The 57,671-nt window shown below is 49.6% G+C and carries 56 protein-coding genes (1 of these 56 running past the window's edge); 17 read left to right on the top strand and 39 right to left on the bottom strand.

Annotated features, from left to right (window positions below):
- Nucleotides 1–83: 83 nt before the first annotated feature.
- From Q9291_RS11685 to Q9291_RS11730, 10 genes are all read right to left on the bottom strand, one after another.
- Complete coding sequence (locus Q9291_RS11685) at nt 84–662, bottom strand: hypothetical protein (protein WP_306390238.1); 579 nt, start codon at nt 660–662, stop codon at nt 84–86.
- A 162-nt stretch (nt 663–824) separates the two neighbouring features.
- A complete protein-coding gene (locus Q9291_RS11690; RefSeq protein WP_306390239.1) occupies nt 825–1,199 on the bottom strand; it encodes a hypothetical protein in 375 nt (124 codons plus the stop codon).
- Complete coding sequence (locus Q9291_RS11695) at nt 1,186–2,907, bottom strand: secretin GspD/PilQ domain-containing protein (protein WP_306390240.1); 1,722 nt, start codon at nt 2,905–2,907, stop codon at nt 1,186–1,188. Before Q9291_RS11695 ends, Q9291_RS11690 begins: the two co-directional genes overlap by 14 nt.
- Before the next feature lie 82 nt (nt 2,908–2,989).
- Entirely contained in the window at nt 2,990–3,526 is a 537-nt protein-coding gene (locus tag Q9291_RS11700; RefSeq protein WP_306390241.1) for a hypothetical protein, read from the bottom strand.
- Between the two features lie 24 nt (nt 3,527–3,550).
- Nucleotides 3,551–3,985, bottom strand: a complete 435-nt coding sequence (locus Q9291_RS11705) for a hypothetical protein (protein WP_306390242.1) — start codon at nt 3,983–3,985, stop codon at nt 3,551–3,553.
- A 43-nt stretch (nt 3,986–4,028) separates the two neighbouring features.
- Nucleotides 4,029–6,437: a hypothetical protein gene (locus Q9291_RS11710; RefSeq protein WP_306390243.1), complete on the bottom strand. Its 2,409-nt coding sequence runs from the start codon at nt 6,435–6,437 to the stop codon at nt 4,029–4,031.
- A gap of 134 nt (nt 6,438–6,571) precedes the next feature.
- On the bottom strand, nt 6,572–8,065 hold the full coding sequence (locus tag Q9291_RS11715; protein ID WP_306390244.1) for a hypothetical protein: 1,494 nt from the start codon (nt 8,063–8,065) through the stop codon (nt 6,572–6,574).
- A 47-nt stretch (nt 8,066–8,112) separates the two neighbouring features.
- Nucleotides 8,113–9,093, bottom strand: coding sequence for a hypothetical protein (locus Q9291_RS11720; RefSeq protein ID WP_306390245.1), 981 nt, complete (start codon nt 9,091–9,093; stop codon nt 8,113–8,115).
- A 182-nt stretch (nt 9,094–9,275) separates the two neighbouring features.
- On the bottom strand, nt 9,276–11,153 hold the full coding sequence (locus tag Q9291_RS11725; protein ID WP_306390247.1) for a sensor histidine kinase: 1,878 nt from the start codon (nt 11,151–11,153) through the stop codon (nt 9,276–9,278).
- 14 nt (nt 11,154–11,167) lie between these two features.
- Nucleotides 11,168–12,358, bottom strand: coding sequence for a transporter (locus Q9291_RS11730; protein ID WP_306390248.1), 1,191 nt, complete (start codon nt 12,356–12,358; stop codon nt 11,168–11,170).
- Between the two features lie 192 nt (nt 12,359–12,550).
- On the opposite strand from Q9291_RS11730, the gene Q9291_RS11735 reads away from it, so the two are divergent.
- Entirely contained in the window at nt 12,551–13,183 is a 633-nt protein-coding gene (locus Q9291_RS11735) for a response regulator (protein ID WP_306390249.1), read from the top strand.
- A 130-nt stretch (nt 13,184–13,313) separates the two neighbouring features.
- The gene (locus tag Q9291_RS11740; RefSeq protein ID WP_306390250.1) at nt 13,314–14,330 is read left to right on the top strand and encodes a Gfo/Idh/MocA family protein; all 1,017 of its coding nucleotides are present in this window, start codon (nt 13,314–13,316) and stop codon (nt 14,328–14,330) included.
- Nucleotides 14,331–14,606: 276 nt separating this feature from the next.
- Here the strand turns inward: Q9291_RS11740 and Q9291_RS11745 are convergent, their stop codons facing one another.
- From Q9291_RS11745 to pdxR, 5 genes are all read right to left on the bottom strand, one after another.
- The gene (locus tag Q9291_RS11745; protein WP_306390251.1) at nt 14,607–15,824 is read right to left on the bottom strand and encodes an aspartate aminotransferase family protein; all 1,218 of its coding nucleotides are present in this window, start codon (nt 15,822–15,824) and stop codon (nt 14,607–14,609) included.
- A gap of 11 nt (nt 15,825–15,835) precedes the next feature.
- Complete coding sequence (locus tag Q9291_RS11750) at nt 15,836–16,090, bottom strand: hypothetical protein (protein WP_306390252.1); 255 nt, start codon at nt 16,088–16,090, stop codon at nt 15,836–15,838.
- A complete protein-coding gene (locus Q9291_RS11755; protein WP_306390253.1) occupies nt 16,074–16,787 on the bottom strand; it encodes an MOSC domain-containing protein in 714 nt (237 codons plus the stop codon). Before Q9291_RS11755 ends, Q9291_RS11750 begins: the two co-directional genes overlap by 17 nt.
- Nucleotides 16,775–17,518 carry a glutamine amidotransferase gene (locus tag Q9291_RS11760; protein ID WP_306390254.1) on the bottom strand — a complete coding sequence of 248 codons (744 nt, stop codon included), beginning with the start codon at nt 17,516–17,518 and terminating at the stop codon, nt 16,775–16,777. The genes Q9291_RS11755 and Q9291_RS11760 overlap by 13 nt, the downstream gene beginning before the upstream one ends.
- Before the next feature lie 138 nt (nt 17,519–17,656).
- Entirely contained in the window at nt 17,657–19,084 is a 1,428-nt protein-coding gene (gene pdxR, locus Q9291_RS11765; RefSeq protein WP_306390255.1) for a MocR-like pyridoxine biosynthesis transcription factor PdxR, read from the bottom strand.
- Between the two features lie 231 nt (nt 19,085–19,315).
- On the opposite strand from pdxR, the gene Q9291_RS11770 reads away from it, so the two are divergent.
- Nucleotides 19,316–21,190, top strand: a complete 1,875-nt coding sequence (locus Q9291_RS11770) for an outer membrane protein assembly factor BamB family protein (protein ID WP_306390256.1) — start codon at nt 19,316–19,318, stop codon at nt 21,188–21,190.
- A 104-nt stretch (nt 21,191–21,294) separates the two neighbouring features.
- Here the strand turns inward: Q9291_RS11770 and fae are convergent, their stop codons facing one another.
- Nucleotides 21,295–21,846 carry a formaldehyde-activating enzyme gene (gene fae / locus Q9291_RS11775; RefSeq protein ID WP_019883452.1) on the bottom strand — a complete coding sequence of 184 codons (552 nt, stop codon included), beginning with the start codon at nt 21,844–21,846 and terminating at the stop codon, nt 21,295–21,297.
- A gap of 276 nt (nt 21,847–22,122) precedes the next feature.
- On the opposite strand from fae, the gene tkt reads away from it, so the two are divergent.
- Nucleotides 22,123–24,105, top strand: coding sequence for a transketolase (tkt, locus tag Q9291_RS11780; protein ID WP_306390258.1), 1,983 nt, complete (start codon nt 22,123–22,125; stop codon nt 24,103–24,105).
- 251 nt (nt 24,106–24,356) lie between these two features.
- A complete protein-coding gene (locus Q9291_RS11785) occupies nt 24,357–25,232 on the top strand; it encodes a PA4780 family RIO1-like protein kinase (protein WP_306390259.1) in 876 nt (291 codons plus the stop codon).
- A gap of 30 nt (nt 25,233–25,262) precedes the next feature.
- On the opposite strand, the gene Q9291_RS11790 is transcribed toward Q9291_RS11785, so the two are convergent.
- On the bottom strand, nt 25,263–25,670 hold the full coding sequence (locus tag Q9291_RS11790) for a winged helix-turn-helix transcriptional regulator (protein WP_306390260.1): 408 nt from the start codon (nt 25,668–25,670) through the stop codon (nt 25,263–25,265).
- Between the two features lie 88 nt (nt 25,671–25,758).
- Between Q9291_RS11790 and Q9291_RS11795 the strand changes: the two genes are divergently transcribed.
- On the top strand, nt 25,759–26,607 hold the full coding sequence (locus Q9291_RS11795; RefSeq protein WP_306390261.1) for an SDR family oxidoreductase: 849 nt from the start codon (nt 25,759–25,761) through the stop codon (nt 26,605–26,607).
- A 218-nt stretch (nt 26,608–26,825) separates the two neighbouring features.
- Here Q9291_RS11795 and Q9291_RS11800 read toward each other — a convergent pair whose 3' ends face one another.
- From Q9291_RS11800 to Q9291_RS11825, 6 genes are all read right to left on the bottom strand, one after another.
- Nucleotides 26,826–29,093: a hypothetical protein gene (locus Q9291_RS11800; RefSeq protein WP_306390262.1), complete on the bottom strand. Its 2,268-nt coding sequence runs from the start codon at nt 29,091–29,093 to the stop codon at nt 26,826–26,828.
- Between the two features lie 2 nt (nt 29,094–29,095).
- The gene (locus Q9291_RS11805) at nt 29,096–29,830 is read right to left on the bottom strand and encodes a PIN domain-containing protein (protein ID WP_306390263.1); all 735 of its coding nucleotides are present in this window, start codon (nt 29,828–29,830) and stop codon (nt 29,096–29,098) included.
- A gap of 572 nt (nt 29,831–30,402) precedes the next feature.
- Nucleotides 30,403–30,654: a type II TA system antitoxin, ParD family gene (locus Q9291_RS11810; protein WP_306390264.1), complete on the bottom strand. Its 252-nt coding sequence runs from the start codon at nt 30,652–30,654 to the stop codon at nt 30,403–30,405.
- A 140-nt stretch (nt 30,655–30,794) separates the two neighbouring features.
- Entirely contained in the window at nt 30,795–30,968 is a 174-nt protein-coding gene (locus Q9291_RS11815; RefSeq protein WP_306390265.1) for a hypothetical protein, read from the bottom strand.
- A gap of 96 nt (nt 30,969–31,064) precedes the next feature.
- Nucleotides 31,065–31,343 (bottom strand): BrnA antitoxin family protein, encoded by a 279-nt coding sequence (locus Q9291_RS11820; RefSeq protein WP_306390267.1) that lies wholly within the window; start codon nt 31,341–31,343, stop codon nt 31,065–31,067.
- On the bottom strand, nt 31,309–31,596 hold the full coding sequence (locus tag Q9291_RS11825) for a BrnT family toxin (protein WP_306390268.1): 288 nt from the start codon (nt 31,594–31,596) through the stop codon (nt 31,309–31,311). The genes Q9291_RS11820 and Q9291_RS11825 overlap by 35 nt, the downstream gene beginning before the upstream one ends.
- Before the next feature lie 169 nt (nt 31,597–31,765).
- Here Q9291_RS11825 and pepN point away from each other — a divergent pair, with 169 nt between their 5' ends.
- On the top strand, nt 31,766–34,372 hold the full coding sequence (pepN, locus tag Q9291_RS11830; RefSeq protein WP_306390269.1) for an aminopeptidase N: 2,607 nt from the start codon (nt 31,766–31,768) through the stop codon (nt 34,370–34,372).
- 82 nt (nt 34,373–34,454) lie between these two features.
- On the opposite strand, the gene msrA is transcribed toward pepN, so the two are convergent.
- A complete protein-coding gene (gene msrA / locus Q9291_RS11835; RefSeq protein WP_306390270.1) occupies nt 34,455–34,964 on the bottom strand; it encodes a peptide-methionine (S)-S-oxide reductase MsrA in 510 nt (169 codons plus the stop codon).
- A 161-nt stretch (nt 34,965–35,125) separates the two neighbouring features.
- Between msrA and gap (Q9291_RS11840) the strand changes: the two genes are divergently transcribed.
- Nucleotides 35,126–36,127, top strand: a complete 1,002-nt coding sequence (gene gap / locus Q9291_RS11840; RefSeq protein ID WP_306390271.1) for a type I glyceraldehyde-3-phosphate dehydrogenase — start codon at nt 35,126–35,128, stop codon at nt 36,125–36,127.
- A gap of 83 nt (nt 36,128–36,210) precedes the next feature.
- The gene (locus Q9291_RS11845; RefSeq protein ID WP_306390272.1) at nt 36,211–37,404 is read left to right on the top strand and encodes a phosphoglycerate kinase; all 1,194 of its coding nucleotides are present in this window, start codon (nt 36,211–36,213) and stop codon (nt 37,402–37,404) included.
- Between the two features lie 39 nt (nt 37,405–37,443).
- Here Q9291_RS11845 and Q9291_RS11850 read toward each other — a convergent pair whose 3' ends face one another.
- On the bottom strand, nt 37,444–38,448 hold the full coding sequence (locus Q9291_RS11850) for a sensor domain-containing diguanylate cyclase (protein ID WP_306390273.1): 1,005 nt from the start codon (nt 38,446–38,448) through the stop codon (nt 37,444–37,446).
- A gap of 183 nt (nt 38,449–38,631) precedes the next feature.
- On the opposite strand from Q9291_RS11850, the gene gap (Q9291_RS11855) reads away from it, so the two are divergent.
- The 4 genes from gap (Q9291_RS11855) (at nt 38,632) to ppa (ending at nt 41,815) form a co-directional block, all read left to right on the top strand.
- Nucleotides 38,632–39,693, top strand: a complete 1,062-nt coding sequence (gap, locus tag Q9291_RS11855; protein ID WP_306390274.1) for a type I glyceraldehyde-3-phosphate dehydrogenase — start codon at nt 38,632–38,634, stop codon at nt 39,691–39,693.
- Nucleotides 39,694–39,786: 93 nt separating this feature from the next.
- Nucleotides 39,787–40,686, top strand: coding sequence for a phosphoribosylaminoimidazolesuccinocarboxamide synthase (locus tag Q9291_RS11860; protein WP_306390275.1), 900 nt, complete (start codon nt 39,787–39,789; stop codon nt 40,684–40,686).
- A gap of 23 nt (nt 40,687–40,709) precedes the next feature.
- Entirely contained in the window at nt 40,710–40,985 is a 276-nt protein-coding gene (locus Q9291_RS11865; RefSeq protein ID WP_306390276.1) for a YkvA family protein, read from the top strand.
- Nucleotides 40,986–41,266: 281 nt separating this feature from the next.
- On the top strand, nt 41,267–41,815 hold the full coding sequence (ppa, locus tag Q9291_RS11870) for an inorganic diphosphatase (RefSeq protein WP_306390277.1): 549 nt from the start codon (nt 41,267–41,269) through the stop codon (nt 41,813–41,815).
- A 67-nt stretch (nt 41,816–41,882) separates the two neighbouring features.
- On the opposite strand, the gene Q9291_RS11875 is transcribed toward ppa, so the two are convergent.
- Complete coding sequence (locus Q9291_RS11875; protein ID WP_306390278.1) at nt 41,883–43,913, bottom strand: sodium-translocating pyrophosphatase; 2,031 nt, start codon at nt 43,911–43,913, stop codon at nt 41,883–41,885.
- A 179-nt stretch (nt 43,914–44,092) separates the two neighbouring features.
- The gene (locus Q9291_RS11880; protein WP_306390279.1) at nt 44,093–44,533 is read right to left on the bottom strand and encodes a DciA family protein; all 441 of its coding nucleotides are present in this window, start codon (nt 44,531–44,533) and stop codon (nt 44,093–44,095) included.
- 82 nt (nt 44,534–44,615) lie between these two features.
- On the opposite strand from Q9291_RS11880, the gene Q9291_RS11885 reads away from it, so the two are divergent.
- The 3 genes from Q9291_RS11885 (at nt 44,616) to Q9291_RS11895 (ending at nt 48,584) form a co-directional block, all read left to right on the top strand.
- Nucleotides 44,616–45,518: a M23 family metallopeptidase gene (locus Q9291_RS11885; protein WP_306390281.1), complete on the top strand. Its 903-nt coding sequence runs from the start codon at nt 44,616–44,618 to the stop codon at nt 45,516–45,518.
- 125 nt (nt 45,519–45,643) lie between these two features.
- The gene (gene secA / locus Q9291_RS11890; RefSeq protein ID WP_306390283.1) at nt 45,644–48,370 is read left to right on the top strand and encodes a preprotein translocase subunit SecA; all 2,727 of its coding nucleotides are present in this window, start codon (nt 45,644–45,646) and stop codon (nt 48,368–48,370) included.
- 31 nt (nt 48,371–48,401) lie between these two features.
- Complete coding sequence (locus tag Q9291_RS11895) at nt 48,402–48,584, top strand: DUF1289 domain-containing protein (protein ID WP_306390285.1); 183 nt, start codon at nt 48,402–48,404, stop codon at nt 48,582–48,584.
- A 60-nt stretch (nt 48,585–48,644) separates the two neighbouring features.
- On the opposite strand, the gene Q9291_RS11900 is transcribed toward Q9291_RS11895, so the two are convergent.
- From Q9291_RS11900 to Q9291_RS11925, 6 genes are all read right to left on the bottom strand, one after another.
- Nucleotides 48,645–49,112 carry a MarR family winged helix-turn-helix transcriptional regulator gene (locus Q9291_RS11900; protein WP_306390286.1) on the bottom strand — a complete coding sequence of 156 codons (468 nt, stop codon included), beginning with the start codon at nt 49,110–49,112 and terminating at the stop codon, nt 48,645–48,647.
- A 259-nt stretch (nt 49,113–49,371) separates the two neighbouring features.
- Complete coding sequence (locus Q9291_RS11905; protein ID WP_306390287.1) at nt 49,372–50,124, bottom strand: HvfC family RiPP maturation protein; 753 nt, start codon at nt 50,122–50,124, stop codon at nt 49,372–49,374.
- Nucleotides 50,124–50,990 carry an HvfB family MNIO-type RiPP peptide maturase gene (locus Q9291_RS11910; protein WP_306390288.1) on the bottom strand — a complete coding sequence of 289 codons (867 nt, stop codon included), beginning with the start codon at nt 50,988–50,990 and terminating at the stop codon, nt 50,124–50,126. Before Q9291_RS11910 ends, Q9291_RS11905 begins: the two co-directional genes overlap by 1 nt.
- Nucleotides 50,991–51,011: 21 nt before the next feature.
- On the bottom strand, nt 51,012–51,353 hold the full coding sequence (locus tag Q9291_RS11915) for a hypothetical protein (RefSeq protein WP_306390289.1): 342 nt from the start codon (nt 51,351–51,353) through the stop codon (nt 51,012–51,014).
- A 37-nt stretch (nt 51,354–51,390) separates the two neighbouring features.
- Nucleotides 51,391–51,639 carry a zf-HC2 domain-containing protein gene (locus Q9291_RS11920; RefSeq protein WP_306390290.1) on the bottom strand — a complete coding sequence of 83 codons (249 nt, stop codon included), beginning with the start codon at nt 51,637–51,639 and terminating at the stop codon, nt 51,391–51,393.
- Between the two features lie 16 nt (nt 51,640–51,655).
- Entirely contained in the window at nt 51,656–52,198 is a 543-nt protein-coding gene (locus tag Q9291_RS11925; RefSeq protein WP_306390324.1) for a sigma-70 family RNA polymerase sigma factor, read from the bottom strand.
- 390 nt (nt 52,199–52,588) lie between these two features.
- Between Q9291_RS11925 and Q9291_RS11930 the strand changes: the two genes are divergently transcribed.
- Nucleotides 52,589–53,656 (top strand): AI-2E family transporter, encoded by a 1,068-nt coding sequence (locus Q9291_RS11930; RefSeq protein ID WP_306390291.1) that lies wholly within the window; start codon nt 52,589–52,591, stop codon nt 53,654–53,656.
- Nucleotides 53,657–53,701: 45 nt separating this feature from the next.
- Here the strand turns inward: Q9291_RS11930 and Q9291_RS11935 are convergent, their stop codons facing one another.
- The 6 genes in view from Q9291_RS11935 to rsxC are tightly spaced (at most 33 nt apart) and all read right to left on the bottom strand, a layout consistent with a single transcriptional unit that may run on beyond the window.
- Nucleotides 53,702–54,151: a DUF1841 family protein gene (locus Q9291_RS11935; protein ID WP_306390292.1), complete on the bottom strand. Its 450-nt coding sequence runs from the start codon at nt 54,149–54,151 to the stop codon at nt 53,702–53,704.
- 2 nt (nt 54,152–54,153) lie between these two features.
- Nucleotides 54,154–54,813, bottom strand: a complete 660-nt coding sequence (gene nth, locus Q9291_RS11940) for an endonuclease III (RefSeq protein WP_306390293.1) — start codon at nt 54,811–54,813, stop codon at nt 54,154–54,156.
- A 23-nt stretch (nt 54,814–54,836) separates the two neighbouring features.
- Nucleotides 54,837–55,520 (bottom strand): electron transport complex subunit E, encoded by a 684-nt coding sequence (locus Q9291_RS11945; protein ID WP_306390294.1) that lies wholly within the window; start codon nt 55,518–55,520, stop codon nt 54,837–54,839.
- On the bottom strand, nt 55,517–56,167 hold the full coding sequence (gene rsxG / locus Q9291_RS11950) for an electron transport complex subunit RsxG (RefSeq protein ID WP_306390295.1): 651 nt from the start codon (nt 56,165–56,167) through the stop codon (nt 55,517–55,519). The genes Q9291_RS11945 and rsxG overlap by 4 nt, the downstream gene beginning before the upstream one ends.
- Before the next feature lie 33 nt (nt 56,168–56,200).
- A complete protein-coding gene (gene rsxD / locus Q9291_RS11955; RefSeq protein ID WP_306390296.1) occupies nt 56,201–57,238 on the bottom strand; it encodes an electron transport complex subunit RsxD in 1,038 nt (345 codons plus the stop codon).
- Nucleotides 57,222–57,671: the final stretch of an electron transport complex subunit RsxC gene (gene rsxC / locus Q9291_RS11960; RefSeq protein WP_306390297.1), read on the bottom strand. Its footprint extends 1,617 nt past the window's final position; 450 of the gene's 2,067 nt are visible here — the last part of the coding sequence; its start codon lies off the right edge, out of view; the stop codon is at nt 57,222–57,224. Before rsxC ends, rsxD begins: the two co-directional genes overlap by 17 nt.

The raw sequence follows: 57,671 nt of genomic DNA on the forward strand, positions 1-57,671 counted from the left end.
GATTGGTGCAGTGATGCGCAAGCTGGTGCATTTGATTTACGGGGTGATTAAATCAGGCAAACCTTTTGATGCGGAAATTCCTCTCAAGGGACTTGCAATTCAAGACGGTATCTGACCCCCTCAGTCAGCGGCGTGAGCGAGGCGCTGGCTTGTAAGCGCACCGGCTGTAACAATGCTGCTGCGCTGGCAGGCGTGCTCATGCCAGGCGTGATCGATTTAACCTGGCTGTAGACTTCATTGGTGTTGCAGATGAGCACGGTATCTGTGCAAAACCAGGTGGTACTCAGGTCCAGCGTTTGAGGCGCGTTCAACAAGCCTCCGCTGGCAGTGGCGCTCGCTTCAACGCGCAGCAGGTTGCGCTGCGCATCTGGCAACACAGAGACCCCTGGGTCGTTGATTGAAATAAGTTGCTGGCCATTCAGCGTGAGCGTCATGCTGCCACTGCTGAATGTCCCCAGCCGGTCGTTCTGCAGACGAAAGTTTGCCGTTGCCGCATCAAAAGACAGTAATTGATCTAAGCCCTGGCTAAAGTCGGCCACTTCGCTGAATGACAGGCGCATATTGGTAGCAATCTCGCTGGCGCCAGCCTGTGCTGATGTCAGCAGGGCGAGTCCCAGCGTGATGGCTTTCATGACAGGGCTAAAGCATTCGGATGTATTCATTTACATTTCCTTGGCTAGAAAGTGACTTGCAGGTTGTGGATAATGAGTAGCGTAGAGGATTCTGAACCAGACGTGCACCCCCTAAACAGGGGGTGCTGGGCGCCTATAATGCTGCGCGATTGAATTTGCTTGCCAATCCCGGCAACAATGCGAGGTGGGAACTCAATTATTTCTGATCTTGCTGCCACGTATCTCGGTGTCTTGCGTGGTCTTGACATCAAATACGGTACCATTCAAGGTGACTCTGCCATTTTTTGACAATTCCAGACTGGATTTACCCACTTTCAGCGTTAATTTATCCAGTGCCGAGAGGGTGATTTCTTTGTCCGTACGCGTATCCGTATCCTCGCTGGAGGCATTCTGGTTGAGCAACGATTTAATGATCAACAATTCTTTTTCGAGCGCATTGACTTTATTCTGCAAGGCGATGATTTGTGCCGAGTTTTCTGCCAATGCAGGCATGGATGCAGAAAAAATACTGCCAGCCACTAAATAAAGTGCGACAGAAACTACGTTATACGATTTAAATATTTGCATGGTGTTCGATGCTCTCAAGCAATACTTTCTTCAAGGTTTCATCTTCCAGCCCGCGCACATGGGCATCACCATAGGCAGCCCGAGTGAACTGTGGCATGCGTGCAATCCTTTTCATTAACGTTTCATTGCCGATTGCAGGTTCAATCACGGAGTCCCACAATTCCATGAGTTTTCTGGTCGCAGGTGAGTGATCTACTGTTTTTGCAAAACTGCTCGGCATTGAAGGGGTCACCAGAATAATAGCCGAGCGTGCTCTTCTGGCAGTTGTTTTGTTGGAGAACAGATATTTGACTACAGGAACATCTCCCAGTAGCGGTGTTCTGGATTGTGCATTGTCACCGACTGATTCGGTCAGTCCACTCAAAATCAATGTTTCGCCAAATTTGACATCTGCGGTGGCGGATAGTGTCTGCTTGAAGGTGCCGACCGCCTGGGTAAATGTACCGGCATTGGTATCGCTCAAAAAGCTACGGTCCACTTCAAGTTGGAAGCGTGCGCCATCTTTGCGTATTTCTGCAGGCAGAATTTTGAGTGAAACGCCGACATCGATTTTTTCTATCTGTGCAGATTGAATCCCGGCGACATTCACATTGAGCTGGTCGCCTATAAAGAATCTGGATGGCTGCCCGACAAACGCGGTGAGGCTGGGACGGGCAATGGCATCATAATAACGGTCACCACGGTTAAAAATATTCAGGTTATAGGTGACGTCGGGGATGGTGATGTTGCGGGTAATGGTCCTGGTGGAAGTGCTGAGGTCATCAAGGCCCGTTTCTTTATTCAGTGCGGACACCTGATTGCGGTTATAGCCAAAAGTTGCCTGCAACCCATCCAGTAAATTCACACCTGTGCGGCTGGTGTCACGTTTGTCTGAAAGGATGACAGTCACATCCACAGTCAGTTGTTTGGGCAGCCCTGCTGCGATCACCACCGGCGCATTGGCGGATTCTCCCTCAGTGAAAGGCTGCTCTTCTTCATTCATGGCCAGTTGTGGTTGACTGTCTACATAGGCTGTCCGCATGAGGTTGTGGGTGCGCTGGCTGAGCCATCGTTTTTCTGCTTCGCTCGCCATGGCTGGTTTGAGCGCCAGCGCCTGTTGCAGTTGTGGCTGATTGCCCTGCGCTGCGAGCGATAAGGCCAGCATGCGCCAGCCTATGACCGACTCTGGCTGCAAACTGAGCGCGCGCCTGGCAGCATGCTCGGCCAGCAACACATTGCCAGAAGCATAAGCCGAACCCGCCAAGCCTTCAAACACAAATACATTGTCCGGATCAGCCAGCGCGGCCGCTGAAAAATGTTCGAGTGCCTGGTGCGCGTTTTGCCGCTGCATGGCGACCACGCCCGCCAGGTAATTCGGCCACATATCCTGCCCGGAAAACTGGCGCGACGCATTATAGCCAGAACTGGCCAACTCCAGCGATGCCGCATCGCCTTGGGAGTGGTAGCACAGACCCAGCAACATATGGGCTGTGGCTGATTTTGGATTTTCCAACACCCACTCCTCGGCGAGTTTTTTAGCTGTTTCCGGTTGACCCTGTCTGAGGGCGTCAACCACAGCATCTTGCTTGGGCTGTAGAGCGTTAGCGGAGAATTGCGTCTGTTTTGGTACGGCGACTGCAGCGTGTCTCGGCATATCGGCGCATCCGCTCATACAGCAGAGTGTGAGCGTCACTGTCAGTGGTAAGCGTTTGAGCGAAGGTGGGTTCATTCGAGTTCCTGTCGTGCGTTTTTACGAATAGAGTGTCATGTCTGATGGCAGCATAGGTGGGTAATCATCTGCATGCTCAATATTACTCACGGCAAATATACAAGTCTGGCCTGCCGGCTTTGAGCCAAAACGGGGCGGGGTCCGCTCTTCTTGAACAGCATTGATTGGTGTCGTTTTTATGCACCCCTGCTGTGGCGGGTGCGCAGTAGTCATTGAACACCACATTGCCTGTGGTATTAGCTTTTTTGCTATCCACATTACGTCGCCAGTTATACCCCCATACAAAGCGGCTGACCGCGCGATTCCACTCTGCCCGGCATTCACTGGTGGCGGGTGAGCCGCCACACCATTCGCCATTGGGATGATCGGCACAGCAAGGGTCATGCGTCATGCTGCCGCCACTGACCTGGCATACGGTATCTTTTCTTGCACCCGGCAGGTTGGGCAGGCAGGTGGCCACGCTGCCTAGGGGGCCGCCAGCAAAGGTGCCACAGCCCTGGCCCACGGCGCCAAAGCAATATTCAGTGGCCAATGCAGGTGCCGCTGCCAACAAGGCAGTGCTGAACACATATAAACCAAACAAGGTTTTTAGGGGGTGTACGATCGAAGCTTTCATCATGTTTTCCTTTAGCCTTTGGATAGGTTATTTAACGCGACGGACGATTTTTCCGTCTTCGGATTGCAAGGTATTGGCATCTATCTGGCGGATTTTTGCCATCATGACTGTATTGCTTTTATCCATTTCCGGATCTGCCTTGAGCACTTCAAGCTTGAGCGTAAAAGTATCTTTGTCCGCATCACTGACACCATAGCGGCCATTAGCCGTATTTTTGGTCTGGCCAAACAGCTTGCTGCTTAAACGCGTGCTGTAAGTGCCATTGGGGTTAAACTCAATAGTCGTGGTTTCGATATCTCCTGATTCTTTGTCTGGGGTGCTGATGCTCCATGCCCCTGTCAGCTGTTTCAACACCGTTGCTTCATTGCCCGCCCATGCGGGGGTGGATAAGCCTGTCAGAAATAGGCAGAAAACTGCGAACTTGCGCTCGGTATACAAGGCCGATAACCATTGACTACGCATTGAAATTCTCCTGAGTTGGGATGGGTTGATATGGAGCATGTGTTTATTTCACCGTTGATTTGACGGCATCAGTATTGACCTGACCATTGCGTTTGATCTGGCGGTTGATGGCCGCCCCTTTGGCTGCGGCGCCATTGATCCGGGTGCCGCCAGCAGGCACGGGTGCCGGGCCCACGCCACCCAGTGGACTATGCGGATCTTGCGGCGTGGCAGGCGCACTGCTCTCGGTCGGGCCTTTGGCACCACCGTTGCCGCGCAAATGTAACTCTTTGAGGTCGCGGTCGGTGGCGACCACATTGCCTTTGCCCAAGGGATTCGGATTGGTGACCCCGCCGCCCAAACGCATATTCAGTGCCCGTTCTGCATTGGCTTTTTCTTCAGGCGTCAGCAGTGTAGGTGCGCCGCCTTTGCCGTCACGGTTAGGGCCAGCTGCCCCACCAAAACGGGCTAGATCCAGCCCGCGCTGTTGTCGACGTGCCTCCTGATTGCCGATGCGGCCCCCTGTTCTGGCTGCTAGTTGCGTTGAATCTCCACCACCGATATCCATAGGGTTGGGTGTCGAGCTGGACTGTTTGCTCTCCTCTGACTTGGCTGCTTCAGAGTCGTCTGCGGCGGCTTCTTCGGCAGGGGGGGGGTCCTCAGATTTTTTGTCATCATCACCGTTGTCGTCGTCATTGTCGGTGTCATCATCATCGTCCTTGCCGTCGCCATCTTTATCATTGCTGGATTGATTATTGTTGTTGCCATTGTTGTTATTGCTGGATGCATTGGAACTGCTGCGAGTGGTAGACGTAGATGTGGTGGCACTGGTTTTTTGTTTGTTACCATGGGTGTCACTGGCCCAAGTGCCGGTGGTTTGGGTTTCGGTGGTACTGTTCACTTTGCCGCTACTGTCTCGGGTGACAGAGACAGTGTTAGATTCATAGGTGCCATCGGCAAAATAGGTGGTGGTGGTTCTCGAGTTGCCGTCTGCACTTTGTACGCCGCCGCCATCATCCCCGACTTTGACATGGCCGCCATTCGGGCTAATCAGAATCTCGTCTGCAGGTGAGGTGACGCTGGAAGATGGATTGTTGGAAGGTTGTGCACCATGCCCTGGCGTATCTGTTTTTTCCGAAGCGGGTTGCTGGCTGGTTGGTGCTTGTGCACTCGCTGGTGAGTTGAACTCTGAATCTTCTAAAATCGGCGCTTGAGGCCCATGCTGTTGGTCATTGAGTGGTGCGCTGGATGCTGGTGCTGCTGCATCGTTACCTGGATTCGTGGTTGGTTGTTTGCCTGTGGTGGGTTGGCCTGCATTCGTGCTGCCCCCATCGCCCGCTGCCAGGCGTGCTGAGGCGACATCTTCTCTGACTTGGCTACCGCCCACGCCAGCATGTTGAGACCTCACTATTCCAGTGCCCACTTTTGCTGTCCCGGCCCCACTGCTTGTCCCTGAGCCACCGCCACCACCAGCTTCCACCTTGGCAGAGACGCTGCGACCTATTGCCGTTGACCCGGCAGCCCCTTGCGTAAATGCCGCGCCGCCCAGCTTGTCCTTGCTGATTTTGGCGGCGGCTGCCAGTCTGGCCTTGGCCGCGGCTCTGGCCGCTGCGGCTGCTTTCTGAGCATTGAGTTCAGCCTGTAGTTTCTCCTGCTCTTTCGCCATGCGTGCCAGTCTGTCGCCCAACTTTTCCCCTGGCTTGGCTGGAGGAAAGCTTTTATCCAGTACTTTGTGTGCGCCGTCTTCCATCACTTTTCGGGCATCCTCATCATTGACCACACCAAGTTTGGCGCCTTCTTCAACAGCATCTTGCACTTCTTTCCCATTCGGGTCGCCACCCACGGTCACAAGCGCCGCTTGAATTTTTGCAAGGTTTACAAATACATCTCTTGCCTTCGGCACTTTATCGGCAGGCAACAGTTTGGTCACATTTTTGCCAAACACTTCATCTATGGCTGCTTTACCCACCTCTTCATTCGCTGTGTCTTTGGGTTTTTCGCTACGACTGATTTTGTCGATCACGTCTTTCCTCACCTTGGGATCAACCGATACCAGATCAAGATGAGCAGCGGCATCGGTGATTTGTTCCAGTTTTGTTTTGGCGTCTGTTGTTTTGGCAGGGTCTGTAGACTCGGTAGCAATTTTGCTGGCAATGTCAGGCCTGATCTCCAAGCTCTCCAGACCGTCTTTGATAAAGTCCTGTTGCAATGTTGCGGCATCACTGGCAGCGGAGAGCGGCGTCTGCTTGTCGGCTTGTGCGTCGTTGTCTTGCTGGTCTCTGGTTTTTTCCCCCTTGCCTTGGTCTCTGCTACTTTTTTGCGCGCGGCGTTCATTTGTTTTTTTTGCAGCAGCCTCTTCTGCCATTTGGGCTCTGTTGATGCGTTGCTGTCGTGGCGTATTTTCATCTGCCTGACTGGCGGGTATCGTCAGCGCACCAATAAGAAAAGCCAATATTAAATTGTTCTGTTGCATGCAATATCCTTTTAAATACCCGCAAGACCCCATCCATATGGGGCGCAACCCGCGCTAAGTTAGCTCATGATTAGTGAAACCCATGATAGGTGGATTGCGCGTGATTGTGACCCCCCTGAACTGGGGGTGCAGTGCTATGGGTTCACCGGCAAATCATTGTCATTCTCGCGGCTGCCTTCATGCACCTGATGCTGGCTATCTACCCGAATCGTCAATGGCCTGGGGTCTAAAAGCGACTCAGCAGGGCGGGGGTCTGTCAGCAGGCACTGGTTGGCATCATTGTTGTTGGGCTGCCTTGGGTCAGGCATGAGTTTGACTTTGATTTTGCTTGGTCGGCCAGGCCAGTTGTTAAAACTCACCAGACCACGTGCCGGTATGCTGTTTACTGCGACCGTATGAAACGGCAGGTTGGGGTTGTTGCCATTGATCAGGCTGACGCTAAACCTCTGATTGATGTCAGCATCGCTAGCATTGGTCACCATCCAGATGATGGCAGGCACATCCACTTCTTTTTCTTGCTGCTTGATGAGTCCGACACACAAGGCCTGATCGAGTACCACGGGGCTGGCTTCGGCATTGATTTTGCGGATAAACAGTGTTGGCGTGTTGATATTAGGCAGCAAGTTGACTTCTACGGGTGTAGAGACACGTGTGCCGCCGCCAGGATTGCCCGTGCCGGTCGTCGTGCCGCTGCTCACACCGCTACGGTTGCCACCAGAGGTCGCGCTTGACGTACAGCCGCTACTTCCAGACGCACAACTGGCCCAGACATGGATGGTTGGCCAACCAAAACGCGCGTTGATGGGGGGTGTGCCTTTGCTAAAAGTGAATATATCGGCGGTATCCAGCTCAAATTGCTGGCTGCTGTTGCGCAGATTAAATTCCACGGTCATTTTGTCAAATACCGGCCCTGTTTCCCGACTCAGGATGTTGACCTCAGGTGGGAGCTGCGCATTGGCTTGCAAGGTGGACAAGGTTTGGCCAACACTGTCTTTGACCGCTGTGTTGATCTGACTGGCGGTCGATTGAATACGTTGGCGGTTGGTCGTGGCACCAGTCGTTGGTTGGCTGTTGAAGCCTGGCTTGACACTCACGCCACTCAAGCCATAACCAGTAATTTCAACGGTCTTGCTTTGGCCTGCGTTGATGCTGCGGATGTGTTGCTCTGGGCTCAAGCCGAATGTGCCGTCCTTGATCGTGACGTTAACATAATCGACATCCCTGCCAGCGAAAGCCGGACGCTCCATTTTGATACGCATGGTGCCAGGGCCGCGGATATTTTTTAACTCAAGCAATAGATAGCCTTCGCGGCTGCCGCGCTTGGGCGGCACTTTCTCATAACCGCCCAGACTGATGTTCTCTGAATACTTGTTATCTGCACCTTTGTCGGTGACGGTGATAGAGGCTGTCGGGCCGGAGACAATGGTGAGCTTGTCGGTAATATCTAGCCAGTCGCCACGTACCCCGAGGTAGCAACCAAGCATGTATTTGCCACTGTAACAGTCGCCTCCATTGAGCGCGTTTAAATAAAACTCGCGCATGGCGGCTTGGGCGGTGGTGACTTGCATGACCAGCAAGCAGGCAATGACATACGCAACATTGCGGCTAAACTCCAGAGATTTTTTCATGACTTTCCTTGATGAAAAAGGCGGGCAGGATGTGAATGGAGGGCCAACTATCGCAATGGGTCTGACAGTTGAATCAATTTGGCCGTTGAGCATAAATCGCCAGAAATATAGGCGTATTGGCACTGCATACCATCTGTCTCTACGTTAGGTCTTTGGTATGGCGAAGGCGCCCTGAACACCAAGTGCACATTCACATCCCCTTTTCTTTGCACCACAAAGGTCACCATCGGGGTGTTGTTAAGCAGAATGACCTTACCATTGAGGCGTCCATATTTTTCTTGAAACACGTTCTCTTCTCGAGCCGCCTCTTTGGTCTGTGTGGAGGCTGGCGTTTGGTTAGCCCAGCCAAAGAAATCATCGCGCGACGCATTGTTGAGATTGATGCTTTTTGGTAATGCATTGAGCTGTGCTTTTAATTTGAAGCCGACTGCCAAACCACTGGCATCCAGAGCAGGCTCTTTTGTGATATTGGTCATTTTGTAGGCCAGATTTTTAAATTTAAAAGGTCTGGACGTTGTAATGAAGTGGTTGGTGAACCCGTAAATCGAGGCGTAGAGTGTGTGGACTGTGTCGCGGTCGAACTGGGGTGCAGGCACCAGCTTGAACTTTAGCGTATTGTCACCTGTGGAGGGCTCGGATTGAATGCTGCCGCCCCTGTCCGGCATCAGTATGCTTTTCCATGGCAGGTTACGTTGGATCTGGTTTGCATTTTGGGAGGGAGAGTTACTGACTTGCAGTCTGTATACGCAGCCGGAAGGAATCGGCTCGGCGAGTGTATACACCAAATCAATGGTCTCTCCTTGTAACGCCATGAGGGTACGCATATCCATTTCTGACCCTGCATTTGCAGTATGCGGTTTGGCTGGCACTTGCGGATTGGCGATTTCTAAGCGTCTGATGGCAGGCAGTTGGGGCTCGTTATCGCCAAGGCCCGGGCATGCTTGCGCTAGCGTCGTACTGAGCAGGCTTGCACATAAAGTAAGTCCCGGTAGCCATGTTGAATATGTAGCGAGCGTGTGCGTTTTCATACATCCCTTTCATTGGCAGATAAACAAAGGTGAAATCACGCCATGGATGCTGGATGTTGCTATCCAATCGCACGTTTCAACCGTGATGTCATCGTAATCTGACTTTGTTGCGACGTCTCCCCCCTGAACTCGGGGGGGCAATGATTGGGGAAAAGCTTGGTTGGATCGCCTGCTTTCAGATGTCAGCAGGGGGGGTATGAAATGGATGACTGGGGGAGGGTGATGCAGAGCCTGAGGCCACCATGGATGCTGGGCCCAACCTGGACTTCTCCACCGAGCAAAGCGGCGCGTTTTTGAATGTTGCCCAGACCACGTCCTTTGGATTTGTCAGTGTCGGGCTGCAAACCAATGCCATTGTCCTCAATCAATAATGCTATGTGGTGTGCGGTTGGCTGCAAGGTGATATTGACTGCACTCGCCTCGGCATGGCGAATGACATTAGAAATGGCCTCGCGAATAATACGCCCCAGATTGAGTGCTTGTGGTTGCGTCAGGTGTAATCGGTCATCATTGAGCTGGTTATCCCAGTGCAGTTGAATCTGCACGTCACTCAGGCGTTTGTCGCACTCAATCCTGAAATCGGCCATGGCATCGTTAAACGGTACGCTGTCTGCCCCCGCACGAGAAACTACATCTCGCAGGTCTTGCAGAGCTGATCGCGCCAGTTCGGCATTGTTGCTGTCTTGCGCGCGGTAGACCAGGGTGAGCAGTTTGGCGCCAAGGTCATCATGCAGGTCCTGATAAATGCGCTCGCGTTCTTCCAGTGTCGCTTGCTCTTTGAGGATGGATTGCAGTTGCTGAAAGTTGTGATTGAGTTCTTCGTGCTTGCTTACCACGCGTTGCTCCAGCTCCTGGTTAAGTTGCTCGTAATTGTTAAGTACACCCACATAACGTGAGGTCATCATTAATCCTACAATTAAAAACAGCATGGGCGCCGAGAACTGCATCAGATATTCTTCTCCACTCACCAACCAGTGGTTGAACCCGGGAATATTGTTGTGTATCAGCCAGTCATGAAAGGCAAACAGCAGAATAATGCTGAGTGTCGTCAGCAGCAGTTTTGCGTCTTTATTGTGCTGTATGAAGCTGGCTCGGGCCAACAAAGCTAAGCCGAATATCACGACTATCATGGTGGTCAGGTGCCAAAAGTCGGTGAGGTTCATAAAATAAGCTGCAGGGGTTAACAGCAGGCTAAGTGGCGATAAAATCAGCATGCCCCATAGCAGTTGATTAAACCGGTGCAGGCGGATGCCGACAAAGTCGAGCAAGGAAATCAGCCATAAGGCGGCAATCGCCTGAAAGCTGGCATTAACGAACAGCTCCCAGAGGGCGGTCGGTAATGGCGCAGTGATGATGTAAAAGTTGAGCGATTGTAAGGCCCAGACAAAGGCGGCCAGCCCAAACAGGCCATACGCCGTATCCTGCTTTCTGCGCCACCACAGGCTCAGCATCAGCAGGCCGATACCCACAATCAGCAGGCTTGAGGTTTGGTTAAGGGTCGTGCGGACAAATTTGGCCTGCTCATAGCGGGGTTGAATGTGTTGCAACAAGTTGATTTCAGGCGGATACAGCATGCCTTGTGAACCTTGCGGGGCAATCACCCGGATGAACAGGGTGTTGCCCCGAGGTTTGAGGGTGGTCGGTGGAATCATGAATAGTAGCGGCCTGTTCCAGTGGCGGGCGATGGGTTCATCAAATGCGCCACCGGAGCCGATTTTCGTGCCGTTCAGGTAGGCTTCTGCGTTCAGGCTGAGCCGGGAAAGATACAGCGCATAAATTTCCTGTGCATTAAGCTGCGGGTAATCAAATTCCATCCGATACCAAGCTGTGCCGTGCGTGTCCGGATGACGGATTTTCCACAAATCCGGCAGTGTGACGGGGGTCCATGGCGCAGAGGCTTCGGGGGCGCGGTTGCCTGCGCTTTGTACAAATTCGGCCTGCATGATTCTCAAGCCGTTGGCTTCCAGCTTTGTATCAGCCCGGCAGGCAGTCATCGCCAGCAGCATGCCCAGCAGGCAGGTGGCAAGCATGCTTGCCAAGATTGTCCGAAAACGAGCCATATGCGCGCGTTGCATTATTTGAACAGTGTCATTACCTGCAGGTAGATATCCTGCACATCTACAAAGTTACGGCCCGCAAAGGTGTCTTGTATTTCCAGTTTGACAATGAGGGGCAAGGGCAGTTTGCCTTGCTGCCACGCCTGTATGCCGCTCCATGCCGCGCTAATGCGGTATTGGTCTGCCCGGGTGTAGGTGTTGGTTTCCAGACTGTCAGTATTCGTCCCCAGGCTGGAGTGATAGGCATCCGCCTTTTTTTCATAACGATGCCAGGTGCCGGCAAATCGCCAGTTTGACCAGCGATACCCAAGCTCAATATCCGCCTCGTAATAATCGCCCAGATCTCGGTGCAGGGTTTGTTTGCTGCTGGCCAGCGCGAGTAACTGGCCCTGGCCGGGCACGCGCATGCGGGCTTTGTCCGAGGTTTGCCAGTTGTAATCGGCCAGCAGACGCAGGTCAACATTCCCCCCCAAATCACGAAAGTACTCAAATCTGCTGCGCACATCATTGCTGCCATCCCCTAACGGGGTATCCAGCAAGTCATCCGGATCATCTTTCCTGGCTACGCCGAGGCGCAGCCCCAGTCCGATAATCAGGCTTTCGCCTGGCGACTTCAATGCGCGCCACAATACGCCGAGCGTCGGGTCACTGAAGCCTTCGGTGCGGTTGTCCTTGATGGCTTTGTACTGATAGCCGAATGCCGGGTTGGTCAGAATATCCTGCACACCTGCAGTGCTCATCGGCGCAATACCGCCGCCCGCCGGGGCAAAAGGAAAGTTGCCTGCACCTATCGCCTGGCTGGCGTCAAAGCCCGGGTTAAATCCGACATTGCCACCATCCACTGCAAACGTGGCCTTGGTATACGAAAACGCATAAGGGATGATCGCGCCAATGGTCAGGTCCGGCGTCAGCCCATAGCCGATGGTCAGCGTGCTGATCTGGTTGCTTGTTTTGGTCTTGAAGCGCGTGTTGCCCAGAGAGGCACCCGCACCCAGCAATGATAACGCCGGAAAAATGCCGGCGTCTAAATTCACTGCGTTAAAGCTGTCGCCCAGTGCGATGCGGTGGCCATTGTCATCGTAACGTGCATCGTACTGGTTGCTGCGCTGCTCAAGCCGGATGGCCCAGCTACTGTCCGGGGCCATGGTATCCAGGCCGAAATAGGAGGCTGTAGGCAGGCTGTCTGTCGCATGCGCAGTTGCGGCCATTGACAGGCAACAGGCACCGAGCACCTTCAGTGTTAAGGCGCGTATATTGATAGGCGTGCAGGGCAGTTGGTTTAGCATCCGCTGGCAGAGGTTCTTTTAAGTTATCCCCCTGTTTGCGGGGGTGAATTCATTTTAAATTCGTTTATAGTCTCAGTATATTTTTATTCTCATGCATGCGCATCGCGCACACTTATGAAAACTGCATTTATTCTTGAAGATACACCTGAGTCGCACGTGTGGTTGTCAGAGGTGTTGCAGATGAGCTTTCCTGATATTGCAATCATCTCTGCACATAATATCGCGCAAGCCATCAGTCTGGTGGCTGCCAGTGCGCCGCTGGATATTGCACTTATCGATTTAAGTTTACCAGATGGTAGCGGGATTACGGTGATTGAATGGTTTAATCGCCACTCTCCGCACACAATTTGCGTAGTTGCCAGCATTTTCGATGATGATAACCATATTTTTCCGGCATTGCGGGCGGGGGCGCATGGTTATTTGCTGAAAGATCAACCGCAGGCGGCGATTGTGCAGGCGCTGAATGGCATTGTGACCGGCCAGCCGCCATTGTCTCCCGCCATTGCCAGAAAAATGCTGCGCCATTTTCATGCGCCTTACAATGTGCCCACACGCGAGTTGTTAACCGAGCGTGAAAAAGAAGTGCTGTCCATCATCGCCAAGGGCATGACCATGGCCGAAACCGCCAATATGCTCGGCCTCAAACGCAACACCATTGCTGGCTATGTCAAAGAAATTTATCGCAAGCTCAATGTCTCTTCGCGTGCCGAAGCGGCCATCAGTGCCCAACAAATGGGCCTGATCTGAAGTCGTCCTAACTGCTTGGGTCGACAGTCCTGAATGCATAGCTATTCACTCACTGCGTTGCCGGGTGCATCCGCGAATATTTTTAGCGATGTATAATCAAGGCCAACTGTTAAAAAAGAGAAGGCTACCCATGCATCATCAAACACTTAAGTGGGGCATCCTCGGTGCTGCCCGCGTGAATGAGCGCCTGTTACCTGCCATCGTAGAGGCCAGCAACGCACAATTGGTCGCCATCGCCAGCCGTCGTCCCGGGGCTGCCAAAGCCACCCTGGGCAAGTATGCGTCTGATGCCGCTGATGTCACGTGCTACGACGATATGGACAGTCTAATCACCGATGGCAATGTTGAAGCCATCTATTGCCCGATGGCGAATGAGGAGCATGCCGAGTGGGCGCTGAAGGCGATTGCGGCGGGTAAGCATGTGCTGATTGAAAAGCCGATGACCACATGCCTGGCAGATATCGACAAGATTGAAGCCGCTGCCAAAGCCAAAGGTGTGACCGTGATGGAAGGGTTTATGTACCGCTTTCATCCGCAGCATGCCAAGGTTAAAGCGCTGGTAGACAGTGGCCTGATTGGCGATGTGCTGTCCTGCCGCGCCAGTTTTTCTTTCCTGATGGCGCCTGCCCGTATGTACCGCATCAACCGCGATATGGCGCATGGCGGCGGTGCCATGTGGGATATCGGCCCGTATGCCATTCACGCTTTGCGCTGGTGTTTTGGCGGGGGCGATGCGCCTGCCGAGCCGGTCAATGCCATGGCGTATGGCAAGCTGAATGAGCATGGCGCCGATGTGGTCGCCAGTGGTGTGCTCGATTTTGGGCCAGATGCACAAGGCCGCGCGCGTTTTGGCCATTTTGATGTGAGTTTCGAGCGTGGCAGAAAAGCAGAGTATGAGCTGATTGGCGATAAAGGCTGGATCAAGTGCCATAATATGTGGGCGTATCCGGGCGATGACCCGGTGATCAGCTGGGAGGCGGGAGGTAAAGCAGAAACCATTGTGTTACCCAAGGCCAATCACTTCAACCTCGAGATCGAGCATTTCAGTAAGTGCGTGCTGGGTGGCAAAGCCCCCTTGCTGACGTTTGACGATGCGCGCGGCAATTGCAAGGCGATTGAAGCAGTGATTGCGGCGTTAAAGCGCTAATTTGTGCAATAAAAAATGGATGCCCGAAGGATGCCCCGGCATCCTTTTTTTATTAAGTCCCGCTTTTAGCCATCTGTTGCACTTAACTTTACCTGTCAAGGAAGCTACCCTTGCATTCCATGACAGTAAGAATTCCTTCTTCTTTAAAGTGGCTTATCAACAGACATCTAAGGCTGCTATCCGAAATAACCAGATTAGAAAATGCGCATCGTCACTTACACGCTTTGCCGTAACTGTCCGTTGAAAGTAAAAGCGTATTGTCAGAGTAAGGTGTTGCTAAGCTGGCAAACTGAACTCTCTCAGTTCTTGCGGATTCTGGCCTGAGGATGGCGCAACCATCATTCTAGATAAACTTTTTATGATTGAATCAATCGTCGCTTCACTCGATACAAAGCTTGGGAGCAGTCTTATAGTTTTATCACGGGTGACATTTAAAAATAGTCTTTCGTATCTGATGGCTTCCACCATGAGCTCTTTGGCTGAATGATTCAGTTCAATACCTATCATCAAGCCCAATCCACGAATTTCCTTAATTTGTGAATGGTTGCTGAAGGTCGATTTGAGTGCTTTGAGCATGTATGCACCTAAAGACTCAGATCGGTGTATCAACCCCCCTGATTGAATAATGTCGAGAACAGTATATGCCACTCTACAGGCCAGTGGATTACCTCCAAAGGTGGAGCCGTATGCTCCTGGAGATAGCAGCTTTGCAGCGATACCTTTTGCTAAACATGCCCCTATTGGGATGCCATTACCTAAGGCTTTGGCTAATGTAACGACATCAGGGATGATATATTCATGCTGATATGCGAACCATTTGCCCGTCCGTCCAATACCCGTCTGAATTTCATCCAGTATCAACAACCATTCCTGCTGATTACAGACTTCGCGTAAACCCAAAAGATACCCAGGATCGAATATCCTGATACCGCCTTCACCTTGAATGGGTTCTACAAAGATTGCAACAATGTCGCTTCTTTCGGTTGCTAGTTGTTGGATTGATAACAAATCATTAAATGGCACTCTGATGAAGCCGGTGATATGTGGCTCGAATTCAAATCCAGTACCGATCGAAGCATTGTAACTAGCCGCGTTAGTCGCAAATGTCCTGCCATGAAATGCATTGTCCATGACAATGACCATAGGCTTTTCAATTCCACGTTTGATCCCATGGGTACGTGCAATCTTCAAGGCAACTTCATTTGCCTCACAGCCTGAATTGCAGATGAAGGCATTATCCATGGCACTTAACTCACAAAGCTTTTGCCCCAGTTTAGATTGCCAATCGATGACAGAAAAATTCGAGGTATGGAGCAGCGTTGAGGCTTGTGCAGAGATTTCCTCCGCAATCACTGGGTGAGCATGGCCTAAACTCGTTACACCAATTCCAGAGATCGCATCAATGTATTCGACATTGTTGATATCCCATAAACGGTCGCCTTTTCCTTTTTGGAATTTAACCGGAAGACGATTGTAAGTATGCATAATATGCATGGATAGTCCTTTTAATTCTGCTCTAAAGAATTTACTTCAACAGTGGTGAAAATTGGCTCAACGGCCAATAGTCGAATACCACTAGGGCTGGTTTCTAGAATTCTTTTGTCCTCATGGGAAACCTGTAATTCAACTGAATAGCCACTTTGAGTGCTCAGAAGAGATATCATTTCCTTCATGGCCTCCTTGGCTATAGGCCCATGCATATCGACTTTGCACCAGAAGCGGAAGTTTTTCCAAACAACGATTCTATAGCGTGCGCTCATACGGTACCTGTCCTGAAAGTCTTCTAGTCCAATCCTCAATTGTTTGTGTAGAAAGTCTCTGTTCGAACAATTTTTTCCATCTTGGTACCAGACGAATAGTCAATACTTCCTCCAGCTCCTGTTGATCAAGAGGATTGATATACAAAAGTTTAAGCAGCCTTTCTAACGGCCAATTTGGGTAAGGCCTTTGTGTAAGCTCAATACTGTGACCAGAGGCAAGTAATCCCGGCTGAAGTACTCTGCAATAGAAACCTGTTCTCATGGTTTTCTGCATGAGATTGGCCAAGCCCGGGATTCTGAATTTTTCATTTACTTTCCAGCATGGCTGACGTGTTTGGGTAACCTCCAGTTTCACGTTGCCGATCGATAAAACATCGCCGAGGCAGATATTCTTTTCAGTAAGTCCCAAAGTACTCAGATTCTCACCAAACAATCCATGACTCATAAACCTCGTGGTTGGCCCTCTCAGCTCATCCTTCCATTCCGTGTAATGTTCAAATGGATAGATATGTATTGCCTTGTCCAAACCACCATGAACATGAACGTCCGCTTGTTCATCGCCTTCTAGGCCCTCGTAATACACGGCAATCTCATTGCGTACTGAGCTTTTTGAAATGGCGCTGTATGTTCCTGGACAAATAAATGGTTCGGATTTACCGACGCAGACTGCTTGTATAACTCCAATTAAACTTTCCATGAGGTATCCTTTTCAGCCTTGTCCAACCAAGCATTAAAAACCCTTCTAGACGCCTTGGCTAAAGAACTTCCATGAAGTGTATTTAGATTCCTCAAGGTATGCAGGTTTGCACTTAGTGAATGAAGTTCGGTTGCATGACCAATTAACCATTTTTCAAGAGAGCCTTGATCGAACTCCAGATGGAACTGTAAGCACAAGATGTAATCATCAACACTGAATGCCTGATGGGGGCAATGGTCCGTTCCAGCCAATAATTTAGCATTGGGTGGAATAGAAAACTGATCACCATGCCAATGCAATACTTGTGTGGAGTCATCTATATTCTTCAGTACAGAGTTCGTGCCTTCGAAGGTCAGCTTTAATGGCGAAAAACCAATCTCTTTACCAAGCCTCATGGGCATTACTTCAGCCCCGTGTGCTTTTGCAATCATCTGAGCCCCAAGGCAAATCCCAAGCATTGGTTTACGTGCGATTAATCTCGCATGGATTAATTCAAATTCTTCAACCAAAAAAGGGTAGCGCCCAATCTCATAAACACTAATTGGCCCACCCAAAATAACCAGAAGATCTGTTTGGATAACGTCTGGGAGTGTAGGCATTTCGCCGCCAGCCTCGAAGTAGCGGATATCGTAATTTCTACTAAGCAATATTGGGCCAAGAGTACCTAAGTCCTCGAAGCCGAGATGGCGAATCACAATCGCATCTTTTCTGCGCATTGCTGAATGGTTCATTTAATCTCTCCTTAACCCGCAGTTGGATTCCGATACACGTCAAAAATATGGCTGATGTAAATGTATTAAAGCGGAGAGGTTTTGTAGTGAGCCTGTTATGGAAAACGAGATGGTCCAAAGTGTGCTGGACCCATCAAATTAGTTGGTCAGAATTTCTAATAATCTTTGAAGCAGTATTTCTATTTGCCTGTCATCATGGCTGCCAAACCCAAGCCTAATTGCATCAAGGTTATTATCAGAGTCCTCGTAGATGCTGTCTCGATTGAAATGCATGCCTGCCTTTTTGGCCCTGGCTAAGAGCTCTGCCATAGAAATTGTCTTTAGCAGTTTCAACCAAAAAGCTAAGCCGCCGTTGGGAACACTAAACGAGAATATTTCAGAAAAGTCTTTGCTTAAAGTATTGGCCAGTCTTTGTCTGCGCTGGTCGTAAATTTTTAATGTTTTCAGGATATGGCGTTTCAGTTCGCCTGTGCCCATTAATTCCGCAGCGGCCAATTCAGTGACGGGGTTACCTTGCCTGTCAATAATCATTATGTGATCAGCGCACTCGTCAATAAAATCTTCAGGGCCCACGATGTATCCCACACGCAAACCAGGTGCTAACACCTTTGAAAGGGAGCCAACATAAATGACTGAAGCTTGATCTCGACATGCCAATGGCAATACAGGGTGGAGAGTGTAATGGAACTCATGGTCGTAATCGTCTTCAAGCACTTTAAAGCCATGTTTTGCTGCGACGTTTAATAGCTGCAACCGGCGTTCCATACTCATCATCACAGTTGTCGGAAATTGATGGTGTGGAGTCACATAAATAAATCTAACATCTCGTTGGGTGCATATATGATCTAGCTGATCGATGTTCATTCCGTGCTCATCAGTTTCGACTGTTATCACTTCTGCGCCACACGCCTGAAAGGCTAGCTTTGCTGGCTGATAACTCAGCCGTTCCATAACCACAGCATCACCTGGTTTAATCAATACCTTGGCAATCAGAAAGATGCCCATCTGGCTACCGCGAACAATACAAATGTTGTCTGAACTGACGTGCAGGCCTCTCTCCATATTCAGCATGTTGGCAATTGCTGAGCGAAGCTCATCCGTGCCTAATGGATTGCTGTAACCCAGTCTACTGGAGCGCGCTGTACTGATTAATGCATGTCTGAACGCCCGTGAAATGATTTCAAATGGAATGAGGCGAGAGTCAGGAACGCCGTCATTAATATTTACCTCGAACAGCTTCTGGGCTTTCGACTTAGGCGCGATGTCGGATTTGTTGAGTTTTTGAATTTCGGACTGCGGACTTAAAGGCAATCTTTGAGAAACGAAGGTTCCTCGTCTACCTTCTGCTTTGAGCCAGCCTTGTGCAATCAACTCATCGTATGCGAGGACAACAGTCTTCCGGTTGATTTCGAGTTTTGTCGCTAACTCCCTAGTTCCCGGTAATGCATCTAATGATTTCAGGCGACCTTCTTTGATCTCCGAAATGATTAAAGCTACAAGTTGCATATAGATTGGAGTGCTTGATGACTCGTCTATTTTGAGTACCAGATCCCAAGGTCTTAACATGCCTCCCTCAATTTCTCCAGCATCTTGGCTCTAAAGCCTGGCTGGTCTTAATTGATAGTTTACATATGGTTTTATGGCCCAGGAGTTTTTTATCATTGGACCCATGAAGATTTGAATTCTGGCTGGTTTTCTATTGGATCCAGATAGCTACAGTAAGCGCACTGATTAAATCAGTAAATCCCAGAATACCGGGAGATCTAAAAGCAAGACTATCACAAATGGAGATAATCAATGAAAGCTAAATCAACCTTACTGGCAGTCGGGGCACTAGCTAGTGCATTAGGCTTTATTTCAGTTTCGCATGCTGAAACTGATTTGGAGGCAGCAATGAAGAACCCAAACAACTGGGCCCATCCCCGTGGCCAGTACAATAACCAAGGCTATAGCACCTTAAATCAAATCAACACGACAAACGTGAAAAATTTGAAGACTCAATGGTCGTTTGCAACGGGTGTTAATCGCGGACATGAAGGTTCACCGGTAGTTGTTGATGGTGTTATGTACATCATCACTGCATTTCCAAACAATGTGTATGCGCTAGATCTGAATGATAGCCAGAAGATTCTCTGGTCCTATTTCCCTAAACAAGAACCAGCAGTGCAAGCTGTTTTGTGCTGTGACAACGTAAACCGTGGTCTGGGTTACGGGCATGGCAATATTTACCTAGTGCAGAATGATGGCATGGTTGTAGCTCTGAATGCTAAAACTGGCGCCAAAGTTTGGGATCAACGCGTTGTAGATTACAAGGTTGGTGGTACGTTAACTGCAGCTCCGCACGTAATCAAAGATAAAGTAATTGTTGGTTGCTCAGGCGCCGAGTTCGGTTTGCGTTGCTACATGACAGCATACAACGCTAAAGATGGTTCAATTGCATGGCGTGCCTACAGCACGGGTTCAGATCAAGATGCATTAATTGGTGAGGGCTTTAACGCTGACAACCCACATTACAGCGCGTTGTCTGTTTACCAAGATGTAAACGGCGGTAACAAAGAAGGCGGTTCATTCAAAGCTTTGAAGAAAGAGCAACTCCAGTATCCAGAAAAGGATTTGGGCACTAGAACTTGGTTGAAACCACAAGCAATCAAAAATGGTTGGGAGCATGGTGGTGGTTCAATCTGGGGTTGGTACTCATTCGATCCTAAAACTAACCTAGTCTATTACGGTACTGCCAACCCATCCGTTTGGAACCCGGATGTACGTCCTGGCGACAACAAATGGACAATGACTATTTTTGCCCGTGATGTTGATACAGGTATGGCTAAATGGGGTTATCAAAAAACACCTCATGACGAGTGGGATTACGATGGTGTGAACGAAATTATCTTGTTCGATAAAAACAACAAGACATATGCATGGCACCATGACCGTAATGGTTTTGCATATACCTTTGAAGCAAAGACAGGTACTTTGGTTGTAGCTGAAAAAGTACATCCATTTGTAAACTGGGCAAGCAAGGTTGATCTTAAAACCGGCATTCCTGACAAACTCGCTTCAGGGTCTACTCACCAAGATTACAACGCAAAAGGTATTTGTCCTGCAGCACAAGGTACGAAAGATCAGCAACCCGCAGCTTACTCACCAAGAACCGGTTATATGTATTCTCCACTCAATCACTTATGTATGACATATGAGCCAGTTGAGTCCAAATATATTGCAGGTCAACCTTGGGTAGGTGCGACATTAACAATGTTCCCTGGTCCTGATGGCGTAATGGGCGGTTTTGCTGCCTATAACCCAATGAATGGTAAAAATGTCTGGTACAACAAAGAGAAGTTCTCTACTTGGAGTGGCGCTCTGACATCTGCTGGTGACATTGTGTTCTACGGAACTTTGGATCGTTGGTTTAAGGCTGTGGATGCTAAGTCCGGTAAAGAGCTTTGGAAAATTCAAGTGGGTTCAGGCGTTGTTGGAAACGCATTCACCTATGGTAATAAAGGCAAGCAATACGTAGGCGTTTACTCAGGTATTGGTGGCTGGGCAGGTGTTGCTATGAACCTTGGTATGACGAACGACACTGACGCCTTGGGCGCTAGTGGTGCTTACAAAGAGTTGACCAAATATAACGCTGCTCCTGGTGGTGGTGCTTTGAATGTTTTCTCTATATAACCCCTGAATTGATCTCCAAGGGTTCGTTTTCCTCTCTTGCAACAGCAAGAGAGGGTTTTTTATTAAGTCAGCACGCCGCAAATTGCCTGCGCAGCTATTTATGATCAGATTTTTCCGTCCAGGCCCATCTGATAATACTTATGCACAATTTTCTCCTGGTTTTCCAGCAGCCAGTCGATGCTCGGCTCATTGCGCAAAGCTTTCTGGATCGCCTTGAAGGTTGCCTCACGGTGGATATCAAACAGCGCTTTATGGTCGATTTTTTCCTGTTCCAGAATGGCCGGGCTTAACCATACTGAAACGATAATCCCCAAATCATTGGCTTTTTCTTTCGGGATGTCGCCGCTACGCACTGCATCGAGCACGCCGTTGGCAATCGCGCCTTGCACGGTCCCCATCAGAATATTGGTATAACGCGGGTCTTTCACCGTTACTTTACTCACCATCAGCGTGGCTGGACGCACCATGATGTCGGTGTTCATGATGGCCAGTACGCGGGTATGGCCTTTCACCTGGTCACCCAGTAAATTGGCAAACGCGGTGCCCATCGGCCCGTTCATTTCGCCAATCGCCACTTCGGGTTCTGCAGCCGTACCGGGTGGGCCGCCCGCGACCAATGCTTCACCCACGCGCATAATAATTCGTTCGTCAGACATGTTTTTCAGCTCCTTTGCTATCAATGGTTTTTAACATGGTAGGGGAATTCGTGCGGCATGGCTACCTGCATACTTTTACAACAGCACATTTTTTGCCACGATGCATAAGGGTACGGCGTGAATTAAATCCCCATTAACCCTTGAAGAAAAACGGGTTCTAGGGAATAATCTAGCCTTTCCGTAAAAGGGTGGTTTTTGGCCCTTTTTAAAGAATTCAATCAAGGTTTTGCAGTTTTTTATGTAAGACCGCTCGTTATTTTCATTAGGGAGAAAACAATGGCAACTCGTGTCGACTTGTGCAACGCCATCCGTGCTCTAAGCATGGACGCTGTACAAAAAGCAAACTCCGGTCACCCAGGCGCGCCTATGGGTATGGCTGAAATTGCTGAAGTAGTGTGGAACCACAACCTCAGCCACAATCCAAGCAACCCGCAATGGGCTAACCGTGACCGCTTCGTGTTGTCAAACGGCCATGGCTCCATGCTGATTTACTCCTTGCTGCACCTGACAGGTTACGATGTGTCTATCGACGACATCAAAACTTTCCGTCAATTGCACTCCAAATGTGCGGGTCACCCTGAGTACAGCTACGCACCAGGCGTTGAAACCACTACGGGTCCATTAGGCCAGGGTATCGCCAACGGCGTGGGTTTCGCGATGGCTGAAAAGTTGCTGGCTAGCCAGTTCAACAAGCCAGGCCACGACATTGTCGACCACTACACTTATGTGTTCCTGGGCGACGGTTGCATGATGGAAGGCGTTTCTCACGAAGCTTGCGCACTGGCTGGTACTTGGGGCCTGGGCAAACTGATGGCTTTCTGGGATGACAACGGTATTTCTATCGACGGTCATATCGAAGGCTGGTACACAGACGACACCGCTAAACGTTTTGAAGCTTATGGCTGGCACGTTGTATCAGTTGATGGTCACGACCAAGCGGCTATCCAGGCTGCAGTAGACGCAGCTAAAAAAGTCACTGATAAACCATCACTGATCTGCTGTAAAACCATTATCGGTAAAGGTTCACCAAACAAATCTGGTTCACACGACTGCCACGGTTCCGCATTGGGCGAAGCTGAAGTTGCAGCAACCCGTGCTGAAATCGGTTGGGCACACGAGCCATTCGTGATTCCTGCTGACGTATACGCAGGCTGGGACCAAAAAGCCAAAGGTGCCGAGCGTGAAGCTGCTTGGGATGCTAAATTTGCTGCTTACGCAGCTGCCTACCCAGCAGAAGCTGCTGAATTCAAACGCCGTATGGCCGGCGAATTGCCAGCTAACTGGAAAGCACTGACCGACGCCATCATCGCTGAAACTAACGAAAAAGCTGAGAAATTGGCTACGCGTCAAGCTTCACAAAAAGCGATTACTGCGTTGGCGCCAATCTTGCCAGAATTCTTGGGCGGTTCAGCTGACCTGACAGGTTCTAACCTCACAGCAGCTAAAGAGTTCAAACACGTGAGCGGTAAAGAGCCAGGCAACTACATCTCTTACGGTGTACGTGAGTTCGGTATGGCTGCGATCATGAACGGTATGGCATTGCACGGTGGCTTGTTGCCATACGGCGGTACTTTCCACATGTTCTCTGACTACATGAAAAACGGTATGCGTATGTCTGCGTTGATGCATCAACGTGTGGTTTACGTATTGACCCATGACTCTATCGGTCAAGGTGAAGACGGTCCTACCCACCAACCAGTAGAAAACACTTCTGGTCTGCGTTTGATTCCTCGTATGGATGTATGGCGTCCAGCTGACTCTACAGAAACCACCGTTGCTTGGGTGGCTGCAGTAGAGCGCACTGAAGGCCCAACCAGCCTGGTATTAAGCCGTCAAGCAGTGCCAGGCATCAAACACGATGCTAAAGACTTCGACTTGATCCGTAAGGGTGGCTACGTGTTCTCTGACGTGGCTGGCGCACAAGTGATCATCATCGCTAACGGTTCCGAGTTGGATCTGGCCATTCAAGCAGCTGCTGAATTGAACGCAGCGGGTACTAAAGTGCGTGTGGTTTCCATGCCATCCACCAACGTATTCGACCGTCAAGACCAGGCATACAAAGACAGCGTATTGACTCCAGGCGTAAAACGCGTGGCCATTGAAGCTGCTCACCCAGACTTCTGGCGCAAGTATGTTGGTTTAGAAGGTGCTGTTGTCGGTATCGACACATTCGGTGAGTCTGCTCCAGGCGGCGTACTGTTGAAGCACTTCGGTTTCACAGTTGAAAATGTTGTGAATACCGTAAAAAGCGTTTTGTAAGGATTCACAACATTTCGGCGTAGGCTAACTCGCCTTGGATTTCCAAGGCGATGTTAAGCGAAGCGGCCGAAGCCAAAACGTCCTTGAACAATCTGTTCTGTAATTTAAAACAGGTTGACCGATAAAAACCGCCTCCCAGTGAGGCGGTTTTTTTATGATGATTGACAGATAAACACGCAACGCAAATTGCAATCACGTCTCTATCACCCCATTTAATGGTAGTCTGACCACAATTATTAATAGCCCGTATTATGAAAACCCCAAAAAGATTAGAGCCGCTGATTGAAGATGGCGTGGTAGATGAAGTCATGCGCCAGTTAATGAGCGGCAAAGAAGCCACAGTGTACGTGGTGCGCTGCGGTGAAGAAATTCGCTGCGCCAAGGTGTATAAAGAAGCCAACAAACGCAGTTTCCGCCAAAGTGTCGATTACACCGAAGGCCGCAAAGTCAAGAGCAGCCGTCAGGCGCGGGCCATGGCCAAAGGCTCAAAATACGGCAAACAAGCACAAGAAGAAGCCTGGCAAAGCGCTGAGGTCGATGCCCTGTACCGTCTAGCCGCCGCAGGTGTAAGCGTACCCACCCCCTATCAGTTTTACGAAGGGGTGTTGATCATGGATTTAGTCACCGACGCCGAAGGCAATGCCGCGCCACGGCTCAACGACGTGGTGTTCACCGCCGAACAAGCCCGCCAGCACCACCAGTCGCTGCTCAAAGAAGTTGTGCGCATGCTATGCGCTGGCATCGTCCACGGCGACCTTTCCGAGTTTAATATCCTGCTCAGTGCCCATGGCCCGATCATCATCGACTTACCTCAAGCGGTTGATGCCGCAGGTAATAACCACGCCATGAGCATGCTGGAACGCGATGTAGGCAACCTGGCCGATTTTTTTGGTCAATTTGCGCCTGAGCTTATCAACACGCACTATGGCAAAGAAATCTGGGCGCTCTACGCAAAAGGTGCCCTCACCCCCGAAACGGTGCTCACTGGCAAATTTAAACAAGACGATAAACCGGTAGATTTAAAAAGTGTGGTACGCGTGATAGACGCCGTGCGTGAGGATGAAGCCAAAAAGCAAATGCGTTTGGCAGAAGCCAAAGCAGTGCTGCCCAAGCCTAAACGCTTTTAAGTACGCTATCTGTTAGTTCCACTATGCGGGTTACGCTGACTGATGTTTACGCTCCGCGGAGTGTTGGCTATGCATGATCTCCGCGAGATTGACTTCTATCCAGTCTGTCAGCGCCTCCACTTTCAGGCTGATGCCTTCGCCTAGCGGCGTCAGCGAGTATTCCACATGCGGCGGTACAACGGGGTAAGACACCCGTTTTACAAAGCCATCCTGCTCTAATTGTTGCAGCGTTTGGGTGAGCATTTTTTCACTGATCACACCCACTCTGCGCCGTAGTTCACTGAAGCGTAGTGTCCCGCCCAACAACGCCACCAATACCAATACCCCCCACTGGCTGGTCACGTGCTTCAATATTTCTCGTGAAGGGCAATCAGGCGAGAGCACTTCTCCGCGTCGCATGGCATTGGCCAATACACCTGTCGTTTCCTCTGTTTTCATACTTACCTTTTTGTGCGTACTTACTTTAAGTAAGTATAGATGATAACCTGCGCGTTCTCAATTTATTTCATGTGTTGAAAGGGTGTATATGATTGTTGTTACCGGTGCTACAGGCCAACTGGGTCGTTTAGTGATTGAACATTTACTCAAAAAAGTGCCTGCAAGCAGCATTGTGGCTGCGGTGCGTCATGTTGAAAAAGCGCAAGACATCGCGGCATTGGGTGTGCAGGTACGCTTTGCCGATTACAACCAGCCTGAAAGCTGGGATGCAGCATTGTCAGGCGCAGAAAAAGTCTTGTTGATCTCATCAAGCGAAATCGGCTTGCGCGTCAAGCAGCATCAAGCCGTGATTGAAGCCGCCAAACGTGCAAACGTAAGCTTATTGGCTTACACCAGCCTGTTACGCGCGGATACTTCGTCACTGGGCCTTGCCGCTGAACACAAGGCGACCGAAGCCGCGATACAAAGCGCTGGTTTGCCATTTGTGATTTTGCGTAATGGTTGGTACACGGAAAACTATGCCGCGGGGATACCAGCGGCATTGGCATTGGGCGCAGTGTATGGTGCGGCAGGGCAAGGCAAGATCTCGGCTGCAGCACGCGCTGACTATGCAGAAGCGGCCAGTGTGGTACTGACGACGGATCACCACGCAGGCAACGTGTATGCATTGGCAGGTGACACGGCATTTACGCTGGACGAGTTTGCCGCCGAACTCTCACGCCAAACCGGTAAAGCTATCCCCTACGTAAATCTACCCCAAGCCGAATATAAAAAAGCATTACTCAATGCAGGCTTGCCTGAGCCCATTGCAGAGTTGCTGTCTGATTCGGATGCTGGGGTATCAAACGGTCAGTTATTTAATGATGGCAAGCAATTAAGCCAGCTCATTGGTCGGCCAACCACGGCATTAGAGGTGATCATTAAAGCTGCATTATAAAATCACAATAAAACTGTGAATTCAGAAGAGTGATTAAACACCTGATTTATCATCTGCAAGCCAACAGCCCGCGAAACCGTGAGCTGTTGGTTTTATGTTACTCTGAACTGAATGGCACTAATGCTTGAAATGTTGTTTTGCAAGACTTGACCCTCATGGTTTTGCTTGCTTTTTAAAGAAAGGTTTAGTAGATGGTAATTAAAACCTTTCTTACTGACTTAGAAATTTTGAAGAAATTTCTCGAAAGAGCCTTGTGCTGTGGAAACCGCGTGATTAAGTTTTTCCAATGGTTTATTTAATTTAAAACGTCTTTGAAGTGGCCCCCCTCGATTTTCAATTTCCGCCATAATTTCTTTAGACAATAGCTTCGATAAGGATTTATCAATAAAACTTTTTCCATTCTCACCTAATTTAATCAATATTACTGACTCGCTTATGTGAGTGCTTCTCATGAAGTAACGGAGCAACTTCTCAAAGTGTTTTAGTTCATCATCAGAGTCGATATCCATTTCTCCAAAAATAGCATCTTGGGTTAATGTAAGGGCTCCTAGCGACTTTAGTTGCATTTGTACTTCAGTTGGATCCCAAAAGTCGAGGCTTTGCTCAACTAATCTTAAAGTTTCAACTGTGCAATTATTAAACTCGCAATTATTTATGGATGTAGACTTGAAGAATTTTAGCTGTCCAAAAGTGCATTCGTTGAAGTGACAGTTAATTAAGGACGTTTCCTCTAAAGAAGTTGGTGAGAAGTAGCAGTTTATAAAGTTAATGTCTGCTAAATTTTTATCTTTTAGAATGTCAGCTGCAAAGGTTAAGTTCTTAATATCAAGCGGGCCAAGACTTTGTTTATTAATTAGCCTAATTATTAAATTGGCGCAATTTTCATGTGTATACGAAGCTTGTCCATCAAGAGCGGCAACATCAAGAAAAAACTTTGTTATTGATAAGTAATCAGAAGCATCTTTACGACTAATTGCGTGTAAAAATGCCTCTTGGCTCTGCTCAGGGAGAATTCCTTTTCTCAGAAGACCCAGGGCTTCATTTTTTGCTCGATCATTTAATGAACTTATTTGAGCTGCAAAACCCTCTCCTAAGAAAAATAACCTAAACTCATCATGATCAAACTCTACAGCGGATTGTGCATTGGTTGAAGAAACTAGCAATGCGTGGCCTCTTAACCTTTCTCTAATTTGTTTTGTCTGAAATGGTGTTTTTTTGGTCGTCTCACAATAATAGTCAGATGTAAATTCAAGTAGCTCTCTTTTTAGATAGTCAACTCTCGCCTCCCACATACTTACGGCAATGAGTGAAAGCAACTCACAATGCTCGTCAGTTGTCAGTAATGGAATGCCCACATCACCGGATCTATCGATCCACTTTTCTGTGGCTTCTCTTTCTATAATTCCTTTAACAAAAACCGAGAAGTAATCGCCTCCTGAACCTTGTAGCCGGTCCAGAAAAGATTCTAAGGTTCTGCTCTCAGTAGCAATATCAATTAACTTATTTACAAGCACAGGTCTTGTTAGAAGAGAGTGATCGATCCCCAATCGATTACTCACTCTCTCATATATCTCATTGTGATTCGTGATATTTCTTTTTTTGCAATACTCAATAAACTGTTCTTTTTCCCACCTACAAAGCTCTACTTTGCCAAAGCCGACAGCAAATGAGCTAATAGAGTCAAAAAGCTTTTCTTGCATTTTCAAATTTTCAAATTCGAAGTAAGCTTTTCTTGCCGCAATTACTAAAGCGCCGGTCGAGTTCAATGCTGCAACAAGAATACCCATTGCTGATAAAGCCTCACCTGAACTATTTTCAACAAACATTTCTTCAAAACCGTCGAACACTGGCACAATGACTCCCATTCGAACGAGTGCCAGAAAAGAGTTGTAATATAAGAATGGAAATCTATATCGATTTTGCAATGCACCTACAGTTATGTCATCGAATCTTAGGAAGTGTCTGCCGCCAAGAGGAATAGGTACTAATAGCCACTCAGCTTCATTTCTCGAAAATTTCTCTGCTTGTTGCCTTGCCATTTCATTAATTAAGGAGGTTTTACCTTCTCCGGCGTCACTTGTTATGTACAAAACAGATGTTTCAAAGGGACTACGATTTCCTAGAGCTTGAAATGTACTATTCAAGGCATCTGATGTTGGAGTGCTAGTTTCAACTGCCGAGGACTCTAAAGACTGTAAAACTCTAGCAATTGGAGATACGAAGTTTGGGGTAGGCTTTATGTTTTCTTTGAGTCTTGAAGCAAGTAACTGTAGATTTGCAAGCCGCTTTATTATCCATTGAGTGGCATCTACGAAGATTCCTGTATTTCCTTCATCAACAAAAATATTTCCAAAGTTTTTTGCTGTAATTGTTATCTCTACAATCTCCCCATTTAGAGAAAACATAATGTTGTTTCTCTCGAACAGAGTTTCTGATCCAGGGTCAGAAAAGGTTGAAATGAGCGATTTAAAGTCATCTATAAGCATGATTACAATTCCAATTCAGTTAAGCGTGTACCAATTCCCGTTTGTTGTTGTATTTGTAGTCGGTGTTTGGGGTGAAGTCTGTAAATTTGAGAACCATTTAATAGGGCTGTACGTATTGGTGGCAAGAAATCGTCATCATTGCTTACTAGCATAATATGGATATTACTATTACTTTGGGAAGCATAAATCAAATCACATGTCAGCATTGTGTCTACAATTTTCTGCTCATGTCTGTAAACTAATTCGCAGCTAGTAGTGCTGCATGTATCAATAGGGCACTTATTTTTTTGGAGGAGTTTTTTTGCCAAATGAAGAATGCACGATGAATTAGTGCAGCCCACATCTAGAGGTTTAGCAAAACGAATATTACTTGGAACCGCCTTTTTTCTAAATGTATTGAATAGGTGGTGGCTGGGTTCTTGATACAAAGCAAAAGCAAGCTCAGCATTTGTTCTAAATTGAATCAATCTACCTTCTGATAAAGGTATTTTGATTATTGCAGGGAACTCTTCCTGGATACGAATTGATACGTCTTGTGCCAAGTGCGTCATCAAGGCTTCTTCATACCAACCGCCATATATGCGAACCTCACATGTTCCTAAAGTTGCAGAAATGGATTTTGGAAGGTGTGAAAGTGCTTTAGTGATAAGACTTAGTATTCCTGATCGCTTGTGATCATCACTAAGATTGTCGTAATCCACTAATATTAATACGCTGAAGGTGTCATCTGAGACCAATTAGTTATCCATTCACTTTAATGTTTTGTGATTTGTAGTGAAGACCATGCACAATTATTGAATATGCCTAATCTAACATAATTAAATGAAGCACACTAAATTGTTCGTTTGACTTGAGATCGAAGACTCACAGCGTGTAAAAGCATGGGGTCGGGTCTAGCTATGTAGCATTTTGAATGCTTTATTTAACTCAGCTTATGCAGTCATTGCGGCCAATCTTCTATTTTTAAGCTTTGATGCGCTCAAAATGCTTGGTGTTTAGCAACATTTATAAACGGTCACGCAACCGTGCCACAATATCCATTTTTTCGTGCAATATGGCCAAAATAATTGCAGAGCATTGGTTTGCGGCACACAAAATACATAATGTTTGCCAGCAAGCGCCACCCGTAAATTTGGCAAAATATCATGGCAAGTTTTATAGCTGCTCATACCACTGGCAAGACGGGTAGCGGTGTTCTCAATTTCTGCTACATACGCCATACACTGCTTTTCGCCTCATTCAGCGCGGGTGTAGCGCACAATCGCCCTTAAATCAGCCTCTGCACTTTTGGTGAGCACATAAGCTGGCTTCAACGGTTAGCACTCGCTTGCACTTCATCTTGCACAATCTCGGTGATGCTTAGAGTAGAAACATCGCCACGGTTAGCTTCGCTCAAGCGTTGTAGTAGCAAGTTTTGCAAATCCGCCAAGCCTTGTGCATCGTCCGCTTGGGGAAATAAACGCTCTAAGGCATATTGTTTAATCGATTTACCTTGCAAAGCCGCAATCGCTTTTAAGGTTTGGTGCTGTTGCTCATTGATGTCTATGGTTAATCTGCTCATCGCAAACCTCTTGAAATATTCACACAATCACACATTAGCACAAATGTGGGTTTGTTAAAATCGTAAAAAAATAATTTGGATCAGAGTAAATTTAACTGTATTCACCAAATTTTATTGTGGGTGATAAGAGAGCCCCTCATTTAGCAGTCAACCTGTGGCAGCTCATGCGCTTTTGAAGATTTAGCCAAACGCAAAAAATAAGCAACCTGCTCGACCCATTGCAACCGCTCTAATGGGGTTAATGCCATAAAGGCACGCAAGCGTTCTTCACTGACATGGTAAGTTCTTTCGGCTGGATTAAAGGGCGCGTTCATAGTGATTTTATTTTCTCTAAATGCTCAATATCACTCAGGTCTATTGGGCGGGCGGCAGCACGTTTCATTGAGTAGTGGGGGTAGCCGAGAATAAAATTAAACTGGATTCACTTTCTTTAAGGCTTCATTAATCCGTGTCTGCCAGCCTGATCCAGTCGCTTTAAATTTTTCCACCACATCATTATCCAGCCGAATATGTACCAGTGTTTTACGGCTACCTATCGGTCGCCCACGCATTTTTTTAAACTGGGCATCACTGACTTCAACTGTGTCTGGGTCGGCTAAGATTCCGGCATTGATGCGTGCTTCTTCTGCAGCATCTGGCAGTTCAAGTTCCAGGTCATTCACTTTTAATGTTTTTGCGGGTTTCGACATATCTTTTGACCTCTCTGATATTTGCTTTTCGCAAGCTAATCACATGGATATTTTCATTCCGCTCAGTATAGACAATGCAATATAAACGCTTCGCAATCGGGGCAAAACCTATCAAACGCATTTCGCCATAGTCATGGCGTTCATCCTCGGCAACAATCAATAAATCCCAATCCAACAGTCGGGCCGCCTCTAATGCGATACCGTGCTTTTGCAAATTGGTGATATTTTTGTTTTGCGAGTAACTAAGCTTCATATTATTGTAATTACAATAAATAATTAGTCAATGTTGGATTTGTGTGACCATAACATATGTTAATTAATGTTTTGTAAAACATTTTGTTAAGCGACGTACTAAACCAATTCCATAAGTACTACTCTCAAATATAATCCTTACTTAACTCTAAAAATTCTCAGGTAAATCCATGCGAACCGAAAACGCTGTTGCACCAAAAACTATCTACCTTAAAGACTACACGCCTGCCCCTTATTTGGCGCAGCAGGTGAATTTGAGTTTTAACCTGTTGCCGGGTAAAACCATCGTCACTTCTATCGTGCGCTATGTGAAAAACCCGGCCGGGGTGTCGGATGATTTGGTGCTGGATGGCGAGGAGCAAAGCATTGTGTCGGTGGCCATCGATGGCCTGCCGTTTACTGGCTATACGCTGGCCGATGGGCAGATGACGATTGCCAATCCGGGCAAGGAATTTTCTTTAACCATCGTCAGTGAAATCAACCCGGAGGCGAATACGGCGCTGGAAGGGTTGTATCAATCTCAAGGCACGTATTGCACACAGTGCGAGGCTGAAGGCTTCAGACGTATTACGTATTGCCAGGATAGGCCGGATGTATTGAGCGTGTTTACCGTGCGCATAGAGGCGGATGCCGAGGCGTATCCGGTCATGTTGTCGAACGGCAATTTGCAGGATGAAGGTAGTTTGCCAGATGGCAGGCATTACCGTGTCTGGCATGACCCGTTCCCCAAACCTTGCTATCTGTTTGCGCTGGTGGCGGGTGACTTGGTCCGCGTGGCGGATACGTTTACCACCATGACGGGCCGCAAGGTGGATTTGCATATTTATGTGCGGGCAGGAGATGAGAGCCAATGTAGCCATGCCATGGCGTCGCTGAAAAAATCGATGCAATGGGATGAAGAAGTGTATGGCCGCGAGTATCAGCTGGAGCTGTTCAATATTGTGGCGGTGAGCGACTTTAATATGGGCGCGATGGAAAACACCTCGCTTAACGTGTTTAACACTGCGCTGGTGCTGGCGCATCAGGAAACCGCGACCGATAGCGACTTTATGAGTGTGGAAGGCGTGATCGGCCACGAGTATTTCCACAACTGGACCGGTAACCGCGTGACTTGTCGTGACTGGTTCCAGCTGTCACTCAAAGAAGGGTTTACCGTGTTCCGCGACCAGGAGTTCAGCGCCGATATGAATTCGCGTGCGGTGTTGCGCATTGACGATGTGAATGGCCTGCGCCGCTTGCAGTTCCCCGAAGATGGTAGCCCGCTGGCGCACTCGGTGCAGCCTGACCAGTTTATTGAAATCAGCAACTTTTACACTAAAACCATTTATGAAAAAGGCGCAGAGCTGATTCGCATGCAGCATACTTTGCTCGGCGCCGCGAACTTTCGCAAGGCGACTGATTTGTATTTTGACCGTTTTGATGGTCAGGCGGTGACCTGTGATGACTTTGTGCAGTGCATGGCCGAGGCTTCAGGCCGGGATATGACGCAGTTTTTCAGGTGGTATAAACAGGCGGGCACGCCGACCCTGGTCGCCAGCAGCCACTACGACGCGGCGCAGCAACGCTATACGCTCAGCTTTACACAATCGCAGCCGGACACACCGGGGCAAACGGACAAGCAGCCTTTGCATATGCCGATAGCGGTGGGCTTGCTGGCAGCCGACGGCACTGAGATTGTGCCGACACAAGTGCTTGAAATGACGGAACGTGCGCAGTCTTTCACTTTTGATGGCATCGCTGCCAAACCGGTGCCTTCGATCTTGCGTGGCTTTTCGGCGCCGGTGAAGCTGGAGACGGATTTAAGTGACGATGACCTGCGTTTATTGCAGGTGCATGACACCGATGGCTTTAACAAGTGGGAGGCTGGACAAACGCTGGCGTTGCGGACCATACAGCGTGTGATGGCTGATCCGCAGGCGGATATCAGCCAGTTTATTGCGGATGTGGGCACCTTGATTGAGCAGGGCCTTGGCGGTCAGGGCGATAAAGCCTTGCTGGCGCGGGCGTTGAGTTTGCCCATGATAGGTGTGATTGGCCAATATCTGCCGGTGATTGACCCGGCAGCCATTGATGCGGCGCGCACCAGCATCCTTACCCAGCTCAAGCGTACGCACAAAGAGCGTTTGGAGGCCTTGTATGCGGCAAACCGCGGTACCGGCGCATTTGAAATTACGCCGCAGGCCATGGGCCGTCGCGCCTTGCAGGAGGCGGTGCTGGATATCCTCACCGTGACCAATGGCACCGGCTGTGCTGCGCGCGCCAAGGCGCATTATGATGCTGCCGACAATATGACAGACCGCGTGACTGCGCTGGCGAGTTTGACTGACAGCACACAGCCTGAGCGCGCCGCTGCGTTTGCTGATTTTTATACACGCTTCAAGGCGTATCCGCTGGTCATCGACAAGTGGTTCTCCTTGCAGGCTTTATCTAAACGCGCGCAGATTTTTGACGACATTGCCATGTTGCGCCAGCATCCGGATTTTAATATCAAAAATCCTAATCGCGTGCGTTCACTGTATACCGCATTTGCCATTAATAACCCGGTCAAGTTTCATGACCCCAGCGGTCAGGGCTACGCCTTTTTGCGTGATGCGATTATCGAATTGAATGCCATTAATCCACAAATGGCGGCACGCATGGTGACGCCGCTGCGTGAATGGAAACGCTATGCTCCCGCTTTGCAGGTGCAGATGAAGGCGGCGCTCGAAGCAGTGCTGACCACCCCGGATTTATCGAACGATGTGTTTGAAGTAGTGAGCAAAAGTTTGAATGGTTAGCACATGATGTGCTGCTGCTGCATGCATACGGCTTTCAAGCGCCGCGTGCATGCAGTACAACATTGAGAGGACCACGCCAGAGTTACATGCCACGGTCCTGCGGTAATATCCATTCTGGTCGCAGCCGGTGACAGGTGTAGCCGGTCGGATAACGCAGCAGGTAATCCTGATGCTCAGGTTCTGCCACCCAAAAGTCGCTGGCGGGCACCAGTTCGGTGACCACTTTGCCGGGCCAGATGCCGGAAGCGTCCATCTCGGCAATGAGTTGTGCCGCCGTCTGATTTTGAGCCTCGTTTAAATAAAAAATCGCCGATCGATAGGAGGGTCCAAGGTCATTGCCCTGTCGTTTGGGGGTGGTCGGATCGTGGATCTGAAAGAAAAAAACCAGCAATGTTCTAAAACTGGTTTGTGAGGGGTCAAACACGATTTCGATGGCTTCGGCATGGTTGCCATGGTGCTTATAAGTCGCATTGGGCACTTCGCCACCGGTATAACCGACGCGGCTGCTGATCACGCCGGGCAATGCGCGAATCAGATCCTGCATGCCCCAAAAACAGCCGCCAGCCAGGATGGCTTTTTGTTCTGCCTGCATGTTTATTTCTCCTTTGTGCGGGTATGCGCATCCATCTTGATGCTGAAAAATGCTTTTTATAGTTTGTCGCTTATCAAATCAAACACTTACAGTGTGTCCAGTCTATCGTGTTTAGGTTAAAATGCTGAGTTTTAGTTCTATTGTATTCTTTGGGGAGGAATATGGCAGTCAAGTTGGGGATTAACGGGTTTGGACGTATCGGTCGCATGGTGTTACGTGCAGTGGTTCAAGAAGCCGAGTTCAAGAATATTGAAGTGGTTGCCATCAATAGTTCGTATGACATCGAGTACATGATGTACATGCTGAAATATGACTCTGTACATGGTCGATTCCAAGGCACGGTTGAAGCTGATAACGGCTGTCTGGTGGTCAATGGCAAACGCATTCACCTCACCGCAGAACGCGATCCCAACAACATTGACTGGACTAAGGGCGGTGCGGATATTGTGGTGGAATCCACCGGCGCATTTTTAACCCAGGAAAGCTGTCAGCCACACCTCAACCGCGGCGCGAAAAAAATCGTGCAATCTGCCCCCGGCAAAGATGACACCCCGATGTTTGTGTATGGTGTGAACCATGAAGATTATGCCGGTGAGGCGATTATTTCGGCGGCTTCTTGTACCACCAACGGTCTGGCACCTTTGGCCAAGGTGTTGCATGACAGTTTTGGTGTTAAACGTGGCCTGATGACCACGATTCATGCGACCACTGCTTCACAACTGACGGTGGATGGCACCTCCAAAAAAGACTGGCGCGGCGGCCGTAGCGTCTTCGAAAATATTATTCCTTCCAGCACCGGGGCTGCCAAAGCCGTCGGTAAAGTGATTCCGGCGTTGAATAAAAAGCTGACCGGCATGGCCATGCGCGTGCCTTCTGCAGATGTGTCCGTGGTTGACCTGACTGTAGAGCTCAGCACAGAAACAACCTATGAAGCCATCTGCGAGGCCATGAAAAAGGCTTCTACAGGTGCTTTAAAAGGCGTACTGGATTACACTGATGACAAAGTGGTTTCTACCGACTTTCGCAGCAGTCCTGCCGCCAGCGTGTTTGATGCCGGTGCCGGGATTATGCTGGACCCGACCTTTGTGAAGGTGGTGGGCTGGTATGACAACGAATACGGCTACACCTGCAACCTGTTGCGTCTGGTGCAACATATTGCTTGATGACAGACGGGGCTAGATGCCCCGTTTGCATATCCATTCAGATTTCTTTTTAAGCGGTGATCACCGCTCTACGGAGTTCGTGTATGAAATTTATCAAAATGACCGATCTTGATCTGCGCGGCAAGCGGGTGTTTATTCGTGCTGACCTGAATGTGCCGGTAAAAGAAGGCAAGGTGACTTCTGATGCGCGTATTGTTGCCAGCATGCCGACCATCGAGTTTGCCTTGAAGGCAGGTGCCAAGGTGATGGTGACTTCGCATCTGGGGCGTCCGGAAGAGGGTGTCTATTCTGAAGAAAACTCCCTCAAGCCGGTGGCCGATGTGATGAGCCGTTTACTCGGCAAGCCGGTGCGCCTGGTGAAAAACTGGCTGGCGCCTAACGCACCGGCGGATAGCCTGACCGTTGAAGATGGTCAGCTCATTTTGCTGGAGAACTGTCGCTTTAACGTTGGCGAAAAGAAAAACGACGATGCACTGGCGCAAAAATATGCTGCCCTCTGCGATGTGTTTGTGATGGATGCCTTTGGCACCGCACACCGAGCCGAAGCTTCTACGCATGGTATTGCCAAATTTGCCCCTGTGGCCTGTGCCGGTATTTTGCTGACGCAGGAACTGGAGGCCTTGAGCAAGGCCTTGCTGGCCCCGGCGAGACCGCTGGTGGCCATTGTGGGCGGCTCCAAGGTCTCCACCAAGCTGACCGTGCTGGAAAGCCTGTCGGATAAAGTGGACCAGCTGGTAGTGGGTGGCGGTATTGCCAATACCTTCCTCAAGGCAGATGGCCATGAAATCGGCAAGTCATTATGTGAAAATGACCTGATCGATACTGCACGCTGCCTGATGGGAAAAATGTCAGCGCGCGGGGCTTGCGTGCCGATTGCCAAAGATGTGGTGGTAGGCAAGCAGTTTGATGCGAATGAGCCTGCCGTGAAAAAATCAGCGGATGCCGTGGCAGCGGATGACATGATTTTTGATATTGGTGCGCAATCAGCGGCCGAGCTGGTGGATATCATCATGAAAGCCGGCACTGTGGTGTGGAACGGCCCAGTGGGCGTGTTTGAATTTGACCAGTTTGGGGATGGCACTAAAACCATTGCCAAAGCCATTGCCGAAACCAAGGCCTTTACGCTGGCTGGCGGTGGTGACACCATTGCTGCGATTCAAAAATACGATATTTACGACAAGGTTTCGTATATTTCTACTGCTGGCGGGGCTTTTCTCGAGTTTCTGGAAGGTAAAACATTGCCGGCAGTGGCTATTCTGGAGCAGCGCGCCGGTTAGGCGGATACTTGAGGTTTGCCTGGCTTCCTGCTCAGTGCTTCATGCTGTGAGCGGGGCAGTCAGCCGATGATGTTTGTCGTACACCTCTACCCGGTTACGGCCCTGTTTTTTTGCAACATACAGGGCTTTATCCGCCTGTTCGATCAGTAAATTGCCATCTTCACTGAAGTTGAGCCATTGGCTTTGCGGTTGTGTTGGTTTGGATGCCTGTGAAGCGTGGGCACCCAATGAAGCGATGCCTATGCTTACGGTCATCAGGCGATGCTCGGCAAAGCGAATATTCAAATCCATTACCTTCTGCCGTATGCGCTCACCAATCTTGATGGCTTCCTGGGAGGTGGTTTGCCCGAGGACCAGCACGAACTCTTCGCCACCATAGCGTGCAGCCAGATCGCCTGGGCGATTGGTATACTTTTTGAGAATATCCGCGATTTGCTTCAGGCATTCATCCCCTGCGGCATGGCCCATGCTGTCGTTCAGCAATTTGAAATGATCTGCATCTATCATCATGATGCTCAGGCCGGACTGGTGGCGAATGGCCCGCGACCATTCGTCGCGCAAAAACAGTTCCAGCCGACGCCGGTTGGACAGGCCGGTCAGCGGATCCATCATGCTGAGTGCTGAGATTTCAAGCTCTGCCTGTTTGTGCACGGTAATGTTGGTCAGTGACACCAGGAAGCAGGGTGTGCTTGCTTGCGCGTCCTGCAACTGTGTGTCCTTCATCGGGCAAATGTCCAAGGTGAGCCACGTCGGCTGATGCATGGGGGTGTGACAAAGATAGTCGGTTTTGAAGTGACCGGTTTCGCCATTCAGCACTTGCTGGATGCCTTGCAGAATCTGGGGCTGGTTGGTGTCTTCGTTGGCCTGGCAAATCTCCAGATAAGAGACGTTGGTCCAGTCTGCCTCTGCGGGCAGGCCATAATACACGCCAAAGTTTTGCCAGGCACGGTTCACATAGAGAATGCGACTCTCTTGATCGATCACTGCAATTTGCAGCGAGAGCGTCTCTAAAATGCCTGTCAATAAGTGTGCGGGCAGCTTCAACAAGTGATCCAATAGGCGTTGATATCAATCATGAAATTTTTCTTTTGGTGGTGTGAATATCGTCCCCTATGCTTATTCTATTCAAGCGCAGCCTTGCTGTCTAATACCATTATCAAAAAAATATTGCAAGGCTAGCATTAAACTTGCTTGTATAAGCATCAGTAACGTCGCTAGGAGGCAACGATGGGTATTCGCGTGGGGATAAATGGCTTTGGCCGGATTGGTCGCATGGTATTGCGGGCCGCATTAAATCAGGCGGAATTCAAGGATATGGAAGTGGTGGCCATCAACGGCATCGAGGAGCCAGAGCATATGCTGTATATGCTCAAATACGACTCTGTGCACGGAAGATTGGCATACGATGCACATTTAGAGGGCAATGCGCTGGTGGTGGATGGCAAGCCGATCCGCTTGACCGCGCACAGCAATCCAGCCGAGATTGACTGGGCCGCGGTTGAAGTGGATGTTGTGGTGGAATGCACCGGTGTGTTTTTGACACAGGAAAGCTGCGCTGCCCATATTGCCGGGGGCGCGCGTATTGTGGTGCAGTCAGCACCGGGGAAGGACGATACACCGATGTATGTGTATGGCGTCAATCACTACCATTACCATGGCGAGGAAATCGTTTCCGCGGCTTCTTGTACAACGAACGGCTTGGCCCCAATGGTGAAAGTGTTGCATGATCATTTTGGCATCAAGCGCGGACTGATGACCACCATTCATGCTGCAACGGCCACGCAAAAAACCGTAGATGGTACGTCGAAAAAAGACTGGCGCGGCGGCCGGGGCGTGTTTGACAACATTATTCCTTCAAGTACGGGTGCTGCCAAAGCGGTGGGCAAGGTGATTCCGGCGCTGAATAAAAAGCTGACGGGCATGGCCATGCGTATTCCATCTGCCGATGTCTCGGTGGTGGATTTAACGGTGGAACTACAACAAAAAACCACTTATGACGATATTTGTGCTGTCATGAAATACGCAGCCGAACGTGATTTAAAAGGCGTGCTGGCCTACACCGATGAGCAGGTGGTTTCCAGTGACTTCAGGGGTTATCCGGCCGCCAGTGTGTTTGATGCCAAGGCCGGGATAATGCTGGACCCGACCTTTGTGAAGCTGATCGGCTGGTATGACAATGAATACGGCTACACCTGTAATTTGCTGCGGTTAACACGCTACGTGGCCTATGCCAAGCTGTCCATGACGGAGATACCGGAGCCTCCTGAAGCTGTAGCACAAGCGGCTTGATGACAGACCGTTGTCAGGCTGGCTGACAAAGTATTCGCCTGCGCGGGTGCGGCGCTTTATAATACCGCTTTTATTATTGTAGTGATGCTTGCCATGACCGCACCCTTGCTGGAAACCTCGATTCAAAGCCTGAAAAAACTGCATCAGGGCAAAGTCCGCGATATTTACGATATCGACGCACAGACCATGTTGCTTGTCAGCACTGACCGCCTGAGTGCTTTTGATGTGATTTTGCCTACCGGCATTCCACACAAAGGCGCCATGTTGACGCAAATGGCCAATTTCTGGTTTGAGCAACTGGCCGATGTGGTGCCAAATCATCTCACCGGTATTGCCCCGGAAAGCGTAGTGGCCCCGGATGAAGTCGCGCAGGTGCGTGGCCGTGCAGTGGTGGTGAAGAAGTTGAAAGCATTGCCGCTCGAAGCAATTGTGCGTGGCTACTTGGTGGGCAGTGGCTGGAAAGAGTACCAAGCCAAAGGGACTGTGTGTGATATTCAGCTGCCAGCCGGATTGCAACTCGCGCAACAACTGCCCCAGCCTTTATTTACCCCCTCCAGTAAAGCCGCCGTGGGTGAACACGACGAAAACATCAGCGTGGCGCAAGTCGAGGCGCTGATTGGCAAAGACCTGACTGCCAAAGTCGAAAAAACAGCGATAGCGCTGTATACCCGTGCCGCAGAATATGCGCGCACCAAGGGCATTATCATCGCCGACACTAAATTTGAATTTGGCGTGGATGAGCATGGCGTGCTGCATGTGATGGATGAAGTATTGACGCCGGATTCCTCACGTTTCTGGCCTGCAGATCAATATCAGATAGGCAGTAATCCCCCCAGTTATGACAAGCAGTTTGTGCGTGACTGGCTGGAAAGCTGCGACTGGGACAAAACACCGCCTGGACCTGTATTGCCGCCGGACATTGCAAAGCGTACCTCTGACAAGTATATGGAAGCGTTTGCCAAGCTGACCGGACGTATTTTGCAGGTGGAATAGGCCTGGCGAATACTGGAGATCCGTTGCGTTTTCGTGCACAACTGGCCGCGCTGGCGGCCAGATTCAAACAGGAGCTGGTATTTTACCGTGCCTTGCTCGCACATCCGGATACGCCATGGCTGGCAAAAGCCTTGTTGTGGCTGGCACTGGGCTATTTAGTATTGCCCTTTGACTTGATTCCCGATTTTATTCCGGTCATTGGCCAGATTGATGAGTTGGTGATTTTGCCTTTGCTAGTCTATCTGGCGCTAAAAGTAACCCCAATAGCCGTACGACAATCCTGTCGTGCACAGATATAGTAACCTTTAATCAAAATTTTCTGCTAAGCGATTTAATATCGCACGCGAACGTCAACTTATCCATTTTTCGGTTGCGTTGTGTAGATTTTCTGTCCGTAGAGCGGCTACTGACACAAAATCTGCCGAATTTATACATTAAACAATAGGGCGTTGTTGTTTCAAGCGCTAATGAAAAATACAGATCAAATTAAAAATAAAGCAATTCATGCTTTTATTTGCCATCAACACGCCACATTCTTCGCCTATAATGGCGGTTTTTTCGTTGAGATAGGTTTAACACGATGTCTTTGAATTTGGTGCCAAGTGGTAGAGATTTGCCCCACGACTTTAACGTCATCATCGAGATTCCAGCTAATGGTGATCCGGTCAAGTATGAAGTTGACAAGGAAAGTGGTGCATTGTTTGTGGATCGCTTTATGGGAACCTCCATGCAGTATCCATGCAATTATGGTTACATTCCGCACACGCTGGGTGATGATGGAGACCCTGTGGATGTATTGGTTATTACTCCTGTGCCGTTGTTGCCAGGGGTTGTGGTACGTTGCCGCGCACTCGGTATGCTCAAAATGACAGATGAGGCCGGTGGTGATGCCAAGGTGTTGGCTGTGCCAGTTGAGAAAGTTTGTGGATTGTATGCTTATCAAAGAACATTGAGTGATGTCTCTCCGTGGCGTCTGGATATGATTGCGCATTTCTTTGAGCATTACAAAGATTTGGATAAAGGCAAATGGGTAAAAATCGAAGGCTGGGTAGGCATCGATGATGCGCACAAAGAAATCACTGATGGTGTAATTCGTTACAATGATGCCGAAGTCAAGCCGGCGTTCTGAGCGATCGTAGCAGCATAAAAAAGTCGGCATTTGCCGACTTTTTTATATTCAGTAGCTATTAAAATGTTTAATGCAATAGTGGCACGATTAGCAAGGCCACAATGTTGATGATTTTAATCAGCGGGTTGACTGCCGGGCCTGCAGTGTCCTTATACGGGTCACCCACAGTGTCGCCGGTTACGGCCGCCTTGTGGGCGTCCGAGCCTTTGCCGCCGTGATGGCCGTCTTCAATATATTTTTTTGCATTGTCCCATGCGCCACCCCCGGTACACATGGAAATGGCGACAAACAAGCCGGTCACAATAGTGCCCATCAGCAAGCCGCCCAGTGCAATCGGGCCTAGAAAAATGCCGACTAAAATAGGTGCAGCCACCGGCAGTAAGGATGGAATCATCATTTCCTTGATCGCTGCTGTGGTGAGCATGTCGACGGCTTTGCCATATTCCGGTTTGGCGGTGCCTTCCATAATGCCTTTGATTTCACGGAATTGGCGTCGAACCTCTTCGACCACACTGCTGGCCGCGCGGCCAACCGCTTCCATGGCCATGGCGGCAAACAGATAAGGAATCAATCCGCCAATAAACAGGCCGATGATCACTTTTGGGTCGCTGAGGTCAAAGCTGGCGGTAATGCCTGCGCTCTCAAGTTTGTGGGTGTAGTCGGCGAACAACACCAGTGATGCGAGGCCCGCTGAACCAATAGCATATCCTTTGGTTACGGCTTTGGTGGTGTTGCCAACTGCATCCAGGGGGTCGGTCACATCGCGCACGCTGCTGGGCAGTTCTGCCATTTCGGCAATGCCGCCCGCGTTGTCAGTAATCGGGCCATAGGCATCCAGTGCCACAATAATGCCCGCCATGCTCAGCATCGCCATTGCGGCAATCGCTACACCGTATAACCCTGCCAGATGGTAGGCGACAAAGATCGCCAGGCACACCGAGAGTACTGGTAAGGCGGTCGACTTCATCGAAACACCAATCCCGGCGATAATGTTAGTGGCATGGCCGGTAGTGGAGGCTTGCGCGACATGTTTGACCGGTGCATAGTCAGTGCCTGTGTAGTATTCAGTGATCCAGACCAGGGCTGCAGTCAAGACCAGACCCACCGCACAGGCTCCAAATAGAGCATTGCTGGAAACGGTCACCTCGCTGTGGGTGTAACCCTGTGGGAACACCGCCTGTGTTACAAAGTAGAACGCGATGAGTGATAGCACGCCTGCTACTGCCAGGCCTTTGTAGAGTGCGGGCATCACGTTTTTCATCCCCGGCGAAGCTTTGACAAAGAAACAGCCAATAATGGAGGCGATGATAGACACCGCCCCCAGTAGTAACGGATAAATGACCCCATTGGTGCCGGCTTCTGTTGCCATCAGCCCTCCCAGTACCATGGTAGCAATCAGTGTTACGGCATAGGTTTCAAACAGGTCAGCAGCCATACCGGCACAATCGCCGACATTATCGCCCACATTGTCGGCAATCACCGCCGGATTGCGTGGGTCGTCCTCAGGAATACCAGCTTCGACCTTGCCTACCAGATCTGCTCCAACGTCTGCTCCTTTGGTGAAAATGCCGCCCCCTAATCGTGCAAATATTGAAATCAGCGAGGAGCCAAATGCCAGCCCGATCAGCGGATTCAAGTCGGTGGCTTGCTCTGCACCCAGATAGATATAAAAGCCGGTGACGCCCAGCAAGCCCAGCCCCACCACCAGCATGCCCGTAATGGCCCCGCCTTTAAAGGCGACATCCAAGGCTGCGCCAATACCATTGGTCGCGGCTTGTGCAGTGCGAACATTGGCCTTGACCGAGACATTCATGCCGATAAAACCACAAGCCCCTGACAGTACGGCGCCAATGACAAAGCCGATAGCTGTTTGCAGGCTTAAGAAAACGCCAATTAAAATAGCCAGAATCACGCCGACCAGTGCAATGGTTTTGTATTGTCGGGACAGGTAGGCGGCTGCGCCTTGTTGAATGGCCCCCGCAATTTCCTGCATACGTGCATTACCTGCGGGTAATCCTGAAATCCACTTGCTCATTACTACGCCATATAGCACTGCCAACACTGCTGCGCCGATGGCTAACATTAATGCGACTGACATGACTTCTCCTGTTCCTGATGAAACTTCGTTAAACGTAATGATTGCTCGCCTCCCCTGTTACCTTGGTTCCTTTCACGCAATGTAGTTGTAAATAAAATGTAACAGGTTGGTGCATTATTGCACTATTAAAGTGCGTCTACAAGTTGTCAGGAACTGGCGCTTGCAGTGTTCATCAGCGCTTAGCGCTGATGGCGAATGAACTGTCGCAAGGCGGCTTGTAACGCCGGGTTTTCGATGTGCTCTGCACAGCTTTCCAGTGTGCTAAGTGCTTGGCTGGATGGTGGCTTGATGTGTTTACGTTTGACTGGCGCAGGAGATTTTACTTGCACTTTGACCTTAATTGCGTTAAGGTTTAAGCCTTTGATTTGCCTTGATTTTTGGCAAATTTCCTGAGTTTTTGCCAGAAGAGATGGGCTGAGCAGCCTGATTCTGTTGGCAATAGCGCCCGAGTAAGCGCCTATGATGAGTGCTCCCTGGTCAATGCCGATGACCTGCGAATGCGCAGAAAATTCCGGTGCTGCCAGTGACCATAGCTGTTGCAGACGCTGATGGTGTTCAGCCTCTTGCAACAAAGGCTTGAGGCCGCTGTGGTTATTGAACACTTGATTGATTTTGAACATAGAGGCATTCCGCATTAAGCCATTCTATTTTACATCATGGCACGCGCGAGAAGATGCCGGTGAATAACGAGAGTTTTGTCGCATGATTAATATCATTATTGTGTCTGAAAAAATGGCCAAGCCCAAAACCCTGGGCTTGCTGGAAAGTATTGCTTTGTTGCTGGGACTGATTGTGTTGCCAGTGGTATTAACCCTGTTGTTTATTACGCCGCAACAGGTGATCAAGTCTCAGGGAGTTAAAGCCATGTTGCCGCCCCATTTGCGCGGGGCCATGTTATCGACTCAAAACCATTTGGATGCGTATGCCAAACAGATTGGCGAGTTGCAAGCGCGAATTTTACGTCTGGATGCACAAAATCAGCGGTTATCCAAACTGGCGGGTATCAAGTCAGGGGCTGAACCCATCAGCCAGCGCACACCTGTGAATGAGTTGCTTGGACAAGGGGGGCCGCTGGTGAAAGACAGCCCGTTGTCTGAAGAGGATTTAAAGTCCACGATTGAAAAAATGGCTGCAGATCTTGATTTGCGAGATGAGTATCAGGGCAAGCTTGAAGCCAAATTGCTGTTGAAAAGTGTGCTGCGTGAAATGCTGCCCAACAGCAGCCCGGTGGAGGTGGCTTACAGTTCTTCGAGTTATGGCTGGCGGATTGATCCCATGAGCGGACACCGCGCTTTTCATGAGGGGCTGGACTTTCCGGCGGCCGTGGGTACGCCAGTGTTTGCTGCAGCAGACGGGATTGTGACCATGGCAACACAGACGCCAGACTACGGTAATTTGTTGAAGATTGATCATGGCTCAGGTTTGGAAACCCGTTATGCCCACAACTCCAGTTTGCTGGTAAAACCTGGAGAACGTGTCATGAAAGGCCAGAAAATTGCCCTGATTGGCAGTACTGGCCGCTCCACTGGGCCGCACTTGCATTATGAAATTCGCCTGAATGGTAATCCGCTTGATCCGCGTGAGTATCTCAGGAACCATTCCTGATGTTGGTTCTCTATTGCCAGAATTCTGTTAGTACAATGCAATAATCGAGACAATCGCCCTCTATATCTTATACAATCTCAGTTTATTTTCAATCTAACCCGCTTGCGCGGAAATCGGTGTGACTCATGTTAGCCTCGTTGTTTAAAAAATTATTTGGCAGTCGTAATGAACGGCTGGTCAAGCAGTATCTGCAAATCGTCAAGCAAGTCAATGCGTTGGAACCCGAAATTCAAACGCTGACAGATGAGCAATTGCGTGGAAAAACTGAGGAGTTCAAGCAACGTTACGCACAAGGCGAAAGCCTGGATAAATTGTTGCCAGAGGCCTTTGCCGTGGTACGTGAAGGCAGTAAACGTGCCTTGGGCATGCGCCATTTTGACGTGCAACTGATTGGTGGCATGGTGCTGAATGCGGGCAAAATTGCCGAGATGCGTACCGGTGAGGGCAAAACGCTGGTGGCAACATTGCCCACGTACCTGAATGCGCTGACCGGCAAAGGCGTGCATGTGGTAACGGTTAACGATTATTTGGCCAAACGTGACGCCGAGTGGATGGGGAAACTCTACAACTTTCTGGGTTTGACGGTAGGCATTAACCTGTCACAAATGACACACGATGCGAAACAGGCCGCCTATGCGGCGGACATTACCTACGGTACCAATAACGAATTCGGCTTTGACTACTTGCGTGACAATATGGTGTTCAGCAAGGAAGAGCGTGTACAGCGCACCCTCAACTATGCACTGGTGGATGAAGTTGACTCGATTCTGATTGATGAAGCGCGTACCCCGCTGATTATTTCCGGCCAGGCCGAACATAGCGTGGATTTGTATGGTGCAATTAACGAAGTCGCCAAGCAATTAACGCGTCAAACTGCAGAAGACGGCGAAGGCGATTTCTGGGTCGATGAAAAAGCACAAAGTGTGACCATGAGCGAAATTGGTCACGAGCATGCCGAGCAGTTGCTGGAGCAGAGCGGTATGTTACCTGCCGGTTCTAGCTTGTATGAGCCTGCCAATATTACGTTGGTGCATCATTTATACGCTTCATTGCGTGCGCAAAACCTGTACCACCGTGACCAGCATTATGTGGTGCGCAATGGTGAAATCGTCATTGTCGATGAATTTTCTGGCCGCATGATGCCGGGCCGTCGCTGGTCAGATGGATTGCATCAGGCGGTAGAGGCAAAAGAAGGCGTAGCCATCCAGAAAGAAAACCAGACACTGGCTTCCATCACTTTCCAGAACTATTTCCGCATGTATAACAAGCTGAGCGGGATGACCGGAACAGCGGATACTGAAGCATACGAATTTAACCAGATTTACGGCCTTGAAACCGTGGTGATCCCGACACATCGTGCTGTTCAGCGTGTGGATGCGATGGACAAGGTTTATCGTACCGGCATGGAAAAATACAAAGCGGTCATTGAGGATATTAAAGAGTGTCAGGCCAAGGGTCAGCCTGTGCTGGTGGGCACCACCTCGATTGAAAACTCCGAACTGATTTCGAATTTGCTGACACAGGCTAAATTGGAGCATCAGGTACTCAATGCCAAGCAGCATGAACGCGAAGCGACCATTGTGGCAGAAGCCGGACGTCCAGGCATGATCACTATTGCCACCAATATGGCCGGTCGCGGCACGGATATTGTACTGGGTGGGAATCCGGAGAGTGATATCCACGGCATTCGTCATGATGACAGCCTGAGTGATACTGAAAAAGAGACCGAAATTGCACAGTTGCAGGCCGAATGGCAACAGCGCCATGATGTAGTGTTAGCTGCTGGTGGTTTGCATATTATCGGTACCGAGCGTCACGAGTCTCGCCGCGTAGACAACCAGTTGCGTGGGCGTTCCGGGCGTCAGGGTGATCCTGGCTCGAGCCGTTTCTACCTGTCGCTTGAAGACCAGTTATTGCGTATTTTCTCAGGCGAGCGTGTAGCTGCGATTATGACCCGCCTCAATATGCCGGAGGGCGAAGCCATTGAGCATGCCATGGTGACGCGTGCGATTGAAAATGCGCAGCGCAAGGTTGAAGGCCGCAACTTTGATATCCGCAAGCAATTGCTGGAATATGATGATGTTTCGAATGACCAGCGCAAAGTGATTTACGAGCAGCGCAATGATTTACTTGAATCCGTCGATGTTGGCCAAACCATACGCGCCATGCGTGAGGATGTGGTGAACAGTCTTTTCAACACCTATGTGCCCCCAGGCAGCGTGGAAGAACAGTGGGACATTGCCGGTTTGGAGCAAGCCTTGCTGGCAGATACCGGCATGACCTTGCCCGTGGGCGAGTGGCTGGAAGGTAATCCTGATTTGCATGAAGAAACTCTGCGTGCACGTATTCTGGATAGTGCCAATGAAAGTTATGCGGGCAAAGAGATGATGGCTGGCAATGAGAATATGCGCAATTTTGAACGCGCTGTCATGTTGCAAAGCCTGGATAACCACTGGCGGGAACATCTAGCCGCGCTTGATCATTTGCGTCAGGGTATTCATTTGCGCTCTTATGCACAGAAGAATCCGAAGCAGGAATACAAGCGCGAAGCATTTGAGCTGTTTGAGTCATTGCTCAATACAGTGAAAAGTGAAGTGACCCGCATCACAATGCTGGTACAGGTACGCTCACGCGAAGAGCTGGAAGAAGAGGAGCGCCGTGCCGAAGAGGCCATGCGTGCTGCTGATGTCGGAAATGTTCAATATCAGCACACGGATTATGATAGTGCATTGGGAAATACTGCTGAGCCTGAAGCACTCAATATGCCTGAAGGTGTACGTGTAGGCCGTAACGATCCTTGTCCATGTGGCTCTGGCAAGCGTTACAAAAATTGCCATGGCGCTTTAAATTAATCGCATATTGTCAGACTCTGATGGAGTGAAAATGAGTGAAGAAGAAGTACAATCCCCTTGCATTGGTGTTTGCACCATAGATGAGGCGAATGGTTTTTGCCAAGGCTGTTTTCGCACACTAGAAGAGATTCAAGGGTGGTGGGACTTTGATAACGTGAAAAAAGCCGAGGTGGTCAATATGGCTACGCAGAGAGAAACAGCTGCTTTTGATTAATTCAAAAGTAACGCACAATAATAAAGCCGGTCAATTGACCGGCTTTATTATTGATGCTGCTTACATGTCGGCCAGGGGCTGCGTGGCCAGACTATTGTTCTCGGCATCAAGCTTGGCGATCACCAGGTTAAGTGATGCTTGCAAGGTTGCTAAATCGGCTTGCGATAGATCTGCCAGCACTTGTGGCAGGATGCCATCTACAGGTTGTGGTGCTTTTGCCAGAATGGCTTTACCGGCCTCAGTGACCATTAGCCCGACTTTACGCTGATCTTCAGATAGCCGTTGTTTAGCGACTAACTGTTTTTTTACCAGTTTTTCCACTAGTAAACTACAGGTGGATTGATGAATCGCCATGTTCTCTGCCAGTCTGGAGACCCCCAGTTCAGGGCGATTGGCAATTTCGTTGAGTAACCACAGCTGAGAGCCCGAGATGCCGCAGGCAACCTCAATTTCTCTAAAATGCTGTTTGATTGTGCCAAAAATAATCCGGAATTGTTTTAATACAGATTTTGCCTGAGAGTTCTGCATGACAGTGAATAATTGTAATGGTGTATGTATATTCTACCAGCTTCTATCACAGTTATATTTGCGTTCTAATGTACGATACACAAAATATTATCGTCATATTCCAAAGTCTTTCATTGTTGCGTCTGTTTAGTCAGCCTCAGTACAATAAATTCGGCTAGACGTAGACCAGAAACCCCTATTTCCGCCATAGCTTGCCTTTTGCCAAGACATAAATGGGCATGGCATGCATGGATATAAGCTCGATGATGGGGGGTAACATTTATTGCGAAGCCGTCGCCGATACTGCGCCTTGTTGTTGCAAGGAAGCAATGGCTTGCAGACCGAATTGCATGACGATTTCAGGATGTGGATGTTGTAATTGTTGGGCGATGATCTGCAAGGCGGATGCTGTCGTGTGTGCTTGCGCTTGCAGTAGTTGCAATAATTGATAGGTGACCTGATTGAGTTGAATAAACGTGACCTTGGATGCCGTATTGGTAAACAAGCACAGATAGGTCGGCATCTTGTCCGTGGGCGCGTGTTTTTTGGAAAGCAGATGAACCGGGTAGTCATAAGCAAGCAAGGCATGGGCAGGATTCAACAGTAGTCTGCTTGAAAGCAATGCGTCGTCGGCAACGATTTCAGCCTGCCTGCCCGACCAGGACGACAAATTGCTCACGTAAAGTTCTGTCCACTCATAGTGCGCCAGTTGGGCACTGAAAGGGGGCAAGGCATAGGCATCAAGGTCAATGCTTTGCAAAAAGTTTACAAACGCCAGAGGGATTTTCCTAAACAAAGGGCTATCAAAATGGTGTTGTGCAAAGCAAAGCCGTACCAGCCTTTTAAACTTCCGTTTGCCCAATATCTGGTGCAATACCGGAAAGCAGGCACTTACACTCGCCATAAAGTTGTTGAACACAATTTCCCGGTAAACGGCCATGCGCTTGTCAGCAACCCCTGCTGGTTTGCGCGTATTGCGCGGGTCACGAATATGGGCAGTGAAGTCCGCCTGGTATTGTTGAAAGGCCAGCATTAGGTTGCCTTGTCCGTGTGGCTTGCCGCCAACTGCTGGTAAGCATGTATCTGATCGACTTCCTGCATCACCACCTTTAAAGCGGGAATATGACTGTCGCGTTCGAGCAGGGTAGGGAAGTTGCCTAGTGTCTGATACGCATGGGCGAGCAGCTGCCACACAGGTGTAATAATCGCTTCGCCGTGGGTGTCTACCAGCAAGTTGGGCGCCACTTGCAAGTGACCGGCCATATGCCCATAGACGATGCGCTCGGCAGGCATCTGATTTAAAAAGGCATAGGCGTCAAAGCCAAAATTCACGCTGTTGACATAGACATTGTTGATATCGAGATGCAAATTGCAATCGGCTTCACTCAGCACAGCATTGATAAAGCTGACTTCATCCATTTCACTGATCGGTGCTTGCACATAAAAAGAGGTGTTTTCAACGGCAATCCGCTGTTCGAGGATGTCTTGTGTCTGCCGGATCCGTTGCGCCACATAATGCACTGCTTCTTCGGTAAACGGGATCGGCAGCAGGTCATACATATAGCCATGGCTGGCATCACTGCAATAGCTCAAATGCTCGGTATATATTGGAATTTCAAAGTCGCTCAGAAATTGTTTAAGCTGACTCAGGAATGCTACATTGAGCGGGTCAGGCCCGCCCAGTGACAAACACAAGCCATGGCAGGCCATAGGATAGCGCTGGGCAAACCATTCCAGTTCGACGGCATATTTACCGCCAGCCCCTATCCAGTTTTCAGGGGCAATTTCAACAAATTGCAAATATTCCAGCAGGGCAGTGCCATGCTGCTGTTTGAGTTGGGGGATCAGTTCGCGCTTGAGCCCCAGCCCTGCACCGCGAATCTCCTGCAAGCTTGCCATAGCGAGTGTGCCAACAAGTAGTTACTTGCTGGCGTGGCAAGAGCCTTCTTTCATTTTCTCGGCTGAGCAGGCACCTTCTTTCATCTTTTCAGCAGAACAGCTGCCTTCTTTAGCTTTGTCATGATGGCAAGAGCCTTCCTTCATTTTCTCGGCTGAACAGCTACCTTCTTTCATTTTTTTCTTGTGGGCGCCGCATTTGCCAGCGCTGCATTTGCCGTCTTTGGCTTTTTCGGCATCGGCTACCTGATAGCCCTGCCCCAGTGTTTTTAATGCAAACGGATTTTCTGCTGCGTGCAGGGCCGCTGTGCCCACAGAGAGTGCGATGGCACTGGATAAGGTCATTGCGAGTGTATTGGTTTTCATGAAAGCTTCCTTTAATAAATAATTAAAAAGTTGGATTTTACGCTTCTGTGTCCAATCGTTTTGTAATCCGATCTCTGGCTACCTGTGGCAGCGTAATGTCTGTGCGCGTGATTTCTTGCTGCTGCCAGCGCGACATCTGCTGGCGTATCAGTTTAAGCTGTTGCGTAAACCTGCGACAGTACACACATATCCATAGATGTATGCGCACAGCCATCCGTTCACGCCAAGTCAACCGGCGGTCAAGCGATTGCGACACCAGTAAGCTGGTTTGTTTGCAATTCAACATGTCGTTTTCACCCTCTTCACCAATGCATTTCCAGACATTTTCGCAGCCCCATCCTGGCCCGATATAACATTACCCAAGCATTGGTCGTGGTAATTTCCAGTACCTTACAAATTTCGTCATTTTCCATTTCGTCCACATCGCGCATGGCAAAAATGGCGGCCAGTTTTTGTGGCAGACGATCCATGCATTGCTGCAATATCTTTAAAAATTGCTTTTGTTGCAAGGCATCCTGTGGCACATCCCATGCCTGAGGCTTTTCTGCCCAATGTCCCGTTTCATCAAAAAACTCGTCCATGTTTGCATCCTCATCGATCATCAATTGCGAGGCAGGGGTTTCTCGAACCTGCTTACGCATGCAGTCGATGATTTTGTGTTTCAGGATACCGGTGAGCCAGGTGCGCGCACTCGACTGTTCAGAAAAGTTAGGATTTTTAATGGCCGCGAGCAGCGTTTCCTGTACGACATCTTCTGCTTGGTGTTGGTCGCGCAAACGCGCCAGCGCAAAACGGTAAAGATAGTCGCCGTGTTCGTTGAGCCAGTCATGCGGGTTGGTTTTCATGCTGGCTATTGAAGCACAGTTTGCAGAGAGACGGAACATGTGCGTGCTTGATATTTGACATGCGGACACCGCTATTCATTCAAGTTGCTCAGCTAGCCTTGGCGCAATTAAAAAATTTAGACGTCGCATACAGTTGATATGTAAGGAGAAATTTTGTATGAGCTACGACGTGGCGCAACGGAATTTGAATGAATAGAACTGCCTATACCTTGCTTGCCAGCATACATATATTTAAATATTTTTATCACTGAAGTTTCCGAACTTGGTGTTTGCAGCAAATCCATTAGCCAATGCTTAAGGCGATGGTGAACTGCTTAATTAGAAAGTTTTCCAAGTGAGCAGCAAGCTGCGAGATAATCAGGTACATATTATAGAATATTCAGGCAAAACATGATTAACACTAACCAGATTGCACGCATCGCCCTGATTGCCTTATTGATTGTGGGCTGTGTTTTTGTATTACATCCATTTTTAGCGGCACTGTTGTTTGCTGCTGTGATCTGTGTGTTTACCTGGCCGCTATATCATCGTATGTGGTTAGCACTGGGCAAGCGTGATGCACTGGCTGCCGTCACCATGACCTTGTTCCTGCTGCTGTCCTTGATCCTGCCTATGGCCTATCTTGCTGTAAACCTTGCCGATTCGGCCAGTCTGTTGCTGGATGAGGCGCGCGAGATAGTGCAGCAACTGCCACCGCATGCGCCACAATGGTTGGAGAACCTGCCTGTGGTTGGTAAACAGCTTGCCGAATCATGGCAGCGTGCCTTTGCCAGTCACGACGAACTGATGCGACTGACCAGCCAGTATGCCGATCCTTTGCGCAAGGCTATGTTGCGTGCTGTGCAATTGGTCATGGGTGGTTTTCTGCAATTAGTCCTGGTGGTATTTATTGCCTTCTTTTTCTATCGAGATGGCACCAGATTGGCAAAAGGTATCATGGCCATGGTGAACAGGCTGGGCGGGGCTCTGGGGGAAGAGATGCTGCAACTATCCTGCATGACAGTCAAAGGCGTGATGCTGGGTATTTTTGGTACCGCGTTGGCGCAATCGACAGTGGCGCTGTTTGGTTTTTGGCTTGCAGGAGCACCAATGCCACTGTTGTTGGCGTTGGCAACCTTTTTTCTGTCAGTGGTGCCTGTCGGGCCGCCTTTGATCTGGGGCGGCGCGGCACTATGGCTGTTCAAACAGGGAGATCAAGGCTGGGCAATCTTTTTAGGCTTCTATGGTTTGCTGGCGATCAGCAGTGTGGACAATATTATCAAGCCAATTCTCATCAGCCACTCTTCACATTTGCCCATGTTGCTGGTGGTGTTAGGCGTGTTGGGTGGCGCACTTGCGTTTGGTTTTATTGGCATTTTTCTAGGGCCAACCTTGTTAGCGGTGGGGTTGACGCTTGTTTCGCACTGGGTAGCGTTACAAAACAAACGTGCAGATGAGGCGGTGATTGCGTCGAGCTAACAGGTTCTGCGCTTGCCCAGCCACTTCTGGTAACAACTGGCTTTTCTATTTGTTTGACGCGATGCCTGCACGCTGATCTATCAGCTGCAGATAATGCGCTGCATCCATGCCAGTCTGGTTACGTTGCGCCAGCCAGATCGTTTCTGCCAGACATTCCAGCAAGGCATGTTGCGCTGCGTGTTCTTCCTGATATTTTGTACACAGTTTTCCATAAGCCTGTGTAATGCCAATAGGCTGATTGATGCTGATTTGCTCCTGGATGGAGAGATGCAGGCTCATATGCAAGAAGGGGTTGGTTTCACCCATTTCAGGGTAGTAGGCTTGCTGCAAATAGTGTTCAGGTTGATCCAGAATGGCATGATATTCCGGGTGCATATGCATGATGCCCACGGCCATTTTTTCCAGGTCAGTAAGCGCTTGCTGTTGATTAAACTTTGTCCAGGACTCAAAGAAAAACTGACGCACTTCGTCACGACTGGGGTTGAATAAGGCCATCGTTATTGCTCCGCCGGAGGCTGAACCGGGGTGATGCGTTTGTCATGAAATTCACACAAATCGGCAATGCAGCATTCACCACATTTTGGCGCGCGAGCCGTACAAGTGTAACGGCCATGCAAAATCAGCAGATGGTGTGCGTCTTTTAAAAATTGTTTGGGCGTGGTGTTTAAAAAGCGTTGCTCGACTTCGAACACGTTTTTGCCTTGGGCCAGTTTGGTGCGATTGCCGACGCGAAACAAATGGGTATCGACCGCAATAGTGGGTTGTCCGAAGGCGGTGTTTAAAATCACATTGGCAGTCTTGCGGCCTACGCCTGCTAGCGCTTCCAGCGCCTTGCGGTTATCAGGCACACCGCCACCATGCAAAGTGAGTAATTGCTCACAACACTTGCGAACGTTTTGTGCTTTGGCATGGTAAAGGCCGATGGTTTTGATATAACTCTCCAGTCCTTCCAGCCCCACATCGAGAATGGCTTGCGGCGTATTGGCCACCTTGAACAGTTTGCGGGTGGCGATGTTGACGCCTTTATCGGTGGCTTGAGCTGACAAAATGACGGCAATCAGTAGCTCGAACGTCGAGTTGTGTTCCAGTTCAGTGGTCGGGTTTGGGATGGCGGCCGCCAGCCGCTCAAAAATCGCCAGCCGTTTTTGTGCGTTCATGATGGTTTGGTATTTCTGGTTGGCTAGTGTGCTGGTTTGGCTGCTGCCGTGCTCGCCGAGTGGTTGGGCGATTGGCTGCGGCGAATTTCTGCCCAGTTGCGCAAGGCAATCAGGCAACCTAGTCCGATAAATGCGCCGGGAGGCAAAATGGCCAGCAGAAAGCCATGATAGTCTGGCACCAGATGCAGGACATAAGGGGCAAAGTTCGGGCCCAATGCCAGATCGACACCTGAGAATACGGTGCCTTTACCCACCAGTTCGCGCATGCCGCCTAAAATGGCCAGCACCATGGTTAGGCCTAGGCCCATCATCAGGCCATCCCAAATTGCCGGTGCAGGCGTATTTTTGGCAGCAAATGACTCTACCCGCGCCAGTACAATGCAGTTGACCACAATCAATGGAATGAAAATGCCCAGTACTTTGTGCAGGGGCTCGGCAAAACCATGGATGGTCAGGTCTATCATGGTGACAAGTGCTGCGATCACCAGAATAAAAACGGGCACACGAATTTCATCCGGTACAAATTTACGGACTGGCGAAACAGCCCCATTGGCACAGGCCATCACCAGCGCTGTGGCCAAGCCGAGGCTGACGCCATTCACCACGCTGGTAGTCACGGCCAAGGTCGGGCACAAGCCCAGCAGTTGCACCACGCCGGGGTTTTGTTTCCATAATCCGTTAAGGCTGATTTCTTTAAACTGACTCATGAGGTGTGCTCCTGTTCTGACGCTGCAACGGGTGCAAATAAGGTTTGCCGGTGGTTTTGTACATAGTGCAATGCGCGCCCGACCGCGCCGATCACTGCGCGCGGCGTAATGGTGGCTCCGGCCCGGTAATCAAAATCGCCACCGTCTTTTTGGACTTGCCATTGCCCCAGTGGTTTTTGCGACAGCGACAAACCATCAAACAGAGTAATCCAGCGGTCTTTGGCAATATCAATATAATCACCCAGCCCGGGGGTTTCTTTATGCGAAAGCACGCGTACCCCGGCCAGGCTACCATCAGCTTTGACAGCGATCAGCAGTTTGATATCACCGGCATAGCCATCATGGGCCGTGGCTTCCAGAATCACAGCACTGGCTTCGCCATGCAGGCGGGCAATGTTGGCAATCAATGGTTGCGTGTTGCCCAGTAGCAGGTCTGGCGGCAGGGTCACGGTATCATGCAGCAAGTCGTTATCAAACAGGCTGTCAGGCACAATTTGCTGGAACAGTTGCATGCGGGCCTGGGCTTCGCTTTCCGCGATAGGGGCGAGTGTGAGCGTGTATACCACGCTCATCAGCAAGGTGAACGCCGCAGCAAACCCCATCAGGGTCAAGGCGGTGTTGCGGGCATGTTTTAAAATATCGTTCATATGTTTGCAGTATTTGTTCAGGTTGGTGCGCTGTTATTTACTATGACCAAACACACGAGGCTGGGTATGCGCATCAATCAATGGCACGGCAATGTTCATAATTAATACTGCAAATGCCATACCATCGGGAAACCCGCCATACACACGGATAAAATAAGTCAGTAGCGCAACGCCTCCGGCAAACCAGAATTTTCCCCTGGGTGTGGTGGGGCCGCTGACCGGATCAGTGATGATGAAAAAAGCCCCCAGCATGCTGGCACCTGCAAACAGATGCAGCAGAGGCGAGGCATGCTGTTGCGGATCGTGTAGCCAGAATGCAGCTGAAATAATGGCCATCACGCTAAAGAAAGCCACTGGTAAGTGCCAGGTGATTATACGTTGTTGCCACAAATATAAACCGCCAAGCAAATAGGCCAAGGCCACCGACTGGTTACCGATACCAGCCAGGCTTCCAAACATGGGGGCCTGGGTAATGGTGTCGACTTGATGGTGCAGGCGTAATTGCGTTTTCAAATAGTCGAGTGGTGTGGCCGAGGTCACGGCATCCAGATCCAGCCCGTTTGGTAACAGGCCTGAGAAAATATACTGACATTGTTCGGCAAAGCTTAAAGGATGTTGCGTCAGGCTCAGCGCGGCTGGCCATTTGGTCATCAGTACCGGGAACGAAATCAGCAATACGGCATACCCTACCATAGCCGGGTTGAACGGGTTGTAACCCAGGCCACCATAGAGTTGTTTGGCAAACACGATCGCAAATGCGGTGCCTACGACAATCAGCCACCATGGTGTCAGTGGCGGGATAGCCAGTGCAAGTAACCATGCCGTGATGACCGCGCTGTAATCCGACAGAAACGGCCGCAAAGGCCGCTGGCAGAGTTTGAGTAACAAGCCTTCAGTGGCGATGGCGGTCACTGTGGCCAAGGTGAGTGTGATCAGAATACCTCCGCCAAATAACCAGACATAGGTGATGATGGCGGGTAGCAGGGCCAGCAGCACCTTGAGCATTATGGTACTGACAGAGGGTGCATCCGAAATATAGGGCGAGCGATTCACATTATTCCTTTGCATCATCCGTGTTGCCAGCCGTTGCGGCTATTTTTGCGGCCTCGGCAGCCGCTTTTGCTGCTTTGGCCCGTGCAATCGCAGCTGCAATTTTGGCTTGTTTTTCCTGGTCAGCACTGGCCGTGGTGGTCAATTGAGGTGCTGCTAATTCCGAGACGTTCTTGCTCGCTTCGGCAGCGGCTTTTGCCGCTCTGGCACGGGCAATGGCGGGATCAGTCTTGGCCTGTTTTTCCGGGTCGACAACTGCGCTTGTCGCACTGGTCGCTGAATGACCCGTCTGGGCAGCCGCTTTGGCTGCTTTGGCTTTTGCAATGGCTGCTGCAATTTTGGCTTGTTTGTCGGCATCTTGCATAGCCGGGCTGTCAGCTTCTGATAAACCAACCGCCGCACGCCGTGCATCAATGTCTGCGATTTCCTGCTGCACGCTGGCACTGGGCGCAGC

Source organism: Methylophilus aquaticus (assembly GCF_030769565.1).
Classification (GTDB): Bacteria; Pseudomonadota; Gammaproteobacteria; order Burkholderiales; family Methylophilaceae; genus Methylophilus; species Methylophilus aquaticus.

Coding starts and splice junctions, on each gene's coding strand:
- Q9291_RS11685 (WP_306390238.1), bottom strand. CDS start 662: ATGAATACATCCGAATGCTTTAGCCCTGTCATGAAAGCCATCACGCTG.
- Q9291_RS11690 (WP_306390239.1), bottom strand. CDS start 1,199: ATGCAAATATTTAAATCGTATAACGTAGTTTCTGTCGCACTTTATTTA.
- Q9291_RS11695 (WP_306390240.1), bottom strand. CDS start 2,907: ATGAACCCACCTTCGCTCAAACGCTTACCACTGACAGTGACGCTCACA.
- Q9291_RS11700 (WP_306390241.1), bottom strand. CDS start 3,526: ATGATGAAAGCTTCGATCGTACACCCCCTAAAAACCTTGTTTGGTTTA.
- Q9291_RS11705 (WP_306390242.1), bottom strand. CDS start 3,985: ATGCGTAGTCAATGGTTATCGGCCTTGTATACCGAGCGCAAGTTCGCA.
- Q9291_RS11710 (WP_306390243.1), bottom strand. CDS start 6,437: ATGCAACAGAACAATTTAATATTGGCTTTTCTTATTGGTGCGCTGACG.
- Q9291_RS11715 (WP_306390244.1), bottom strand. CDS start 8,065: ATGAAAAAATCTCTGGAGTTTAGCCGCAATGTTGCGTATGTCATTGCC.
- Q9291_RS11720 (WP_306390245.1), bottom strand. CDS start 9,093: ATGAAAACGCACACGCTCGCTACATATTCAACATGGCTACCGGGACTT.
- Q9291_RS11725 (WP_306390247.1), bottom strand. CDS start 11,153: ATGGCTCGTTTTCGGACAATCTTGGCAAGCATGCTTGCCACCTGCCTG.
- Q9291_RS11730 (WP_306390248.1), bottom strand. CDS start 12,358: ATGGCCGCAACTGCGCATGCGACAGACAGCCTGCCTACAGCCTCCTAT.
- Q9291_RS11735 (WP_306390249.1), top strand. CDS start 12,551: ATGAAAACTGCATTTATTCTTGAAGATACACCTGAGTCGCACGTGTGG.
- Q9291_RS11740 (WP_306390250.1), top strand. CDS start 13,314: ATGCATCATCAAACACTTAAGTGGGGCATCCTCGGTGCTGCCCGCGTG.
- Q9291_RS11745 (WP_306390251.1), bottom strand. CDS start 15,824: ATGCATATTATGCATACTTACAATCGTCTTCCGGTTAAATTCCAAAAA.
- Q9291_RS11750 (WP_306390252.1), bottom strand. CDS start 16,090: ATGAGCGCACGCTATAGAATCGTTGTTTGGAAAAACTTCCGCTTCTGG.
- Q9291_RS11755 (WP_306390253.1), bottom strand. CDS start 16,787: ATGGAAAGTTTAATTGGAGTTATACAAGCAGTCTGCGTCGGTAAATCC.
- Q9291_RS11760 (WP_306390254.1), bottom strand. CDS start 17,518: ATGAACCATTCAGCAATGCGCAGAAAAGATGCGATTGTGATTCGCCAT.
- pdxR (WP_306390255.1), bottom strand. CDS start 19,084: ATGTTAAGACCTTGGGATCTGGTACTCAAAATAGACGAGTCATCAAGC.
- Q9291_RS11770 (WP_306390256.1), top strand. CDS start 19,316: ATGAAAGCTAAATCAACCTTACTGGCAGTCGGGGCACTAGCTAGTGCA.
- fae (WP_019883452.1), bottom strand. CDS start 21,846: ATGTCTGACGAACGAATTATTATGCGCGTGGGTGAAGCATTGGTCGCG.
- tkt (WP_306390258.1), top strand. CDS start 22,123: ATGGCAACTCGTGTCGACTTGTGCAACGCCATCCGTGCTCTAAGCATG.
- Q9291_RS11785 (WP_306390259.1), top strand. CDS start 24,357: ATGAAAACCCCAAAAAGATTAGAGCCGCTGATTGAAGATGGCGTGGTA.
- Q9291_RS11790 (WP_306390260.1), bottom strand. CDS start 25,670: ATGAAAACAGAGGAAACGACAGGTGTATTGGCCAATGCCATGCGACGC.
- Q9291_RS11795 (WP_306390261.1), top strand. CDS start 25,759: ATGATTGTTGTTACCGGTGCTACAGGCCAACTGGGTCGTTTAGTGATT.
- Q9291_RS11800 (WP_306390262.1), bottom strand. CDS start 29,093: ATGCTTATAGATGACTTTAAATCGCTCATTTCAACCTTTTCTGACCCT.
- Q9291_RS11810 (WP_306390264.1), bottom strand. CDS start 30,654: ATGAGCAGATTAACCATAGACATCAATGAGCAACAGCACCAAACCTTA.
- Q9291_RS11815 (WP_306390265.1), bottom strand. CDS start 30,968: ATGAACGCGCCCTTTAATCCAGCCGAAAGAACTTACCATGTCAGTGAA.
- Q9291_RS11820 (WP_306390267.1), bottom strand. CDS start 31,343: ATGTCGAAACCCGCAAAAACATTAAAAGTGAATGACCTGGAACTTGAA.
- Q9291_RS11825 (WP_306390268.1), bottom strand. CDS start 31,596: ATGAAGCTTAGTTACTCGCAAAACAAAAATATCACCAATTTGCAAAAG.
- pepN (WP_306390269.1), top strand. CDS start 31,766: ATGCGAACCGAAAACGCTGTTGCACCAAAAACTATCTACCTTAAAGAC.
- msrA (WP_306390270.1), bottom strand. CDS start 34,964: ATGCAGGCAGAACAAAAAGCCATCCTGGCTGGCGGCTGTTTTTGGGGC.
- gap (WP_306390271.1), top strand. CDS start 35,126: ATGGCAGTCAAGTTGGGGATTAACGGGTTTGGACGTATCGGTCGCATG.
- Q9291_RS11845 (WP_306390272.1), top strand. CDS start 36,211: ATGAAATTTATCAAAATGACCGATCTTGATCTGCGCGGCAAGCGGGTG.
- gap (WP_306390274.1), top strand. CDS start 38,632: ATGGGTATTCGCGTGGGGATAAATGGCTTTGGCCGGATTGGTCGCATG.
- Q9291_RS11860 (WP_306390275.1), top strand. CDS start 39,787: ATGACCGCACCCTTGCTGGAAACCTCGATTCAAAGCCTGAAAAAACTG.
- ppa (WP_306390277.1), top strand. CDS start 41,267: ATGTCTTTGAATTTGGTGCCAAGTGGTAGAGATTTGCCCCACGACTTT.
- Q9291_RS11875 (WP_306390278.1), bottom strand. CDS start 43,913: ATGTCAGTCGCATTAATGTTAGCCATCGGCGCAGCAGTGTTGGCAGTG.
- Q9291_RS11880 (WP_306390279.1), bottom strand. CDS start 44,533: ATGTTCAAAATCAATCAAGTGTTCAATAACCACAGCGGCCTCAAGCCT.
- Q9291_RS11885 (WP_306390281.1), top strand. CDS start 44,616: ATGATTAATATCATTATTGTGTCTGAAAAAATGGCCAAGCCCAAAACC.
- secA (WP_306390283.1), top strand. CDS start 45,644: ATGTTAGCCTCGTTGTTTAAAAAATTATTTGGCAGTCGTAATGAACGG.
- Q9291_RS11895 (WP_306390285.1), top strand. CDS start 48,402: ATGAGTGAAGAAGAAGTACAATCCCCTTGCATTGGTGTTTGCACCATA.
- Q9291_RS11900 (WP_306390286.1), bottom strand. CDS start 49,112: ATGCAGAACTCTCAGGCAAAATCTGTATTAAAACAATTCCGGATTATT.
- Q9291_RS11905 (WP_306390287.1), bottom strand. CDS start 50,124: ATGCTGGCCTTTCAACAATACCAGGCGGACTTCACTGCCCATATTCGT.
- Q9291_RS11910 (WP_306390288.1), bottom strand. CDS start 50,990: ATGGCAAGCTTGCAGGAGATTCGCGGTGCAGGGCTGGGGCTCAAGCGC.
- Q9291_RS11915 (WP_306390289.1), bottom strand. CDS start 51,353: ATGAAAACCAATACACTCGCAATGACCTTATCCAGTGCCATCGCACTC.
- Q9291_RS11920 (WP_306390290.1), bottom strand. CDS start 51,639: ATGTTGAATTGCAAACAAACCAGCTTACTGGTGTCGCAATCGCTTGAC.
- Q9291_RS11925 (WP_306390324.1), bottom strand. CDS start 52,198: ATGAAAACCAACCCGCATGACTGGCTCAACGAACACGGCGACTATCTT.
- Q9291_RS11930 (WP_306390291.1), top strand. CDS start 52,589: ATGATTAACACTAACCAGATTGCACGCATCGCCCTGATTGCCTTATTG.
- Q9291_RS11935 (WP_306390292.1), bottom strand. CDS start 54,151: ATGGCCTTATTCAACCCCAGTCGTGACGAAGTGCGTCAGTTTTTCTTT.
- nth (WP_306390293.1), bottom strand. CDS start 54,813: ATGAACGCACAAAAACGGCTGGCGATTTTTGAGCGGCTGGCGGCCGCC.
- Q9291_RS11945 (WP_306390294.1), bottom strand. CDS start 55,520: ATGAGTCAGTTTAAAGAAATCAGCCTTAACGGATTATGGAAACAAAAC.
- rsxG (WP_306390295.1), bottom strand. CDS start 56,167: ATGAACGATATTTTAAAACATGCCCGCAACACCGCCTTGACCCTGATG.
- rsxD (WP_306390296.1), bottom strand. CDS start 57,238: ATGATGCAAAGGAATAATGTGAATCGCTCGCCCTATATTTCGGATGCA.